Here is a 57,671-nt window from a genome sequence, read left to right as displayed (position 1 = left end):
AATATCCTCACAAACTCGACTCATATTTTCTGGGAGATCATTAAAACTCATGGGCGAAATCAAAAATCGCTTACCATTTTCTACCAGAGTGGCATTAAAAATAGGGATCGGGATTTCACCTTGAATAACCTTGTTTCGTAAAGTTGCTAGGGTAGTTAACTCTTCTGGGCATTTCATTTCTTGTTGCCAGTTTCTTTCCAAAGCAACCCCCCGATCTAGCATTTTTCCAGCCAGCCAAGGAACACCGATCAAACGCCATAAATCGGGATAGGCTAATCCCCATCCGGTTGCATCTAGACTATCTGAGGTTGCGCTCTCGAAAAGCTTATCCTGTTCTCTCATACAGCCAATGTTTTCCAACCGATCTAGATAATACATTGATCCCACTGAACCCCCAGAAACGGAACTAAGTAACCCAATCGATTTGGTAAATGATTCTCCTAGCAAGTTGTGTAATCCTATTAAAACTTGTGCTGTCCATCCGGCTGCTTGAATTCCTCCACCACTGGCGCAGACAATAACTAAAGTTTTTTCGTTAGTTTGAAGTGCAAGACGGTTATTTACTGCTGTTTTAAATTTACAATCCTCCTGAGTCGAGCTATCTTTATGTAATTGATAAAAATGATCAACACCAAACCACCAAAAGCTGATGGCAAAAAATATTACCAAGACAACTAAAATAAAAACGCGAAAGTAATCAAAATAAAAAGATAATTCGCCCAAGATCAGATCGAACGCGGCAAGAATAAGCAATAAATAAAGTAAGGCCGGAGATTCTCGTCTTCTAGTCTTTTCTTCTGGACAAGGACACTCTTTTTTTTCTGATTTTGGTTTAGCTCCTGACTGCGACAAAGAGGGAAGTTTGGGCGGCTGAAATTTGAAATAAATGAATATGTAAACTAACAATTCAACTAAAGCAAAAGCTAAAGTTGACAGATGACCTCGCGCTAACTCAGTTGGTTTCCCAGATTCTTCAATCAAATATCCCTCAATTCTGTCTTGAGTAATAAATTGAATAGGGTTAACAACTAAAGGGGAATCCAAAACTTCTTTTATTAACAACGCACGAGTCAGCGCTACCAGAAACAAAAGTCCAAAACTAATCAACAAACCCTGAATAACTCCATTCCTGGCTTTTCTAATAATTATTTCGTTTTCTTTGTAATCTAATTCTTTTTCTTTTCCTTCAATTTGTTTTTTAATTTTTTCTTTTTCTCCTAAATTTTCTTCTGGTATTTTGCTGCATTTTTCTTTAAGATCTGCTAATTCATCTTTTAATTGATTGAAGTCTTGATCGTGACTTCCCGTCAATTCTTTCTCTCTAGTAGAGAGCCACACCACTATAATACAAGTTGGCGCTCCTAAAACAATCGCTAATACAGATTGCCATATATAGAGCTGCCAATTATCGGAAATATCAAATTGATACTCTAGCCCAAAACGCTTTTGGGCATTAAGTAATATTGTATAGGCAGTCAAAACAATTGCCATTCCCGTCATAATTGCACCAATAATGACAAAAGTTAATTGCCCTTGACCTCGAAGAACAAACAAGTTCTTCAGCATCGAGCGAAGAACAGTTATTGATAAGATGGGTAGAGTTACCAACAATAAACCTACTAAAATTGGAACCCGCAAAAAAAAGAAATATTGGCAAACTTCTTTGGGTATAGATCCCCAAGTTATCAAAGTAATACCTAACACTACCATCCAAGCTAAAACCTTGAGCATGGTTAGGATTTTCTCTTTCTCAATCAAATTATTTGAATTGATTAACATTTTTTACTCCTTTCAGTTCTATTTTTAGCTATAAACTTTAAGCTCAACATTTAACAAAAATTGCAGACAAACAAAAACTCTTTTTTTATATTACTCTCCCAAACTAAAAATGCCAAGAGTAAACTTTAAAATTATTTTTATTAAATAAAGCTTGACAGTTCGTAAATTAGTAACAATTTTGTCAGGTTAAATACTGAACTTTTTAGAAGTCAATCAAAGATAAGTGCCCCAAAAAAAATGTAGAGACTAGGCAGACAAGTCTCTACAGAAGTTAATGGCTCAAAGCTACATTTCTACGACCATTGCTGCTCTTGTTTGACTTGTTGCCATTTATTTTTAAGGTCTTGAATCACCTTTTTAATGGCTTCATTGGGATCATTGGGAGAAATGTCTTGTTTAATAATGTCCCAAGCCTTTTGAATAGCCTCTTTTTCTCTTCGGGTTAATTTCCAAGAAAGGGGGGGCGCATAGCGCTTTCCTTCATTAAAGAAGGGGGTTGCTTGAATTTTCTGGGATTCTTGTGTGAAAACCGGAAAGAAAATCGGGTAATAATTAATTTCTACAGACGGATTGTCTATTTCCCAACGTTTCTTGAAGGTTTGCACTTCCTCTGCATTGCGTTGTACTAAAACGGGGTCTCGAACTTTCAACAGCGCCAGAACGGGTCCGATTGTACTCATGAACCAACCCTTACTCCCTTCTACTCTGTCTGTTGGGGGAGATTTAGGAAAGGGGTTGATCTGTAATATAATCACTCTTTTGATGTTTAATTTTTTGTCCGGGTTTAACCATTTATTGAGCCATTCTAAAATGGTCACAAATCCCGAATTATCAAAATAGCCTCCATCGGCGACATGATAATTTTTGTCGACATTTTTGGCGGGCGTGTTACGGCAAATGGGTGACACATAGGGAAATGTGGCTGATAGCCGCGCTCCTGAAGTAACCGCTAGGTCGTAGTCACCATAAAGGCAATTAAAATCGGCGACAATATTTTCAGAAGCTCTAATATTTTTGTTCTGAACGTCATTAAAATTCATCGGGGAAATCAAAAATCGCTTTCCATTTTCCACCAGCGTCGCATTAAAAATAGGAATGGGCAGTTTCCCGTCAAGGATTTTTGTTCGCCAAGTTGCTAGAGTGGTTAATTGGTCGGGATTTTTCATTTCTTGTTGCCAATCTCTTTCTAAAGCAGTCCCCCGATCCAGCATTTTTGGAGCCAACCAAGGAATACTAATTAAACGCCATAAATCCGGATAAGCTAATCCCCATCCTGTGGCATCTAAACTATCTGAGGTTGCTCTATAAAAAATCTTTTCTAATTCTTTTTCATTGTTAGGAGGGCATCCTGTGCTATCCTCACAGCCATCTAAATAATACATGGCTCCCACTGAACCGCCAGACACAGAACTAATTAAGCCGATAGATTTGCTAAATGATTCTCCTAATAATGATTGTAATCCGGTTAAAATTTGTGCTGTCCAACCGGCGGCTTGAATTCCTCCACCACTGGCACAGACAACCACTAGAGTTTTTCCGTTCTTTTGAAATTCCAGACGTTTATCGAGAACTGTTTTAAAATCGCACAGTCCTTGAAACTCGCTCTTGTTAGTCAGAGAATCTGGATATAATTGATAATAATGATCAACCGCAAAAAACCAATAGCTAAAGGCAAAAACTATCACAAAGAAAACTAAAACGGGAATGCGATAGAAATCAAAATAAAAAGATAATGCTCCTAAAGTTACAGCGAACACTGAGAGAATCAGTAATACATATAATAAAGCGGGAGATTCTCTTCTTTTTGGAGCCTTTTTAATTTGATTAGGTTGGGGAATTTGGGGCGGCGCAAAGAGGAAAAAAATCACTAGGTAAACTAACAATTCAACGAAAACAAAAGCAATAGTGGGTAGATGACCTCGAGCTAATTCTATTCCTTCGGGTGTTTTAATGAGATATCCCTCAGTTCTATGTTTGCTCACTACCTCAATCACCTTGATAACTATCGGTAAAAGGGATACCTGAGACCTTAACCACTCACGAGTGATGCTGACAAGATACAAAACTATAGCACTGATTCCTCCTCCTAGAAGCACTGATTCTAAGCCTTCTTTACCAGTTAATTCTCTCTCTTCTATTGAAAGCCGCGTCGCTGTAATACAAGTGGGTAATGCCAAAACTATTGCTAATACATATTGTATCCAAATCTTCAATCACAAATTTATGAGTCAGATTAAAACGATCTGGCGCATTGATTAATATGGTATTGGCAATCAATATTGTGGCAATTCCAGCAATGTTCGCACCAATAATGACAAAGGTTAATTGCCATTTTCCCCTAAGTACGTATACATTCTTCAGCATAGAGCGCAATAAAGTCGTCGCTACTATGGGTAAGGTGATTAAAGATAGACTGGCTATAATGGGAACCCGCATAAAGAATATATATTGCCAGAATTCCCGAGGCAGAATTAGCCAAACTTTCAGAACAATAATTAAAAGGATAATCCAAACCACCAGACTGATTTTTTTATCCTTCATCCAACCGAGAAATTTATTCAATGCTGTTAACATTTTCCCTCCTACTCATTTTTGTTACTCCTTGCTAAATTTTCAGGCATAAAATAGACTTCGGTTATTTTTTTCCCAATTCACCTCAGCCCGATTCAGGTTACTGGTTATTTTTGTTAGCTCTTTTTTTTGACAGACAGCAATACTTTACTGACGAAATTGATTAGCTCGTTATTCATGTTTTCAAGCTAAGTCACTTCTTATATTTAATGATTAACAGGATAAGTTGCAAAAACTATTAACTCTATCTTACTCATTAAAACTAAAGAGTCAAGGAAAAATTTATGAAGTTATTTTAACTGAAGATTTTTTGTCTTTTCGGGGAGCAAAAACATTAAGTAAATTGATCGAGAGATTGTCATTAAACCCTAAAAATTTCTTGGCTCTGATTATCAAAAAGTTTTGAGACAAAAAAGGGACATTTTGTCAACCTCAGCATTAGAGGAACTTGTCGCGGCTCTTATACTTCTAGATTAGTGAAGATTACCCAAATAACTAAGTTTCAGCAGGGTAGTTAGTGGTCGTGAGGTCAGTATGGCAAATAGTGTAGAAAAATTTTCCCGCAAGGCAAAAGCACAGACAAACCCAAGCTATCCCCATCAAAATACGATAGATGACCCCCGTTTACCCCCTGCTGGAAATGGTCATCCCAGTTTTTCTAAACCCCCACGTCCGACAAAAAGCTTATCGCCTTTTTATAAGGGTTTATTGTGGGGAGCAACCTTTAGCCTGACGGCGGCTATTTCGGCTATGTTAGGTGCTAGTGTGACTTTAGTGAGTCCTCTATCGGTTAAGCTTCCCCCGCTATTGCAAAAAGTCGGGTTTGTGAGCGGCAAACCCCCCATTCAAGGAAACCTACAAGGCTTAGATTCTCTATTACAATATCGCATCTCTCGCCCTGTTAATGTTTTGGTCATGGGAATTGATCGCGTTCCCAATGCGAAAAAAGGCTCGTCAGAAGTTTTTGGAGGTCGCAGCGATACGATGTTATTATTGCGCTTTGATCCGAGTGATCATTCTGTGCGAATGTTGTCTATTCCTCGGGATAGCCGCGTAGAAATTCCCGGGGTGGGTTATACCAAAATTAATGATGCTAATGTGCATGGCGGGCCGGCTTTAGCGGCGAGAGTGGTAAGTAAAACCTTAAATGATGTCAGTATTGATCGCTATGTAAGAGTTACCACTGATGCCTTTATAGAATTAGTGAATTTGGTGGGAGGAGTCGAGGTATTTGTGCCTCATCCCATGTCTTATCGGGATGTCACCCAAAAGCTAGAAATTAATCTTCAAGAAGGTTGGCAAACCCTTAATGGTGACGGGGCCGAACAATTCGCCCGTTTTCGGACTGATCAATATGGAGATATTGGCCGAGTTCAACGCCAACAAATGTTATTAAAAGCTTTACAAAAACGTCTCTATACGCCTGCGATGATTCCCCGCATTCCCCAAGCGATGCAGATTGTTCAGCAATATATAGATACTAACCTGAGTTTGGAAGAGATGCTGGCCTTGGCTAATTTTGGACGGGAATTAAAGCGAGAAGATATCAAAATGGTGATGTTGCCGGGGCGCTATAGCAAAAAAGATGAGTTTGAAGAACATAAAAGCTATTGGATTATTTATCATAACCAGCGTGATCGGGTTATGCAAGAATATTTCGGGGTGCAGTCGTCTACTGTCGCCACTCAAACGCCAACCCGTCCTCATAACCGTCTTCGCATTGCCATTCAAAACGCTTCAGATGATCCGGGGTTAACTCAACGTGTGGTGGACTATTTAGCGAAACAAGATTTTCATAATGTCTATGTGATACAAGACTCCAATGAGTTGCTACGAGATTCAGAAATTGTCGTGCAAAAAGGCGATTTATCGGGCGCTCAATCGTTGAAAAGTTTGTTAGGGATAGGTAGAGTAGAAGCATCGTCTACAGGAGATTTAGATTCTGATTTGACCCTTCGTCTTGGGCTAGATGCTAAACAAATTCTCCTCGATGATAGTCAACTTCAAAATGCCGGTGCAGATAAAAGACCATGATCAAGATGCTGAAAACGCTCATGTGGCGTGGATTTGGGTTACTGTTAGTAATCGGTTTGGCTTTGTTATGGGTGCTGTGGGATGCCCGTCCGGCTCTAGCACAAGATAATACAGTCAACTATACTTATTCCCAATTGGCTAATCAGGATTTTTCTGAGAAAAATTTAAGGGGGGCTGTGTTTGCTGCCGCCGATATGCGAGGGGCAAGTTTTGAAAATTCTGATCTGTCCTATGCGATTTTGACAGAAGGGATTTTATTAAATGCCAATTTAAAGGGTGCAAATTTAACCGGCACTTTGTTGGATCGCGTAACCCTGGATTTTGCTGACTTAAGGGATGCTATTTTAACCGATGCGATCGCTACTCGTACCCGTTTTTATGATAGCGATATTACCGGGGCAGATTTTACTGGAGCCGTTATCGATACTTATCAAATTTCTCTCATGTGTGAACGCGCTGATGGCGTTAATTCGATTACAGGAGTATCAACCCGCGATAGTCTCGGTTGTAAAGAGTAGAATAAAAATAAACAACCCTTGAATCTCGCACGCTAATCATGTCTAAACAAGCAAGCATCCTTTTAGTGGATGATGAACCCGGAATCAGAGAGTCTGTACAAGCTTATCTAGAGTACGGCGATGAGTTTCAAGTGCAGGTGGCTAGTAATGCCCATCAAGCTTGGGACTTTTTGCAAAAAAATCCGCCGGATTTAGTGATTTCTGATATTATGATGCCAGAAGTGGACGGCTATCAATTTTTAAAAAAATTACGAGAAAATCAGCGTTATGAGACGATTCCAGTGGTATTTTTAACGGCTAGGGGCATGACCTCTGACCGTATTCAAGGTTACAATGCTGGATGTGATGCTTATATTTCTAAACCTTTTGATCCAGAAGAGTTAGAAGCTATTGTTAAAAATTTATTAGAACGCCGAAAAGTGAATAGCCAAGGCAATGCAGATGTGGCACAATTGGCAGAAATTGCTCAAGATATTCGAGAAATTAAAGAAAAATTGGGCCATACTGAGAATTTAACCACTACGCCGCCGCCGATTAAAATTGAGTTAACACCTCGAGAACAAAGTGTTTTAGATTTGGTCGCAGAAGGGTTAATGAATAAGGAAATTGCTGCCCGTTTGGATACTAGCGTTAGAAATGTGGAAAAATATGTTAGCCGCTTGTTTAGTAAAACCGGAACCAATAGCCGCACCGAGTTAGTGCGTTTTGCCCTTAAGCATGGTTTGACAAAGTAGACAGAGGCACTCATGCACTCAGGCACTCAGGCAAGAGTTAGCTTAAAGCACGCGGGATGGCTCCAACGCTAGAGCCACTCCCTGAAGGGTGAAGCCGTTTAAGTGCCTAAAAAAGCCCTGTGAGCGTAACTAATTCGCTTTAGCGCGGTTGCCCAGAGGAAAACGCTTACTATTGTCATAATTGTCGTCTTTTTCTTGGCTATCAGTAGACTCTTCCGGCTTGCCGCTACGGGGTTGTCGATTTTTTCGTCCCCATCCCCCTGAAGTTTGGGTGGTTTTGCGACGAAACTGACGAGCATAAGCTTGATTACGTTGAGCTTTTTCTTTTTTTAAATTTCGGCGTTTTGACACAAGATTTCCTCAATGAACAATTAAAGGCTTACAGGGAAACACCTGAAGCCCTTGAAAAAAACTATCTAGAATTCTTTGATAGAGTGTTTAGTAGCGGGAATTACGTCTGTCTCCTCTTCCACCACCACCACCACCACCGTATGAGGAGCGGTTTTCTCTTTCTCTGGCTTTATTAACTTTGAGTTGTTTACCCATCCATTCTGCGCCATCTAAAGCGGTAATAGCAGAATCTTCTTGAGCGGATGTTTCCATTTCTACAAAGCCAAAGCCGCGACGACGGCCGGTATCTCGGTCAACAGGCATATAAACTCGCTTAACTTTGCCATATTCGGCAAATACTTCATTAAGGTTGTCTTCTTCCACCTCGAAGGGAAGATTTCCTACATAAATTGACATTGATTGTCTCCTTAACCCAATAATTGTGTAGCGAGATGAAAAATTCTGGAGACTAGCCTGCCAATATCAAACGGTTTCATCGATAATACTGTGAACAAACTGACTCAACGATTTTTACTCTCTGCTCTTACCTTAGCACATAATAAGTTTAAGATTACAAGTTCTTTGGGCCAGGTACTATTAAAAATCTTTAAAGATGACCATAGAGCAAGAGCAACTTCTGGGTAATCAACCTGAATACTTAGACCAACAATTCCACCTGATGCTTTTAGTGGCGAGATTACTCGTACAATACAGCGCCGCTACCGAACGAGTTTATCGGGCCATTGATGGACTCGCGGCTAAATTCCGTCTAGAAGCGCGGCTATTTGTCGATTATAAAGCCATCACACTAACCACAAAAAACGGAAATGAGTTTGCTTCAAGATTCAGTAAATCTATCCCTGTTATGAGTATTAACATGGCAGTGATCACACAAATTTTTCGTCTGCTCGAGCAAATTAAACAGGGACAGAAAAGCCTCGAACAAGCCCTCGAAGAATTAGAAAAAATCGCCAAAATTTCTGCTTCTTACTCACGCTTTTTAGTAGTTTTGATGTTAGCCATAGCGGCAGGAAGTTTAGCACGAATTTTTCAAGGAGACTGGCAAACTTGTCTGATTACGGGTGTGGCAACAGCCTTTGGGACAATAGTGCGGCAAGAACTGGCCGCGAGAAAATTTAATCTTTTTCTGATAACTTTTATAGTAGCTTTTGCGGGGGGTATTATTAGCGGCGTAGCCATTCAACTAAACTGGACCACCACCAGTGCTATTTGTTTATTAGTACCCTCAATGATGCTAGTACCTGGCGTGCATTTAATTAATGGGATTTTAGACTTAGTAGAAAATCATATTCTCGTGGGGATCGCCCGTCTAGGGTTAAGTCTCTCGTCATCTTAAGTGCCATTACTTTTGGGCTATTACTAGCGGCGGCTATGACCAATAATTTAATCCCTGTAACCAGTAGCATTCCCCCCTTAACTCTGCCGGAAGATATCTTTTTTGCTGGCCTAGTCGCTGCCGGTTTCGCCATATCATTTAATGTACCCAAAAAAATGTTATGGGCTTGTATTTTGTGCGGGATGGTGGGTCATGGAGCAAGATGGCTCTGTATTCAAAGCAGTCCGGGCATTATCTGGGGCAACCTGATCGCCTCCACCACAGTTGGTTTAATGACCATGTATTTTTCTCGAAGATTTCATGCGCCCTCAGCCGCTATCGCCTTTGGGGCAGTGGTGGGGATGATTCCAGGAATGTTTGTTTTTGAGGCTTGTAGTGGTTTAATTCAAATCGTTTCTGTGGGGGCAAAAGCCTCTTTACCTCTAGTAGCCAATACCCTCGCCACAGCCACTAAAGCCATTTTGATGACCCTAGGGCTATCCCTGGGACTTGCCCTGCCCACGTTAGTCTTATTTTATAAAGACCAGGAATAGAGGAGACTTAACTTCAAAAACCGTCCTTGTAGGTTCGGAAAACTACACTACCAAAGAGATGCCGACTCCCGTCACACTATAGATAAATGAGTAACTGATCTGCGGCGATAAAAATCATTCATACAGTTGATACAGTTCATCATTGAAAAGTTCTTATAGTTAATTAGATGGGAGCAGCTATCTTATGGGTAAAGTGGTTGGAATAGACTTAGGTACGACAAACTCTTGCGTAGCGGTAATGGAAGGGGGAAAACCAACTGTCATTGCTAACGCAGAAGGGTTTCGTACTACACCCTCAGTTGTAGCTTATGCGAAAAATGGCGATCGCTTAGTAGGACAAATCGCCAAACGTCAAGCGGTAATGAACCCGCAAAATACCTTTTACTCCGTCAAACGCTTCATAGGACGGAAATTCGACGAAGTGACTACTGAAGCTACCGAAGTATCCTATAAAGTTTTACGGGATAGTAATGGGAACGTTAAATTAGATTGTCCGGCACAAGAAAAGCAATTTGCCCCTGAAGAAATTTCTGCCCAAGTGTTGCGGAAACTGGTAGAAGATGCAAGTAAATATTTGGGAGAAACTGTTACCGAAGCAGTAATTACCGTTCCTGCCTATTTCAATGACTCTCAACGTCAAGCTACCAAAGACGCAGGAAAAATTGCCGGTATCGAAGTTAAGCGGATCATTAACGAACCGACTGCCGCCGCTTTAGCTTACGGGTTAGACAAGAAGAGTAATGAAACGATCCTTGTATTTGACTTAGGGGGCGGTACATTTGACGTTTCTATCCTAGAAGTGGGTGATGGCGTGTTTGAAGTATTAGCCACTTCTGGAGATACTCACCTCGGCGGTGATGACTTCGACAAAAAGATTGTAGACTTTTTGGCTGAAGAATTTAAAAAAGATGAAGGCATTGATCTACGCCAAGACAAGCAAGCTTTACAACGGTTAACCGAAGCCGCAGAAAAAGCCAAAATTGAATTGTCTAGCGTGACTCAAGCGGAAATTAACCTCCCCTTCATTACCGCTACTCAAGAAGGTCCTAAACATTTAGACCGCACCTTGACTAGAGCCAAATTTGAAGAACTTTGCTCGGATCTCATCGATCGTTGCCGCGTGCCGGTTGAAAATGCAATTCGGGATGCCAAAATTGACAAGAGTGCCCTCAATGAAGTGGTTTTGGTCGGAGGTTCTACCCGTATTCCCGCCGTCCAAGAGTTGGTTAAGAAAGTCCTCGGGAAAGAACCGAACCAAGGCGTTAACCCTGATGAAGTAGTAGCGGTTGGTGCGGCAATTCAAGGCGGTGTTCTTGCTGGAGAAGTTAAAGACATCCTGCTGTTAGACGTAACTCCTCTGTCTTTGGGCGTAGAAACCCTCGGCGGCGTAATGACCAAAATTATCCCCCGCAATACCACCATTCCCACCAAAAAATCCGAAGTATTCTCCACTGCGGTTGATGCTCAAACCAATGTAGAAATTCATATTCTACAGGGTGAACGGGAAATGGCCAGAGATAACAAGAGTTTGGGAACCTTCCGTCTAGATGGAATTCCCCCGGCTCCTCGCGGTGTGCCTCAAATTGAAGTAACCTTTGATATTGATGCTAACGGTATTCTCAATGTCACCGCTAAAGATAAGGGTACCGGTAAAGAACAGTCGATCAGTATTACTGGGGCTTCTACTCTGCCACAAAATGAAGTTGAGCGCATGGTTAAAGAGGCGGAAAATAATGCGACGACTGACAAAGAACGTCGTGAGCGCATTGACCGCAAGAACCAAGCTGATTCTCTAGTTTATCAAGCTGAGAAGCAAATTAAAGAACTCGGGGATAAAGTGTCTGCGGCTGATAAAACCAAGGCTGAAGGGTTAATTAAAGACCTCAAAGACGCTCTGCAAAAAGACGATGATAATCAAATCAAGACTTTAATGCCTGAGTTACAACAAGTGCTGTACAGTATCGGCACTAGCATCTATCAACAAGCGGGTGCTACTGGTGCCCCGGGTGATGGTGCTGGCCCTAATGGTGGTGCTTCTGGTGGTTCTACAGGGTCTTCTGGCGGCGGTGATGATGTCATCGATGCTGAATTCTCTGAAACCAAGTAAGCTTTAATGTGCGGCAATAATCTATAAATAAGTTTTAGGTGTTGGGTTTTAGGAGTTTTTCCTCGGACTTGACACCTAAAAATTTATCAATTTTACAATTGGCATCTTTTACATCCTCATTTTGCATTTTATTTGGCAATTTTGCGCCGCAGAAAATAGCACCTTGGCTTTTTGCTGTGTTCACTTTTAAGCCTTTAACATTCTCGAGGATAGCTTTATAAAAATTAGTATTATTTACCTCAGCATTAGTTAAGTTAGCATTTGATAAGTTAGCACCTGATAAGTCAGCATTTGATAAGTCAGCACCTGATAAGTTAGCACCTGAAAGTTTAATCTTAGATAAATTTAAGTTATTTAAAGGGATATTTTGCAAATCGACATTAGAAAAATCTAATTGATTTAATAAACTTAAATCTTGTAAATATTGCAGAATAGATTTTTTACCTTCATTTTTTCCAGAGTAAACTGCTTTTAAAGGAATTGAAATAAACCCTACTTTAAGATGTGGGTTTATTGAAGAAGAGTTTTTATCTAAACTCTCTAATTCTTTAAAGGCTGAATAGGTTAAGCCTTTTAATAAATTTAATTTTGGTTGTTGTAATGTATCTCCTTGTTCTTTTACAATAATTTTATTTATACTTTCTTGATATTTATTGACGATTATTTCCTGTTTAATTTTAGCGATTTGAGTTCTGCCTAACTCTCCATTTAATACACTACATACTCCAATTTGATTTAAAACCAAACAAATCAATAAAACTCCCAAATATAAAATATATAAGCAAAACCCGATTTGGTTATTTATGTTTTTAATCCTTTTGTTTGGATGATTTAATTTAGTTACATCATTAAATAAAAGAGCAAAATACGAGGATTCAATAAATTGTAGTTCTTTTGAAATACATATTAAAGCTACAGCATACAAAATTGAAGTAATTACAAATAATACCAAATACAATAATTCTTGTAATCCAATAATAAATAAAGCTAAAAATTGAGAAAAAAATGCAACCAAACCAAAAAACAGAATCATTGAATAGATATGCTTATTGCCATATACTATATATAAATTTAGAGACTCCTGACGAACTCTTCTGATATCAGTTTCCCACCCTAGATTAAGTTCATAATCTTGAAAAAAATCTTTTTTATCTATAAGTCCAAATTTTTTAAAAGCTCGATTAATTTCTAATTCTAATCTAGTAATATAACCAGTAATATAACCAATACTTCGCATTTTTGACAGCCATTTAAAAATAAGAACGATACAGATCGAGGGGACAAACAAAACCAATAAAATAAACAAGAATAATTTCAAAGAATTAACCTGTTCAATATTTAAAGAATTAGAGTTTATTATAGTATTTATTTGAGCTAAAATACCTTGAATAGCAACAAATGCAATACCTAAGCCACCTAAGCCATAATAAAAAATATTAGTTACACTAGAACTTGTATTCAAGAATTCTTGCCTGAGAGTTTTATACTCCTCTAATAGAACATCTATTTTCTTATTAAAAATTGGAATTAATTTATCAAAGTTATTTAAATCAAGATATAGTTTAGGTTTTAAATCGATTGTTGATTGATGAAGTAGGTCTTCTCCTTGTTTAATGAGGATTGTTAAAGTTTCATATTCATCAAGATGATATGAGGTAATAAAAGATATGATAATCAGACGAGTTCTTGAAGTAATAAAATCTATCTTTTCTCTGATTGCAAAGCGTTTATCTTGATCGCTCTGTTGATTACTCTGTTGATTACTCTGTTGATTACTCTGTTGATTACTCTGTTGATTGCTCTGTTGATTACTCTGTTGATTACTCTGTTGATTACTCTGTTGATTACTCTGTTGATTGCTCTGTTGATTGCTCTGTTGATTGCTCTGTTGATTGCTTTGTTGATTGCTCTGTTGATTTTTTAAACTTATATCTATTTTAATTTTTCGGGAAAATGGGTACACATAAGCCTTGATATTGAGTTTTTGCCCAGTATTTCCCTGATTTTCTTCTATAAGTTTATTAGGAAGTTTTTCATTAAGAATGTCTTCCAAATATTTCGCTAAATTATTTTTTTCTAGGGGATTATTTTTAATATTCATACCAAACTATCCTCAAAAAATGATTAAATAAATCAACCAAGCTCAAAAAATAAATTCGAGGATAGCAAGTCAACCAAAATCAATTAAAAAATAGCTGATTACTCAAATAAGTAAAATTTAAATTAGCCGCTTTCCGAAAGGACTGCTAATTCATACTTTCATAATTTTAGGAGAATAAAAAATAACCTGCTTTAAAAATACAAGATTTTTAACAATTATCATTAGATATGATTAGGACTTACGCACTACAGCACTACGCATTAAAGTTAGGACATGGCGAGAAGATAAAACCCATAATCAAAGGTGGGATATAAATCTTCTGACCCAAAAGTCATTCGAGGTTGTGCTAGGGCTGATTCTAATGCGCCATGATCTCGTAGTCCGGTCATTCCTCCCCATTGTTGTATGAGTAGTTCATGAAGCTGAAGAACTTCAGGTTGAGTGAGATAACGAGTCATGCTAAACGTTTATAAAGTTCTGTATTTTTAGTTAGGACGTAGTTGACAGCTTGATTGAAGTCAGGTGGATTTTCGGTTAACCAATCGTCGATTTTAGCGATCAAGAGTTGCTCTAAAGTTAATCCTTGCGCTCTCGCAAGTTCTTCTAGTTGGTCTAGTTTTTCGTCGGGAATTTGAATGGTTAGGTTAGACATAGTTTTTTATCGGTTTATGGTTTAGAATATTATAGTGTAAATTAATTATTCTCTCAAAAACCCTTAACTAAATGGCAATCTTTTAATCTTTTGTCAGCCCTAATCTATGAAATTAAAAACTAGAAATATCGGCTAAATCAAAGCTCAGTTATTAGGGGTAGCCTTTCAAACGGTAAACCGATGGGAGAATGGGCAAACGAGCGCCTTTACCGATTGCCATAAAGCAGATAGAGCAAGAATTACGACGCATGGGAGAAGCAGGAAAAGACTTACTCCAACAGTATTTTACCAATCAATTATATAGGAGGGTTATTAGGAGAATAAAAAATAACCTGCTTTAAAAATACAATATTAGGACTTACGCACTATAACGAAATCATTGAGGTAGATCTCAAAAAACCCAATCACTCAAAATCAAAATCGGTTTCCCCTGGATAAAACGCCTCATCTAAAATTTGTTCAAAACCATAAGGACACTCCAAGGGAAAAGTCTGATAAGATAAATTAGTTTCACTGACAGCTAACTCTCGACTTTTTCCATAAGCTTTCTCCATCGCCTCAGTTAAAAAAGGTTTTAAACTAGGATTATCTTCAAGTAAATCTTTTATATCAATCCGTTGAATCCGAATAGTAGCTAACCAACTGCGGCTCCGCTTATCAGGTTGATATTCCCACTTCAATAAATGTCCCATCAAAATACTAAGACGATTTCGGAGTTCTTGACGCTGTTGTCTCCCCAAAGATTCAATCTCCTCTATCAAATTAGCTAAATCCAATTTCTGCCATTGTTGATGGCGAAGTAACTCCACTTGCTCTTGTGTCCAAGCATAAAAATCTCTTTCATAAAGATTAACCATTTTCACTCAATCGCTAGTCATCAATGAACCCATAGTAAACATTTTACCGAAAGTTTGGGTTTAAAGCCCCGCCCGCCGATCGGCGGCTTTTGTTTTAATTCTAGCAAAAACGGGTAAATTGTGTTAAACTAAAATAGTCCAAGGTCGAGGATAAACAAATGCTAGTTGTCGAAGCTAAACTAAAAAACGGAACGTCTGAACAATACTCTAGACTTGATGAAGCTATATTAACAGCACAATTCATCAGAAATAAATGCGTTAGATATTGGATAGATAATAAAGGTACTACTAGAAATGACCTTCAAAAATATTGTTCTGTTTTAGCTTCAGACAAGACAACGCCTTGGGCAAACAAGTTAAACTCTCAAGCACGTCAATCAAGTGCAGATAGAGCATGGCAGGCTATATCAAGGTTTTATACCAACTGTCGCAACTCATCTGTTAAAAAGAAAGGTTTTCCTAAATTCAAAAAGCATACACGCTCAGTTGAATACAAGGTAACTGGCTATAAACTTTCTGATGATAGAAGAAAAATTACTTTTACTGATGGATTTAAAGCCGGCACATTTGACCTGTGGTGCAGCAATAAAACTCTTGTTTATTACTCGGAACAGCAAATTAAGCGAGTTAGGGTAGTAAGACGAGCAGATGGCTACTATTGTCAATTCTTGATTGACTACTCAAGAGAAGAGAAACACGAATTCACGGGTAGAATAACAGGGATAGATTTAGGACTTAAAGAGTTCTATACCGACAGTAACGGTAATACTGTAGAAAATCCCCGTTATTTAAGAAAATCCGAAAAACGTTTAAAGAAAGCACAAAGAAAGCTATCTAAGCGTTTTTGTAAAGGCAAAAAGAAACAGTCCAATAACTACCATAAACAAAGAAAAAAGGTAGCTAAACTACACTTAAAAGTATCTAGACAACGTAAAGACAAAGCAATCAAGGATGCTTTGGCGTTAGTCCAATCTCATGATCTGGTCGTCTATGAGTCTTTAAAGGTGTCAAATATGGTTAAAAACCATAAATTGGCAAAGAGTATCAGCGATGCTTCTTGGTATCAGTTCACCCAGTGGGTCAACTATTTTGCTAAGGTACACAAAATAACGTGCATCGCTGTACCTCCACATTTCACAACTGTTGATTGCTCGTGTTGTGGTGCGAAGGTTGAGAAAACTTTAAGCACTCGAACTCATCAATGTCCCAGTTGTGAAACTGTTTTAGACAGAGATTATAATGCAGCAATCAACATTCTTAAAAAAGGGTTGAAATACTTGGGAGCATATCTCAACGGTAGCGTAGGACATACGCAAACCGACACGGCAGTTGCTCTACTTGGGGAGACCCCAAGACCGCACTGCCTCCCCAACGCCTGCCAAGAGTCCGGCCTCTGGGTGTTTAACAGAGATGTTGAACATTTAAGCTGTCTCGTTGAAACAGGAATCTCTGACACGCAAGTATGAGAGAATCACCCCCGTTCTATGGGGGTGAGTATGTCAATGCTGTAAAATTAAACGCGCTAACCCCACGCCCGGATAATAATGACCGAGGATTTCTTGATGATCATAGCCATCATTGGCTAACCCATAAGCCCCTATTTGACTCATTCCCCGTCCTCCATGCGCCCTGGCAACAATATCATCAGTAGCCGCATAAAGAGACTCAACGATCCCTCCTTTATAACTGAGGATTTGTCCGGCTGTGGCATTGACCGCTTGTTGGGAAGTATTATATTCACTGATCACCCCTTTATAAACCTGCCAACGTTGAGTATTCCCTAAATGAAACCAGGGACTAGCAGGGCGAATAATATGAACCAAAGCATAAGAACGTGCCGCAATAGCTTGGGCTTTTAAAGCCTCCATCGGTGCTGTGGAGTGCATCTCACTTCCCACCACACTGTAGAGATATTCTTCGATATCGACATAATTCACCGCTAAAATACTACTTCCCTGAGACACTAATAACATTTTGCCCCGATACCAGCGATCGCCGAGATAAACTAATCCGCCCGCAGAAGGTTGAATAAATACTACCCCAGGCAGTTGCCAATCTCCCATATTTAAAGAAGAACCGCTAGGATAGACCCCCAACCCTTGGCCTGGAGAAAGGGTTTTCAGCACATTTCCGTTTCGGTCCACAATTGAGGCCGTGCTAGAAGTGCCAACATTTGTACTACCCGCATCAGTCATCACAGCCACTCGTATTTCCAATTTGGGCGCGGCATAATTGGGCGGCGCAGGGGGTAAACTGGCACGACGATTAACTACCGTTTGGGCCGAAGCTTGTGAGGAAAAGGATTCTTGTTGAGGCGGTTTTGGTTTTTCCTTTTTTTCGGGTTCTGGAGGGGTTGCTGTCGGGGGTTTCGCCTTGGGTTGTTCGGCTTTTTTAATCTTTTCTGGAGTCGGTTGGGGTGACTTCTGTATTAAAGTGGGGGGTTGTAATGCCGAAGAGGAGGCGGCTGAACTTTCCTCTCTCGGTTGTTCCCATTTTTTCGTGGGCGAGGGAATTTGCGACAGAGGAGGTAATTGATTAGGCGGTGGTAATTTAACAGTGGAGGATTCACTCGAAGATAAGTAAATCATGACAATCGGCACAAAGGCACAGACTGAGATAATCGGAACAGTCCAATTACCGATTCCCTTGACAATTTTATGTAGAGGCAATTTACTGATCATCTGCTAATGAGACCCTTTTCACTCCTCATCTGTTTCCTAGGTTGACCCAGGTGCGTTTGCTTTTTAACCATAGCATGATCTGTCCTCAGATGGTTGTCAAAGCCATTGATCTTATTGTATTTCTCTAGAATTGTAACCCTGACAAGGCTTTCTCACTGACTGCTAATTTTAACTTGGTTAAGTCAAGTTTCTCAGGTAAAAGGCTAAGCTGCCTACCTTGAAGATTCTGGCTAAATTTTATTGCTCTGTAAAAACTGTTAAAATAAGACTAGATTAGAGGAGTTTGTTAAACCTTATATTAATTACGATAAGTTTGATAAAATTTTTAGCAAGGCCCTATTTTCATTAAAATTATTTCAGGGTGAGCCTTTAACCTTAAATCCGATTTCTGCCAAAACTTGATAGGTTTTTGCTCTATTAATCTATTGTTGAAAATACTTAATTGATACATATAGAATCATGAATTATTCATTTGTTAAGCAAACTGAACAGGAAGATCAAATTTTAGTGGTTGATGATTCGCCCGATAACTTATTTCTTATTCAAACAATTTTAGAAGAACAAGGGCTGAAGGTGGTCTTAGCTCAAGATGGATTAGCGGCTCTCAATCGAATTCAGGAAAGTTTACCCAAGTTAATCTTGCTGGATGTCATGATGCCTAAAATGGATGGTTTTGAAGTGACTCGCCGCATAAGAGCTAATGAGAATCTACCTTTTATTCCGATTTTATTAATTACCGCTTACGATCAACCCAGTGCGGTGAAAGGGTTAGATGCCGGTGCGGATGATTTTATCCGTAAACCGGTTGATGTAGATGAATTGTTGGCTAGAGTCCGCTCACTGCTGCGGCTCAAACATAGCGTAGATAAACAGGAACAAATGCTCAGAATGCGGGAAGATTTTGTCTCGCGTCTGACTCATGATTTAAGAACCCCTTTAGTGGCGGCTGATCGAATGCTGACGTTGTTTCAAGATGGGACTTTTGGCTCAATGTCCGAGGAGATGAAAGAGGCGGTCATCACCATGACTCGTAGTAACCGGAATTTGTTGGAATTGGTGAACAATTTGTTAGAGGTGTATCGCTATGAAGCTGATCGTAAGATTTTAAGTTTTAGTGCAGTTGACCTGAAAGAGTTAGCTCAAGAAGTGATGGAAGAATTAAAGCCTCTGGCTCAAGAAAAAGGCCTATTACTGAAGTATGAACTACAGGAAAATGTGAAGACCACTGTCACCGGTGATCGCTTAGAATTACATCGATTGTTCACTAATCTGATCGGAAATGCTATTAAATTTACTGACGAAGGTTATATCATTGTGCGGCTTAATAATATAACTTTTCGTGGCAATTATCCTCAAAAATGGGTAGTTTTTACGGTTGAAGACACGGGTTTTGGCATTTCACCAGAGGAGCAAAAAAGGCTTTTTAATCGTTTTCGCTCAGGAAATCATCGACGTGCCGGTAGCGGCTTAGGTTTGCATCTATCCCGTCAAATTGTGGAAACTCATCAAGGAACGATCGAAGTTGAGTCTCTCTTAGGTCAGGGTAGCTTATTTAGGGTTTGTTTGCCGCTCAAGGAAGAATAATCGAAGCCAGAGGCGGATTAAAAAACTCCGCCCACCACTAGGTTAAATTTCTGAGCTAGAGCGCACCTCTCCACTCATCCCCCCAGAGGGACTCCCCATGAGGAAATCAGTTTCTTTAACAAAGCCACTATAAGCTTCCATGCCGTGTTCGCCCACATCTAAACCTTCCATTTCTTCATCTTGACCAACTCGAATTCCTAAAGTAGATTTAAGGGCCATCCAAACTATAGCGCTTAAGATGAGGGTAAAGGCAGCGACAGAAACGATCCCAATAATTTGAGTAATGATCAGGGAAAAATTGCCGTGAAATAATCCGGCCACTGCGCCTTCAGAGGGAGCAATGGGAATATTGGGATCAGCAAAAATTCCTACGGCCAGAGTGCCCCAAATTCCATTAACTAAGTGAACAGAAACAGCACCCACTGGGTCATCAATTTTAAGGTTATCGAACAAGGAAACCGCGTAGACAACGATAATCCCGGCGATGATGCCAATGGCTACTGCTCCCCAGTAGGAAACAAGGTTACAGCCTGCGGTAATGGCGACTAATCCGGCCAGAATACCATTAATAATCATACTCAGGTCAGGCTTACCATCTTTCAACCAAGAGGTTACCGTAGCCGCAATACCACCGGCTGCACCGGCTAGGTTTGTGGTAACAGCAATGTAGGGAACGGCTTGATTGACGGCTAATTCTGAACCCGGGTTAAAGCCAAACCAGCCTATCCAGAGAATTAAACAGCCTAACGTCGCAATGCCTAAATTGTGCCCCGGCATAGCATTAATGCGACCATCACTATTATATTTTCCCAGTCTAGGGCCAAGAATCGCCGCACCCGTTAAAGCCGCACAGCCTCCCACCAGGTGAACCACTGTAGAACCGGCAAAATCTTTAAATCCTAACGTTCCTAGCCAGCCGCCTCCCCAAGCCCAGTGTCCGGTAATGGGGTAAGAAATGCCAGTCAGCACCAAACTGAAGATCAAAAAGTCCACAAACTTAATCCGTTCAGCTACCGCCCCGGATACAATGGTGGCGGCTGTTCCGGCAAAGGCAACTTGGAAAAGGAAATGAACAGGAACGGGTAACCCCTCTGGAAAGGGTTTTAGACCATAGGTTTCTGACGTGCCGCTTAAGAACCAGCCGCCTGCCCCTATAAAAGGGTTACCTTGACCAAACATTAAAGAATAGCCGATCATCCAATAGGCAATACTGGCTAGGGCAAATACGATCAGGTTTTTTGCCAGAATATTAACGGCATTCTTTTGACGACATAAGCCGGTTTCTAACATACAGAAACCAGCATTCATGAAAATGACTAAAATTGCGGCGATTAACACCCAAATCATATTGAGATAACCTTGTAAATTGGCTACCTCAGAAGTCCCTTGAACGGTAATTTCTACATTATTTTGAGCCGCTACAGCCGTATGCCAAACAACGATTATAATCGCCGATAAAGGAATACAAGCTAACCAATAGGGCGAGAATAATCTCGCTATGAATTTAAAAGGTTCTAGATAAGGCGCTTTCTCTTTCGTCTTGGGCCCATCTGACAGATACAATTGTTTCCTATTTTTGGGTTTTTTTGTTTGAGTTATGCTTTGTCTAGACATAGATATAGCTTCTACCAAGATATAGGCGATTCATCAAAGTTCACAGGCTGCCCTCTGAGCAAATTTTGTCTTAAGATCTCAACATTATAGATTTTGTCTAAGCGTTCCTCAAGTTAACTCTATGCTTTGTTACAAGGTCACTTGAGATAGTATAGTCGCCAAGATTTTTATGGTTTTTAAAGCTTTTTTCTGTAACAAATCATACTGTTTAGTCGGAATAGGGAAAAAGTTTTGTGAATATTATGTAAATTATTGTTGATGGTTTACAGTTTACAGAGATGAACACCTCATCAGAATTTCAAGCTTCTGCTTTTGATCGTGAAATGATGCAACGCTGTATTACCCTAGCGCGTAAGGCCCTTGGGGCAACGTCTCCTAATCCGATGGTGGGGGCGGTGATTGTCCGTGAGCAAGAAATCGTCGGAGAGGGTTTTCACCCAGGTGCGGGGCAGCCTCATGCGGAGGTATTTGCCCTATCAGTTGCAGCAGAAAAGGCAAAGGGCGCAACGATCTATATTAATTTAGAACCTTGTAATCATTATGGACGCACTCCTCCCTGTACAGAAGCCCTGATTAAGGCAGGAATTGCTAAGGTAATGGTGGGCATGATCGATCCGGACCCTCGTGTATCTGGAAAGGGTATTGAACGCTTAACTGAAGCAGGTATTGAGGTGGTAGCCGGCATAGAAGAAGAGGCTTGCCGCCGCTTAAATGAGGGCTTTATCCATCGGGTTTTGTATCAAAGACCTTTTGGAATTCTCAAATATGCAATGACGCTTGATGGTAAAATTGCGGCGACTTCGGGCCATAGTGCTTGGGTAACTGGGGAAGCTTCCCGCCGTATCGTCCATCAACTCAGAGCCGCTTGTGATGCGGTAATTATCGGAGGGAATACGGTACGTCAGGATAACCCTCATTTAACTACTCATGGGGTGTCTTCCCATAATCCTTTGAGGGTGGTGATGAGTCGTAGTTTAAATTTACCCCTTGAGGCTAATCTTTGGGAAACCGATAAGGTGCCTACTGTGGTGTTTACCGAGGAGGGAATTAACCCCCCGTTGCAAAAGCAGTTGTTAAAACGTAAGGTGGAGGTCATCGAGTTGGAAGTCTTAACCCCAACTCAGGTGATGCAGCATCTTTATCAACGGGGTTTTTGCTCTGTATTATGGGAATGCGGCGGGACTTTGGCGGCTAGTGCTATTACTGAAGGAATGGTACAAAAGGTTATGGCCTTTATTGCACCGAAAATTATTGGCGGAGAATCTGCTCCCTCGCCAGTGGGGGATTTAGGATTAGACAAGATGAGTAATGCTTTACAGTTGCAAAGGGTGGCACTTCAGAGAGTAGATAATGATTTTGTTATTGAGGGTTATTTACCAATGTCTTAAAAAATTTCTCAGTAAAACTATGGACATAAATCAGAGGATATTTCCTGAGTCAATATCCCTTTTAATTTGTTGTTAATTTTCCTTGGGTATATTAGAAGTAACCAACATTTAAACCTCAATTTATGGATAACTCCAACCCAACAAAAGTTAAGTTTGATGCCGTAAAATTACCTAACTTGGGAAAATCATCCGCCCTCGTTTTTCTCTTGATTTTTGGCATCATAATAGTTCCGGTGATTTTACGCAGTTTAATTATTATTCCCGTCGGCCATGTGGGCATTTTGGAAGGGGAAGGCGTGGTTACTCCTCAAATTCTTAAACCGGGCTTGAATTTGGTCAATCCTTTTAACCAGGTGAGCTTAATTTCTACTCGGATTCAAGATATTAAAGAAAAAATCGAAGCCAGTTCTAAAGAAGGATTAAAGTTTGATGTGGAAGTGAGCTTACAATATCGTCTTAATCCGGACAAGGTGATGACTGTCTATGAAAAATTAGGCTTGAATAATAATGATGTTTTAATCTCTCGTTTTCGTTCTCTGACTCGGGAAATTACCGCTCAATATCCCCTGGAAGAAATGGTCTCGGCAAAACGCCGAGAATTGGCTTATCAATTGCAAAAGCGGCTTGAAGAAAATTTAGATTCTTTGGGTTTTGTAGTAGAAGAAGCACTGATTCGAGAAATTGTACTGCCTCCAGATGTTCAAGAAGCTTTCAATCAAAAGATTAAAATTCAACAGCAGAGCGAACAAATGAAATTTGAGTTGGAAAAAACCCGTCAAGAAGCTCAACGCCAACGGATTCAAGCTCAAGGAGAGGCTGATGCTCGACTGATTAAAGCTAAGGCAGAAATGGAAGCACAAAAGCTTATTTCTCGCGGGCTTACTCCTGCTATGTTACAATTAAAGTCTATTGAAGCAACTGAAAAAATTGGGACTTCTCCTAATGCTAAAATTTATCTGGGCTTAGGGAATGCTTCTCAAGGGAATATTATTATCCCTAACTTTGACCAGTCTTCTAATAATCCTCCTAAATAATTAATATTTTTTCTTGACTATATTTCTTGCACAAGGGTTTATTTGAAATTATTCTCCCCCGATAAATACAGAGAATTTTTCGAGTAAAAGACCTAATTTATTAAGTAAGTAGCTGTCGGGGCTATTCTCTAATTCCTAATAATTGAATGAGCCAAGTGTTAGGGATCTCCGAGAGCCGCTTTAAGGCTTCCTCTAAATGAACCTCAAAATCTCGGTTTTCAATATCTATGATGAGTTTATAAATGAGTTCAAAGTGGATTCTGTCTTCTTTTTCCATCGGACGAAATTCCCCATTTTTAAAACTATTCAGGATGGCAATCTGTTGTTTACCTACTTTACCGTTAATATTCGGCTGTCTTACATCTCTCCAGAGGATAAATTGAATGTTTTTGTGGCTGTTTACTAATTGGTTAAAGTTGCTGATTCTAGCGGTAAATGAACTTCCCTCAACCTGTAAAAATGCTATACAAATGCTCTCTTTAGGCTTCTTGATAACTAAATGTTCAGGAATTTTTTTAGTCCCTAATCTCAGTTGCTCCATGTCAAATTGACTAATTTTTTCAAAAGCTTCACTGATAAAGGTCAATTTTCCTAAGTCATCATTATCATTGATAAATTGAATTTCATTATACTCTCTTTCTAGTATTTCTTTTTGTTTGACTAGGTAGGTTCTAATCTTGTCCTCATCAGGGTGAGGCGGTGGAATAAAAATGGGGGTGTCAACTGTTGTTTGATTTCCGTTTTTGAACTTCTGCTGTAGTTCTTCAATTTTTGCCTCTAAACTGCCTATTTGATGAACAACTTCTTGCCAGCTATTTTTAAACTGAATAAACTCTTTTTCTAATTTTTTTAGTCTTTGTTCTACGGCTAATGAAACAGGCGGAATAACGTCATCAATGATGGGAGGTGATGCGACGGGAATCTGACGAACTTTATAATTATAATAGTCGGCTGCCCGATTTAAAACCATCCGAATAGATTTTTGCTGGAGAATATCTTCTAATTCTTCGGGAGCAAATAAAGAATTTACATTTAAGTCAATGCCAGCCGCTTCTAATTTTATTTTGAGAATGTCTTTTATTTGTTCCTGAGAAGGAGATTGTAAATAAATCTGCTGTTGCGATACTCGACCAACAACTGCCCCATCAAAAATATATTGAAACTGTTGCCATCGCTCCGGAAATAAGTTTAAAATAATTAAACTATTAGGAACGTGTGTAAACATTTCTTTAACAGCTTCTCCAAAATTCAGCAATAATTCTCGACGATGTTCATAGCCTAAACTTTCCAATTGATCGAAGACAATAATTAAGGGTTCATCTAACAAGGAAAGCTTACTAAATACTGAAATGGCTTGCAAGGAAAATTCTTCTTTACTAATTTCATCATTCCAGTTTTCTAGTCCGATTAATTGAGCCGCACTTTCTGATAATTCTTCGGCGGCTAACCAACGAGCGGCTAAATTTCTTCTTTTCGGGTCTGTGTATCGACAAAATTCAATTATTCCTGTCAAAATTTGTAAATAATAACCACTAGCTCCCCATTCATTCAGCCACCAATCTAAAATTCTTTTTTTGATGTGATCCCAGAATTCTCGTTTTTTTTGCGTTCCTTCTCCTCCTAGTTGTTTGTATAAATTGAGGGGGTTATCTTTGACAGTCTTTTGAATATCAATGTCTTTTTGAGTCAGTTTTATAATGGTACTGCGGCTAATGAGTTTAACAAAACTATGAGCTAATAAATGTTCAAATTGAGTATAATCTGTCCCCGGTACTGGTTGAACAAAGGATTGTAAAATTTGGCTATAAGTATGATAAAGAACGGAGTTAGGATTATTCGGCGATCTAATAAATAATAATCGGTTAATTTTTAATAATTCTTGTGCCAGCCGCATAATTAAGTGAGTTTTCCCACTGCCGGGTTCACCAATAATGACCACTCCTTTGCTTTGGTGATTCTCATCATACTTAATATCAGTAATGGTGGATTTAAGTCTGGCAAATTCCCCCTGATAAATACTTTTTAAATCGGGATGAGTTTGAAAAGGATTGTCAACGCGATTACTCCCAAAAGGATTGGGTTTATTGGCTAAAGTGAAAGGATTTTTTTTGTCCATTATTTTTCGATACAATTGATAGGTAAATTCGGCATCATATCTAGCCGCATGGGCTTGTTGAGGGTTAAAATATTTGTGGTTGACTTTAAGTCCCAACTGTTTACTTAGGTATTCTAGAGAATAACTCGGTAAGTTCGGAAAGCTATTTTTCGCCAATTCTAGGCTACATTGAAAGTTTAAGTTTTGCCAGTCTATACTAACTTTTTTAAAACTATTTTTTAAAACTTGAATATCATGATTAGCATTATGACAAATAATGACCTTTTCTGAGGCGATTTTTTGAAAATCTGCGAGAATATCTACCAAAGGTTTAGACTTGAGCCGCCTACCATAATAATTGGGATCTTCTTGAGAAAAAGCCTCATAAATTAATTCTCCCTCAGCGTTAATAATGGCAATTTCTCTAAGCTGATCTCTTCCTTCTGTATCAATAACAATAAAATTTTTTATAAGGTCCATAGACTTCTTGTGGAAGGGTCAAAAATTTACGAATGTCCTAACTGCCAATAGAGATGCTATAAGTAAAAGTTTTGCTTGAGTAATATAAGATAAACCCACCCTATAGGGGGCGGGTTGTTCTCTATCTATTGTAATGATCAAAAATTCTGGGGAAATTTAAACAGAGGCAAAATAAATTTTCGCTTTTTCAGGATCGGGAATCATAGTCTTATCGCCTTCTTGCCATCCAGCCGGACAAACTTCATCGGGATGACTTTGAACATATTGAATCGCTTTGAGTGTGCGTAAAGTTTCATCTACACTACGACCAAAAGAGAGGTTGTTAATGGTAGCGTGTTGAATCACACCTTCTTTGTCAATGATAAATAATCCGCGCAGGGCAACACCCGCTTCAGGATCTAATACATTGTAAGCGGTACTAATTTCCTTCTTGATATCGGAAACGATGGGGTAAACAATATCTCCAATTCCACCATCTTTGCGCTCAGTTTGAATCCAGGCTAGGTGTGAAAATTCGCTGTCTACAGATACCCCTAAAACTTCTGTGTTGATGTTTTTGAATTCATCATAGCGATCACTAAATGCAATAATTTCTGTAGGGCAAACAAAGGTAAAGTCTAAGGGATAAAAGAATAAAACCACGTACTTACCACGATACTCAGACAGTTTGATGGTCTTGAACTCTTGATCGATAACGGCTGTCGCAGTAAAGTCGGGCGCACTTTGACCTACTCTTAGGCTCTCTGCCATACTACTCTCCTTGTGTGTTTACTCAAACTCGATACTTAACAAACTGTTACAACTATATCATACTCATAACGATTTTGAGTAACAAAGTAACGAAAAATACCAAATGCTGAGGAGAAGGCAGGAGAGTAAAGACTTAGGAATCACGCAAGGAAGAAAACGAACTGAAAAATTTTGCTGGTGCTAGGTTTCAATTATTATTATGGTTCTGTAGTTGATAGTAAGCAAGGCGAGAAAATAGTCGGCTTAAGTGCGCCCAACACCAAACTTGACGCAGGTGATGAGAACCTAGCGGCAAATGGCCTTTTGGTGCATTGAGGCTAAAGGTAAACTGTTGGTAATCTAACCAGCGTGTTTTGTTTTTCCAACCCACCAGGGTAGCAAATTTTTTCTCGGTATCGTAATCAGCATACAGAGAACCCCCAACACTAAGCCAAATTCCTTTTTGCACTGAAAACCCGAATCTTCCCCCACTATATTTAACCCAGAGTTGGTCAAGGGTGATCAGATCGTTATAGGAAAAACGATCCACATCGGCCGGGTAAACTTCATACCAGCTTTTCTTACCCATGATTTGTAGCATGAGCTTAGATGTTTCGAGATCGGCGGCTTGCCATTGATGAGCGGCGAGAAGCTCTTTTAAATTCGTGTAGTTAATCCCTTTTTTGCCGGTGGGCAATACCTCGTTACTGTCTAGTTTCATCATTTCCCCTCGATTAGTAAAACACTAAAAATTAAAGTGATTGATCACGATAACCTTTACAGGTTCTAGTGTAGCTAGTTTTTAAGTCGGGTTAGGTGAGCGAAATTAGTGACAAGCGGTGATATTGATCATTCTAAGCTTGTGATCCTCTTTTCGAGAATTCTCGGTTCTCAGAGCCGGTGTGAGCTAAAACGAGAAAACGATCCGCCTCACGAGCATAAGAATTGCTATCTATCCTTTACATCTTTATAAAGACTGAAAAATTTCTGACTTTTATCTATTCCTTTAGGTGAGCTAAGTAACGGCAAAAAAAATATCTTTTCTTTTTGAGGCAAATTCAGGCAAAAAATTGAACTTGTAGAATTTATAAGCTTATTTTATCGCCTAGACTTAGCAGATTAATTTGAACGCTTTTTCCCGAACTTTTCCGGTAAAAATAGCCGGATTTAATTTAGACAATACCTCAGACAGAGGGACGGACAAAGGGCAAAAGTTATTGTTAAAACAACTAAATTTTAAAGTCCACAAGGAAAAAAATTATGCAAGAATACTTTACTAAAAAAATCACTAAAAAAGCAGTAATGATAACCGGAATTACAAGCGCGACTCTTTTTCTAGGTTTTCCAGCATTAGCGGCCGTTAATAGTAATTCAGTTAGCTTGAATCAGGACTCAACTCAGGTTGTAGCACAAGCTGGCGTAGGCAACTCTAACGATATCAATAATGTTGATACAGGAGATAGAAATACTAGCCCTGAAGTTAATAGAGAACAAAATAGACCTGGAACGGGTGTTGACTCGGATACTAATATACCAGATTATACCAATGACAATAGCACTGGCACCAACATAAACAATTATCCGAATGGTAGAAATAGCAACACCCAGAATAACCGGATGATGCAAAATCGCACTGGTAGCCAAAATTATCCCAATGGCACCAATGGCACCAATGGCACCAATAGCAATAACAACAATAACCGGATGATGCAAAATCGCACTGGCAGCCAAAATTATCCCAATGGCACCAATAACAATAACAACAATAACCGGATGATGCAAAATCGAGGCGGCAGCCAAAGTTATCCCAATGGCACTAATAGCAATTACAACAATAACCCAAACAATTCTCAAATGAACAACTCAGGTGCTAATAATGATAATACTGGCACAGGTTCAATTAGAGGTCTGTGGTAATCAGCCATTTGCTCTATAAGAGCTATAAGTCGCTTTCTTAAGAAAAGGGGAAAGCACAGCAGAATTAAATGAATATTTTTCCTTTCCCCTTCCTGCCTTACAAGCGGATTGATTATGCTCTGATGGCTTCCAACAAAGCTGTAATCGCTTGATTTTCTTGTAAGTTAATCTCCCCATCGAGTAAAGCAACACTAACAGCAATGGGTAAAGCGATGGCGACTAAATCTGAGTCAAGTTTATTAATCAGTTGCTCTGATTGTTGGGGAACTTTTAAGGCGGCTTTAATCTCAGCTTGAAGGGAATGATCTAAATTCAAAACGTTTAAATGAGTTTTAATCAATTCCCATTCTAAAATCGAGTCAGGATGACCCACTTGAATCAGATAAGCCAACAATCTAGCCAAATATGTCTGCTGTTGCTGACTCATGCTATAGTGTTTTAGCTTTGAGCCATTTTCCGATGCTCCACAAGCACGAAGATGTTCTAAAATTGTTTGCCAGTCTGTAGCGTCACATGATTCGGGTTGTCCAACCGTCAAGGAAACTTTGATTTTGTCTGAAATAGGTTCGAGTTGTGTAATTTGAGCTTGTACCCCCAAATAACCCAACCAGCGCACAATGGTATCCATTAAAATAGAACGAGTAGCCATTGAGTTCGCCAACAGACGAATCTGAGTTTGCACCAAGGGACGGACAATTTTTGAAAGCATAACAATTAATTGATTTTAAGCATAGACCGATTCTCTGTTTCTATATTAGTTAACGCTTGTGGTTGAATTCTTAACCTTTGATACAAACCACTTGTTTTAACACAGCTACGATCTCTACAAGGTCAGACTGTTGAGCGATCACTTGATCAATGGGTTTATAAGCCGCCGGAATTTCATCGAGAACCCCGTGATCTTTGCGGCATTCAATGCCTTGGGTTTGTGCGATCAAATCATCAAGGGTAAATTGCTCTTTGGCTTGATTACGAGACATTAAACGTCCTGCGCCATGACTACAACTACAAAAACTTTCTGTATTGCCTTTTCCCTTGACAATATAGGATTTAGCCCCCATTGAGCCAGGAATAATCCCATAATCTGATAAATTCGCTCTTACGGCTCCTTTGCGAGTAACATAGACTTGTTGATCAAAGTGAGTCTCTTTCTCGGCGTAATTATGATGACAATTCACGCTTAATAGGGGTTTAGTGGGTTTTCCGCCGGCCAAATGTTTTTCCACAATGCGTTTAAAGCGGCTCATCATAATTTCTCGATTAAAACGAGCATAGCTTTGTGCCCATTGTAAATCTCGCCAGTAAGCCGCAAATTCAGGGGTTCCCGCCACAAAATACGCGAGATCTGCATCGGGTAACGAGGTTTGGCTTAATTTAGCTAACTGTTTAGCGGTTGAAATATGACATAAAGCCAGATGGTTACCGATATTACGAGAACCGGAATGTAGCATCAGCCAGACTTGCTCCTGTTCATCGAGACACAGTTCGATAAAATGGTTTCCTCCTCCTAAAGATCCCATTTGTTTAATGGCTTTCGTCTGTAAATCTTGTACCCCTGAATGTAATTGTTTAAACTCTTTCCAATGTTGCCAGTTATGAACCGCTTTTTCGATGTCTTTATTTTCATTAAAGCCCACTGGAATAGCCGCTTCAAGGTCTAAGCGAATTTTTTTGAGTTTACCTTCGAGTTGAGTTGCTCTAAAGGGCATAGCCAAAGCCGCCATCCCACAACCGATGTCCACGCCCACTGCGGCCGGAATAATAGCATCTTTCGTGGCAATCACAGAACCCACTAAAGCGCCTTTACCGAGGTGAACATCTGGCATTAAAGCCACGTGTTTGTATACAAAGGGTAAACAAGCCACATTTTTCGCCATTTGGGTTTCTTTTGGCCCTAACGGGTGATTTGCCCAAGATAAAATCGGCGTTGGTGTAGAAACTTTTACTTGTTCGTAAGGCATAGTTAGTATTAGATATATTACATATATAATACACCTAAAACAAGCATCTCAGAATTTATTTGTTGTATCAAGATCTACTGAAAGCGAACTCAAAACCTGTTACTGTCATGAGATAGGATCAACCCTAAGTATTTTGACCGATATAAGGCATGCGGATCGAGCAGTTACAGGCGTTCTTGGCAGTGGCAGAAACGGGGAATTTTGGCAAAGCGGCCCACAAATGTGGGGTCACTCAATCAACTATCAGTCGGCAAATCCAATCTTTAGAACAAGATTTAAAAATGTCGCTATTTCACCGCACTGCTCAGGCTAAATTAACCATAGCAGGCGAAATCTTATTGCCTCGGGCTAAAAAAATTTGTCAGGAGTGGGAAGCCGTTAATCAGGAAATTGCGGATTTACAGTCGGGAAAACAGCCAGAACTCTGTGTCGCAACGATTCACTCGGTTTGTGCCCATTATTTACCGCCCATATTACAAAAATTTTGTCGCCACTATTCAGGAATTCAATTACGAGTAACTGCCCTAGGTAGCGATCGCGCTTTAAAAGTCTTGCGAGATGGGTTAGTGGATGTAGCCATTGTCATGAATAATCGCTTTTTAACCGCTAGTCAAGACATGGTGGTAGATGTTTTATTTGAAGAACCCATACAAGTTTTAATGGCTGCGGAACATCCCTTAAGTCAATATGAAAAAGTGCCTTGGTCAGAATTAGTTCGCTATCCCCAAGTGGTCTTTAAAGATGGCTACGGAATGCAGAGATTAGTACAAGAGTGGTTTTCTCGTCAAGAAGCGACCCTAAATTCAGTGATGGAGTTAAACACATTAGATGCTTTTCGGGGAGTCGTACGACAAGGAGAAATTATCGCGCTTCTACCCCAGTCAGCGTTATTAGATGCTCATCAGGATATAACATTAGCGGTCCGTTCTCTAGATAATATCCCAAATACGCTTTCTTCGCCTCTACCTAACGGAAGATTTACTCATCAGTTAACCCGTCAAGTTGTGTTAGTGACTACCAGTGATCGTCTCCAAATTCCGCCCATCGCTCACTTTTGCGAGTTAGTGCGAGAATTCTCTAAGTCTCTTGGGCAGTTCCCAGAGAGCAACGGAAAATCGTTATCGATCACTCATCTTTCGTGAGCGCGGATTGGGGGTTGCCCCTCTAGCTCAACTGAGAGCTAGAATAAAAGAACATGACCTGATTTTGGCCTAAACCATGTCTCGAAACAATAATTCTCTTTCCCGTGAATTAAGAACCCAAGCGGCAATTTTAGGCTCGTTTGTCGCTATTTTTTGGGTGTTGGAAATTGCTGATCAGTTGATTTTCCACCGGGCATTAGATGGTTATGGCATCATTCCTCACAGTCTGATCGGACTTAGGGGCATTTTGTTTGCCCCCTTTTTACATGGGGGTTTTGGCCATTTGATCGCTAATACTATTCCCTTTATCATTTTGGGGTGGTTGGTGATGATTCAGGAAACGAGTGATTTCTGGATCGTGACTTTGGTAACCATGCTCATCGGCGGCTTAGGAGTATGGCTGTTTGCGGCTCCGGGTTCAGTGCATATTGGCGCAAGTATTTTAATTTTCGGTTATCTTGGCTTTTTATTGGCGCGAGGCTATTTTCAACGCAATTTAGCTTCTATTGTGATTTCTGTCCTCGTGTTTTTAATGTACAGTCCGCTTATTTGGGGTATATTGCCTTCTAGTCAGGGAATTTCTTGGCAAGGGCACTTATTTGGTTTTCTGGGGGGAGTAATAACAGCAAGATTAATTGCTAGAGAAAAACAATATTATCGCTAATTAAATTGATTAATTAGAGTAGAGACATGGCTTGCCGCATCTCTACTCGAGTTTTTTCCGTGAGAGGTTAGCTTTTTCCGTTGCCAGTAATTTCGCTACATACCTCATAAAAATCGATTTTGGGAGGGCTGGCAAATAAAGGATTCATTTTATTCAAAATAGCGTCATAATCTTCCGTTCTATGAAGCTCCATATCTTCTATTTTGTCCCAAATAATCACGGCAATGCCTTCATCAGTGCCCGGTTTTTGCAGTAAAAAAGCGCCTTTAAACCCTGTGGTAAAGGTGGAGACAGCTTTTTCATAAAGTCGCTGGGCTTCCCCAAAACAACCAGGTTTAAACTCACCTATCGCTACATAGGCGTATTTATGTTTCAGTAGAGACTCGTAAAAATCACTCATAATTAATTACAACAAGCACATGGATTAGGCGTTTATACTGACCATTAACCGATTAAATCTTTACCTTTCGCAGAAACTCAAGACTTTTTTAACGATTGAGACAGGATTAAACGGTTAAATGGATGCCGCTTTCAAGGCATTTAGCACTGTTAATATTTTACTAAATGATGAGCCTATTCCGTACAGGCTTAGCGTTTAAGAGACAGAACTAAACACCACAACGCGATCACGTCCTTGATTTTTGGCTTGATATAAAGCCATATCAGCCGACTGAATTAAAGTCTCCCCCTGCTTACCATGAGCCGGAAAACAAGCTACTCCGATAGAAACCGTGAGGGAAGTAAAAGCCGAATTATACTGTTGAAAATTAAGCTGTTTTATCCCTTTTCTAATTTGTTCTGCTCGTTGTTGACTATCCGATAAAGACGCTTCAGGTAAAATCAGCAGAAATTCTTCGCCCCCATAACGACAAGCAATATCACCACTGCGAACATTCGCCATTAAAAAATTCCCCACTTCATGCAAAATCAAATCCCCGGCTTTATGTCCAAAATTATCATTAAATTGCTTAAAATGGTCAACATCAATCATAATTAATCCCACTGGATGTTGTTTTCGTTGAGCTAAATTAATCTCCCTTTTTAAAGATTCTTCCATATAACGACGATTGTATAAACCGGTCAAAGAATCTTTAATACTTTGAGATTCAAGAGACTCTCGTAATTGTAAATTAACCAAAGCTAAAGAAATATGTTCCGAAACGGCTCGCGCTAATTGTTGTTTAACTTCACTAATTTTTTCGGGTTCTGATGTACTTAAATAAAATAAGCCTACAGCTTTCCCTTGAGCCATCATGGGCACACAAAGGCTTTCTACTGGTGCGGGAGTTCGGTGAGTATGGAGACACAACAAACTCGGCTGATTGGGTTTAACCAAATGAATATAACCCCGTCGCAAAGCCCAACATTCATCAAAAGTAAATAAACTTTTACTTGATATATTTTCTCCCCATGTTACTACGGCTTCGAGCAGAGTTTTAGAATCATTAAGCATATATAAGCCGCCCGAGCAGCCAGGAAATAAAGGTTGTAGTAACTCCCCGATCACTTCATAAGCTTCTTCAATATTTAAACAAGCTTGGAGAAAATCATTGACCTGATTGAGCAATAAAATATCTTGATGTCGTTGTTCAAGTTCTTTGACCCTAGCTGTTAATTGTTCATTAAGCTGTTGTAAAGCCTCCTCAGTTTTTTTGCGTTCACTAATATCGGTTAATAAGACCAACGCCCCCACATAATTTCCCGTATAATCATAAATCGGATTCGTCGTCATCATTGTCCATAAATGACTTCCGTCTTGACGAATCATTTTAAAATCATGATGATCCATTATGCCGGGACGGCGACGTTTAATACTATTAGTGACTCGAGCTTGCTCTTGAGGCAGCACAAAATCTAATAGAGACCTTCCTTTCATTTCTTCCAGAGAATAACCTAACATTTGTGCCATTCTCTGATTGACAAAAGTTGTCAGATTATCCTGATCAATAATCCATACTCCCTCAGCAGTGGTTTCAATAATTCGTCGATATTGTTCTTCACTTTGCCGCAAATCTTCAATGGCTTTTTTCCGTTCATTAATATCTTCGACAATGCCAATAAAATACATGGCTTGTCCCTCGGAAGTCCGTACCAGAGAAACACTCAAATGCACCCAAATAAAAGAGCCATCTTGACAAAGATAACGTTTTTCTAAGGCAAAATCATCCCGCTCGCCCTTGAGCATGGTTTGCATGAGAATATATTCCTGCTCAAAATCATCAGAATGACTGATAGATTGAACGGTTTTTTTCTGGAGTTCAGTTGCCGAATATTGAACGATATCAAGAAACTTATCATTAAATAAAATCAATTGACCTGATAAAGAAATCTGAACAATTCCTACGGCGGCTTGCTTAAAAATACTGCGAAATCGTTCTTCAGAGTCTCGTAAAGCTTCCTCGGTTCGTTTCCGGTCAGAAATATCCTCAACAATTCCAATCAAATATTTTATATTTCCTTGAGAATCCCACACAGTAGAAGCTGTTAAATTTACCCATTTAATCTCACCATTTTTGCGAATGTAACGTTTTTCTACGGACCCCGATCTGAGGTTTTCAGCTATTAATTGATGGACAAATTCCTGGTTATTTAATAAATCATCAGGATAAGTAATTTCTTGATAGGTTAACGAGAGAAGTTCTGACTCAGAATATCCTAATAACTGACAATATCGTTGATTGACTCGAATAAATTGACCAGATAAGGCAATAATTCCCATCCCCACCGCAGCCTGTTCAAAAATCGCCCTAAATTGAGCTTCACTATGAATTAACGCCGCTTCGACCTGAACCCGTTCTGTAATATCTTCAATGCTTAAAACCACTCCCTCAATTTCTTCCTCTATATTTAATAAAGGAGAAGCATTAAACGACAGTAATAACTGTTTATTGAAACCCCGCTCTTGAAGGGTAGGGTCTTCGTTGGGCAATTCGACAAGATGATGAACAGTAAAAATCGGTTGTCTTGTTTGCATGACTCGTTGAAAAGGAGATTGTGCATTAGAAATACTATTTCCCTCCTCATCAAAGATTTTCCAGGCTAAAATATTGTAGGGTTTAAGCATTTTGGCTAAAGAAATTCCTAAGACCCGTTCGGCCTGTTCACTGGCTAAAATAATGTTTCCTTGGGAATTAACCATCATAATTCCCACAGGACTGGTTTCCATAATGCGAGCTAACAAATCTATCTCTCGCCGCAAAGCTTCTTCAAGACGCTCACGCTCATGAATTTCTAAGCGTAATTGTTCATTAATGTTTTGTAATTCCGTTGTCCGTGCTTGCACTCGGTCTTCTAACTGTTGATTTAGCCTAGTCAGTTGTTCTTGTGCTGCCACTTGTGCGTTACTTTCTTCTAATTGCTCAATCCTTGACTCTCCTATCCCTAAAAACAGAATGGCTCCCAATAAATCAATAATTATAGCCGCAAAAATTGTGTAAGTTCCGGCAATCAAAAAGGGAGCGTGAATTTCAGCTAGGTCTTTTTTGACCATAAGGCCCCACTGTAATTGAGCGAGTGGTTCATAAGCGGCTAAAACTTTATCTCCACTATAGTCTAGTCCTCTAAAAATTCCCGACTTGCCCGAGAGAGCTTGCAAAAAGGGTTCGGACTCTTTACTTTTGACTGACAGAGAGTGAAAATGTTCACCATTAGGATGTTGATGGGGAATCAAAAAAATAATTTGCTCGTTGTCTCTTTTGAATAGGGTCAATTCCCCTGTTTGAGCTAAATCATTAAATTTTTCATATCCAGCTATCAAGGTATCTAAGGTCGTTTGAGAATTTTTGGTATTTTTGGCGATAGCTTCGATTAATCGACCCTGACTTTGCGCTGTTTCAATTAACCGTTGTTTCTGCTGCTCTAAGGCGGCTTGATATAAAGTATAAATACCGATTCCTGCGACAACCAAAGAAACTGTCGTCATATTCAGAATTAATAAGCCCAATCGCCGACGGTAGTTCATGTTGAATCAGGCCAATTTTGACCAAAAAAAAGCTATGTAAAAAAGAGCGATTCCAAAAGGAGCCGCAAGGCGGTGTTGGTCTTTGAGATTGAGAGAGGCCGCTAAAGATTGCCATGATTGGCTTGATTCTTTCTCTATTAAAAAAGAATCTTAAGCAAGACTAGCGATCTTAATTCTGGTTAGGGTATTTTGTTTTTATACTTTATGGTGGTTGGTAAGTGGTTCTTAATTCTAGAATAACCTTTTTTGTGAAAAATCAGGGAGTATTTCTACCCTAAGAGGGATTGATTGACAGCAAGTATGGATAGTCAAAGTAATGGCGGCTTAATGGATCTTTGGCGATTACACTTGCTCATCCAGAAGCTTTTAACCTTTTTCAAGCCATGTATCGGTGATTACAAGCAATATATGAAAGATTAACTGAGGCCGCGAACTTGTTGGCAACTGATTTCTGATTACTGATTTCTTCTGCCGCAATGACTTCGAGCTATCATAAATAGTAAACTCTCAGGCATTTAAGTTACCTGTGTTCCGAGAGCCGGTGTTTTCTGTTCGTTCACTTCCCTTTTTTTGACCAGAACTTGGGAGGTGTGCAAGAAGTCTAATGAGTTAGAGGTTAATCCAATGCAACTAAAAACCGAAAAACGCTACTACACCCCAGAAGAATATCTCGAATTAGAAGAAGCCGCCGAATATAAAAACGAATATCTTAATGGAGAAATTATTCCGATGGTTGGAGGAACAACTAATCACAATAAAATTTGTTTGAACATTTGTCGTAACTTTCCTTTAACCATTGATAATCAAGATTATGAGGTTTTTATGGAGGGTGTACGATTATGGCTGCCTGAGTATAACTTTTATACCTATCCTGATGTGATGGTGATTAAAGGTCAACCTATCTATCATGGCAAAGGAAAATCCAATGTTACCAATCCTCAAATTATTATTGAAGTTCTTTCTTCCTCGACACAAGGTTATGATCGAGGAGATAAATTTCAATATTATCGTTCCCTTCCTACCTTTCAAGAATATATCTTAATTGATCAATATCGCTATTTTATTGAGCAATATATTAAACAATCAGACAATCAATGGACAATTAACTTTTATGGGGGAGAAAATGCCGTCTTAAAATTCGCTTCAGTTGACTGGCAAATTTCCCTACAAGAGGTTTATCAACGGATCGACTTTGAAGCCGCAGAAGAATCAAATTCCTAAGTCAAACTCCGGCTCCCATAGACCATGACTTTTCCCCTATTTCCTATTTTAATAATTCAAGTGGCGTATTAGTAGAAGGTTGAGAATGTTTGGGAATAAATGTCTGCAATAATCCCCATCCCATCAGACCCGCAAGGGCAATTCCCCCCACAATTCCCGCCATTTTTAGGTAAAATTTGGGTTGATTTTCCGATGGTGTTTCTACTTCAGTAATAGGGTCTTCAGAAATAGCACAACGATGATAAAGAAAATCTAACGCAGAGTTACGCAGTGCATAATAATTCGGGTCTTGTAAAATTTGGGCACGGACTCGGGGACGAGGAAAAGGAATATTGAGTATTTCGCCAATTTTGGCGGCTGGTCCATTGGTCATCATGACAACGCGATCGGCTAAAAATAAAGCTTCATCTATGTCATGAGTAATCATCAGCACAGTTAAGCGATATTCGCGCCAAATTTTTAGGAGTTCTTCTTGTAATTCCTCCTTAGTAATAGCATCTAAGGCCCCAAAAGGTTCATCGAGAATTAAAACTTGGGGACGAATTGCCAAAGCGCGAGCAATGGCCACTCTTTGTTTCATCCCGCCTGAGAGTTGATGAGGCTTTTTTTGGGCGGCTTCTGTCAAACCCACCATTGATAAATATTCTTCTACGCGAGCAATTTTTTCGGCTTTAGTCAGGTGAGGATAAACCGAATGAACGGCTAAATAAACATTTTCAAAAGCTGTTTTCCAAGGCAAAAGACAATAATTTTGAAAGACCATCATGCGGTCCGGTCCCGGTTGTGTGATCAGTTTGCCTTGTAGCCGCACTTGTCCTTCTGTGGGCTGATTAAAACCCGAAACCATGTTTAAGAGAGTGGATTTTCCACAGCCAGAATGGCCGATCAAACACAGAAATTCCCCTTCTTGAACCGTCAAATTAATCTGATCTAAAACCGTACAAAAACCCTTAGCAGTTGAATAGACTTTAGAAACATTATCAATCAGGAGAAAAGGCGAGAACGTGTTCTCCTTGTGTTGTTCCGGTTGACTGGTGGTGAAGGTTTGCATAATTAATTCTAAAAAACTCAGGCATAAACAATTTAAATGGTTGCAGGTTCATCGAGGAGAATTTCTTCTACGGTGAAGTCTCGATGAAGGGTTAGGCGTTGTAGATAACCAAGGGGATCATCGGCATTAAATACCATCCCATCAAACAGTTGAAAATGACGGCGATCACTTTCGAGATCGGGTAATCCCAATTCCCGACAAGCTTGACCATATAAATCCGGACGGCGTACCCGTTCCAGAATTTCTACCCAGTTTCGCGGAAAAGGGGCATATCCCCAACGGGCAAGTTGGGTCAAGATCCATAAACCCTCAACCCGTCCAGGACAATTGCTTCCGTCGACGTGGAATTGATGGAAACGCCCCTTTAATTCTGGCAGTTCTAGCTTACCCCGATGATAGGAATCGATGAAACCCGGACAGATAACTGGCGGTAAAGCCCCAATATATTGAGGTTGACTAAGTAAGTTAAGAATTTCTTCTCGATTCCGTCGATCATCGCAATATTGACAGGCTTCTAGTAAGGCTTTCACTAGGGCAATGTGGGTTTCTGGATGCTTGGCCACCCAGTCCTCACGAACCCCTAACACTTTTTCGGGATGTCCTGGCCAAATTTCTAAATCAGTGGCGATCACATAGCCCAAACCTTCGTAAACCGCCGCATTATTCCAGGGTTCACCCACACAGTAACCTTCGATGTTACCGGCTTTGAGATTGGCTATCATTTCCGAGGGAGGAATAACGACGAGAGAGACATCATGATCCGGATCAATTTCTCCAGAAGCCAGCCAATACCGTAACAGCAAGTTTTCCATCGAGGCCGGATGGACCACCCCAAAACGATGAACCCGATCTTCACTGCGGTCCAAAACGGCTTTTAAATCTTTTAGCCTATTGACTCCCTGTTGGCCATAGTGGTTAGCAAGAGTAATTGCATTGCCGTTGCGGCTGAGGACTAAGGCAGTAATGATAGGAATAGAAGGTTTTCCTCCTGCACCGATAGTCATTCCTAGCGGCATACCGGCCACCATCTGCGCGGCATCTAAGCGCCCTGTGACCACGCCTTTAGCAATGTCTTTCCAACTGGTTTCCCGGCTTAAGGTGACTTGTTCTAACCCGTGTTTTTTGAAAAAGCCTTTTTCTTGGGCCACGATTAAAGGGGCGCAATCTGTTAGCGGTAAAAAGCCTATATTGAGGTTGATTTTTTCTAAGCCATGACGGGCAATTGCCACTCCGGACACCTGTCCGACTTTCTGGGTGGATCGCTTTTGCTGGTTGAGAAAATAGACGATTTCGTTACGGAGGTTGTAATACAAAGGATGCTTAACCACTTCTAAACGCTGACGGGGACGAGGGATAGGAACCTCTAAAATTTGTCCGATATGCGCTTCGGGACCTGTGGTTAACATGACTACCCGGTCCGATAGCAATAAGGCCTCGTCTACATCGTGAGTAACCATAATACAAGTGAGGTGATTTTCTTGGACAATTTGCATTAATTTTTCTTGCAAATTTCCTCGGGTTAGGGCATCTAACGCGCCAAAGGGTTCATCTAAAAGTAAAACTTTCGGGCGCAGGGCTAAGGCCCGGGCAATGGCTACCCGTTGTTTCATCCCTCCAGATAATTGTGCCGGACGTTTGTTAGCCGCCTGTCTTAGTCCCACGAGATCGATGTGGTGTTCGATGATCCCTCGTCTTTCTCCTTTGGGTAGGTCCCGTAAAACCCGGTTAACGCCTAGGGCAATGTTTTGTCGGACACTTAGCCAGGGAAGCAGGGAATAGTTTTGAAAGACTACCATGCGATCGGGTCCGGGCCCTTTGATTTCTCTGCCTTCGAGTATGACTCCTCCACGAGTGGGGCGATCTAATCCCGAGATGAGGTTTAAGAGGGTGGATTTTCCACAGCCTGAGTGACCAATGAGTGAGATGAATTCTCCTTTTTGGATTTTTAATTCTATGTTTTTTAGGGCGATGTATTTTTCGCCGTTGGGGAGGGGAAATACTCGGTCTATGTGGTCGATTTCGAGGAACATGGGTTATGTTAAATTAAGATTTTTTTGAAGGGCGCAAAGGGGTTATTTTTGTTCTTCTGGGACGATGAGGTTACCGATAAATCCGACCATTCTGTCTAGTAAGAGGCCGACGACTCCGACGTAGATTAGGGCGAGTATGATTTGTCCTAGGCGTGAACTGTTGTAAGCGTCCCAGATGAAAAAGCCGATTCCGACTCCTCCGACTAACATTTCTGCGGCTACGATGGCTAACCATGATAAGCCGATTCCTATTCTTAGTCCGGTGAAGATGTAAGGGACGGCGGAGGGGATTAATATGTTAAAGAAGTATTCTATTTTTGAGAGTTGTAAGACTCGTGAGACGTTGCGATAGTCTTGAGGGATTTGTTGTACTCCTACGGTGGTGTTGATGATGATTGGCCAAATTGCTGTAATGAATATTACAAAGATGGCTGATGGATCGGATTGCCGAAAGGCGGCTAAGGATATGGGTAACCAGGCTAAAGGGGGAATGGTTCTTAAGACTTGAAATATTGGGTCTAAGGCATCGTACATTAACGGACTTGCACCGATCAGAACCCCTACACTAATTCCTACTAGCGCGGCTAGGGAAAAACCTATGCCTACCCGTTGTAAACTGGCTAATATTTGCCAAAATAAGCCTTTGTCTGTGCCGCCATTATCATAAAATGGGTTAATAATCAAGGGGTTCCAAGTCTCTTTTAAAACCGTTAACGGAGAAGGTAAATTAGGGTTTTCTCCTGAACAAAGGATTTGCCAAATTGTTAAGAATATCCCCAGAGCAATAATAGGGGCAATAATTTTTCTCGGAGATTTGTTAAATAAGGCGACTAAGGAAGTTAGCCAAGGGTTTTTCTTATTTCTAATTTTTAGAGTAGGATTCATTTTTATTTAGGCAACAGCAAGTAAGTAGGTAGACTCCCAATAAAGTTAACAGTGAGATTGGGGAAAGGGGAAGGGGGAAAGGGGAAAGTACCAATGACTAATGACTAATGACTAATGACTACTAACTAAACCTTTTTAATTTTCAGAGATTTTAAATACTCTTCGGGTTTTTCTGGGTCAAATTTCACCCCATCAAAGAAAGTTTCAACCCCCCGAGAAGGACTCTTAGGAATATCGGCTTCAGCGACTTTAAGTTCAGAAGCGGCTTCTCGCCATAAGTCTTCGCGGTTAACTTCATCGACTAATTTTTTTGTATCGGTATCGGCGGGAATATAGCCCCAACGAATTTCTTCTGTTAAAAACCACAGATCGTGACTTTTATAAGGATAAGAGGCATGATCTGACCAGTATTTCATTAATTGAGGAAAGTCTTTTTTGACTTCTCCTGTGCCATAATCTATCTCTCCTTTAGACCGTCCGATAATATCGGCTGCCGGTACTTTTAACCATTTATCTTGAGAGATAATTTGACACATTTCTTCTCGATTCTCTGGCTTATCGCACCACTGCTGTGCTTCCATGACGGCCATGAGAATTGCTTTGGCGGCTTTAGGATTTTTATCGGTCCAATCTTTCCTTAATGTTAAGGCTTTTTCCGGGTGATCTTTCCACAGTTCACCGGTGACTAAAGCCGTATAACCGAGTTTTTGATTGACTAATTGAGCGTTCCAAGGTTCCCCAACACAAAAGGCTTCCATGTTGCCGACTTTCATATTAGCAACCATTTGCGGGGGCGGCACAGGAACCACAGAAATGTCTTTATTCGGATCTATACCTCCTGCGGCTAACCAATAGCGCATCCACAGGTCATGGGTTCCCCCAGGAAAGGTAACAGCCGCTTTCATTTCTTTGCCTGAAGATTTGGTTTTACTCAGTGCCGCTTTCAGGGCTTTAGTATCGGTTCTTAATTTTAAATCTTGATAATTATTTGAAACAGAGATGGCCTGACCATTGACATTGAGTCGGGCTAAAAGATACATGGGTACCGGTTGCTTGGTTTTGGTGATGGTTCCCAAGGTCATTAAATAAGGCATAGGACTAAGGATGTGGGCCCCATCGATTCCTCCTCCACCAGAACCGAGTTCTAGATTATCGCGGGTGACGGGCCAAGAGGCTTGTTTTAGCACTTCTACCTCGGTCATCCCATATTTATCAAATAAGCCTTTTTCTTTGGCAATAATTAGGGGGGCTGCATCCGTTAGGGCAATAAATCCTAATTTGGCTGTGGTGACTTCTGGTCCGTCTTTTGTCCCTGTTGCTGAAGCCGCTACAGGACTTGAGTTAGTGGTGGTCGTTTCGTTGCTAGGACTGCTACAGCCATGAATAATTAATGTGCCTGCTGCGGTTGCACCTGCTGTAATGATGAATTTTCTTCTCGATAATCTGGTCATAGGGCTTTACTAGGGATTTGGACAACTCACACTGAAGCAATTTAAAACTTGGTTTAGCTAACCAATGGGTAATCTAAAATTGACATTCTTGCATCGAGAGAACTGTAGTTTTTGTAACAAAGTATTGCGGTCGATGCGTTTTTTACATAGATGTGTTGCATTTTGTTAAGAGAGCCAAATAGATGCAGAAAAAGAATTGCGTTTATGCAATTAACCCATTATTTATAAATTTTTGTAACAAAAGATACGAAAGCTCGAGAAAAACAATGTGATTCTTATTAAGTAAGAGAGGCAAAAATAATAAATTTTTTCTCTTATATTTAGGCTCTGCTTTAGAACCAAGCACTAAAGAGTTTAGGGTTATTAACTTTAGTAAAAGGAAGCGAAGGATATTTTTAAATGTCGGAATATATATAAATTGTATATGACCTAAAAAATTAGCAATTTTTATTGATTGAATTTACATAAGTTATACAGCACAAAGCTAGAGTTTGCTTAATGGAGGTAATAAATGCTCAAAGAAATGTGGCAGTTGCGAGGAAAATATAAGATATTACATTTGAGTTGGTTCGCCTTTTTCCTCACCTTTGTTTGTTGGTTTAATTTTGCGCCTTTTGCTACAACTATTGCCAAGGATTTAGGATTAACGCCTGAGCAAATAAAAATCGTAGGAATTTGTAACTTAGCGCTGACCATTCCGGCTCGTATTATTATCGGAATGTTATTGGATAAATTCGGGCCGAGGATCACTTATAGCTGTCTGTTAATGTTTGCGGCTGTTCCTTGTTTGGCGACGGCTTTCTCTACAAGTTTCGATCAATTGGTTTGGAGTCGCCTATTGATGGGCATCGTCGGCTCAGGCTTTGTGGTGGGAATTCGCATGGTGGCTGAATGGTTTTCCCCTAAAGAGATTGGTATTGCTCAAGGAGTTTATGGCGGTTGGGGCAATTTTGGGGCTTTTGGGGCAGAGTTTGCCCTCCCTATGATTGCAGTTAGCACAAGCTTTATGGCAGGAAGTGCTTCTAACTGGCGTTTGGCTATCGCTTTAACCGGCATTATCGCGGCAGTTTACGGAATTATTTATTACAACAATGTTCAAGATACACCCCCCGGTAAAGCTTATCGCCGTCCTAAGAAAAATGGCGCGATGGAAGTCACCAGCGCTAAGAGTTTTTGGGCAATGATTATCATGAATTTTGGCTTAATTTTCGCCTTGGGTTTACTCGCTTGGCGCTTGGAAATGGTCAAATTCTTGAGCGTTAGTCAAATGTATCTGGTTTGGGCGTTGTTGGCTGCTTTATATGCTTATCAAACTTATCAAGCTTGGCGCGTTAACCGCGAAGTCCTCAATGGTGGCAAAACTTTCACCCCTGAGCAACGTTATAATTTTCGTCAAGTGGCTTTGCTTGAATTTACTTATGTCACCAATTTTGGCTCAGAATTAGCGGCTGTTTCCATGCTTCCGGCCTTTTTTGAAAAGACTTTTTCTTTAGATCATCATATTGCAGCCATGCTGGCGGCGAGTTATCCTTTCTTTAATTTAATTTCTCGTCCGAGTGGCGGTTTAATTTCCGATAAATTCGGTTCTCGCAAATGGACTATGACCATTCTCAGTGCCGGCATAGGGGTAGGTTATTTATCGGCTCATTTTATTAATGCGAGTTGGCCCATTCCTTTAGCGATTGCTGTTACAATGTTTTCGGCTTACTTTGCTCAGGCCGGTTGTGGGGCGACCTTTAGCATCGTTCCTCTGATTAAAAAGGAAATTACCGGACAAATTGCTGGTAATGTGGGTGCTTATGGGAATTTCGGCGGTGTGGTTTATCTGACGATTTACAGTTTAACGGATGCGACGACTCTATTTACCACAATGGGTTTGACAGCAATGGTTTGTGCTTTTATGTGTGGTTTCTTCCTTAAAGAACCCAAAGGATCTTTTGCTGACAAACTTGAAGCCGAACCTCAATATCAACTCGATGGGGTTCCTGTAGAAACTGACCCAGATTTTCAAGTTAAGCGGCTTTAAACCTTAAATTTCCCCCTTAATACCTTGATATATCTTCTCGGGTGGGCAGTCGCTCACCGGTTTTTTTTGTATTATAAGATAATACACTTATTTTTAGCAAAAAACTATGGCAATTTATTTTTATAGTACCCGTGAACAACCTTATGGGTGTTTTTCAAACTTTTCTCAACACGGTTTCGAGTTAGAAGGTTTTTGGTGGCCCACTTCTGAACATTATTTTCAGGCCCAAAAATTTCCCAATCATCCTTGGCAAGATCAGATTAGAAAGGCAAAAACCCCTAAAGATGCGGCTAAGATGGGACGGGATAGACGCTATCCTTTACGAAGTGACTGGGAAGAGATAAAAGATGAGATTATGAAAAGGGCAGTATGGCAAAAATTTACCACTCATGCTGATATTCGGGAAATTTTGTTACAAACTGGAGATGAATTAATAGTCGAAAATTCTCCCATTGATTATTATTGGGGATGTGGTGCAGATGGCACTGGAAAAAATCGCCTAGGAGAAATTTTGATGGCTGTGCGGGAAATTTTACGCGCTTAAGATCTTGAAAGAGAGCAATTGCTACAATTATTTAAGAGTTATTTTTATTTTTGAGTATAACTTATGTCAACTACAAGCCTTACTCATCCCTTAGATTATCTTATTGTTAGACGGGAAGGCGCAACGTGGTATTTTAAACCCGGCACTCGCATTTTTTATAATCCTCAAAATGTCCCTGTATCTTTGGCATTAGAAGATAGGTTGCATCGGTTTGGATTACAGCCAACTCAAATTATGATTGAATTATTTCGCTTGAATGGGGGTAAACCAGGATATTATCTAGTTAATCTCAGACAGAAGCACTATTACTACTGCGGATTAACTTGGAATGATATTAAAAGTACATTTAATAATTTAGGAATTGGCGCAAAGGAGTCAACGGAAAAATAAGTTTAAAGTTGATTATCAATAGTTATTAGAACAAACAATAGAACGTCTTAGCGAAGAAACAAATGGTAGTGCGGCGACTTGGTTTGCAAAAACCATTGCCAATTTATAACAATAAAAGCCTTAAAATACAAAAGTTACTTAAAAAATATGCTAAAATTATTTGCTGATAGAGGCGGCACATTTACCGATATGGTCGCGGTAACAGATAATCCGTCAATTATAGACAAACTCTCAAAACATCCTGACAGATTTTTAATTGTTCCTCTTGCTAACCATCAGTGGGTGATTGTCTATAAATTACTTTCAGAAAATCCTGAACAATATCAAGATGCAGTCATCCAAGGCATTAGAGATATTTTAAGCCTGGCTAAAAATGAACCCATTCCTACCGCCGAAATAGAAGTGGTAAAAATGGGAACAACTGTAGCGACAAATGCGCTATTAGAAAGAAAAGGCGATCAAGTGGTTCTTCTAATTACTAAAGGATTTAAAGATGCTTTACGAATTGGCTACCAAAACCGTCCTGATATTTTTGCCCGTCAGATTATTTTACCCACGATGCTTTATGAAAGGGTGATAGAAGTATGGGAACGTTATGATGCCAACGGAAATGAATTAAGTCCTGTCAATATTGAACAAGTTACCAAGGATTTACAATCAGCTTATGATAGTGGTATTCGGAGTTGTGCCATTGTTTTAATGCACAGTTATCGCTATCCGAATCATGAACAACAAGTAGCCGCTATTGCCCAAAAAATCGGCTTTATGCAAATTTCTATCTCTCACCAAGTGAGTCCATTAATGAAATTAGTAATGCGAGGAGATACCACCGTAGTTGATGCTTATTTAACCCCAATTCTACGCCGCTATGTTAATCAAGTGGCCGGTCAATTACCGGGGATCAGATTAATGTTTATGAAATCAGACGGGGGTTTAGTGGATGCCCAACAATTTCAAGGAAAAGATAGTATTTTATCGGGTCCTGCTGGCGGCATTGTCGGTGCAGTCCAAACCAGTTTAAGGGCAGGATTTGAAAAAATTATTACCTTTGATATGGGAGGAACTTCCACTGATGTCGCTCATTTTAAAGGGGAATATGAACGACAATTAGAAAACGAAATCGCCGGGGCGCGGATGCGGGTACCGGTTTTAGCTATTAATACTATTGCTGCCGGCGGGGGTTCAATTTTGTTTTTTGATGGGTCTAGTTTTCGGGTCGGCCCGGAATCTGCGGGGGCAAATCCTGGTCCGGCTTGTTATCGTCGAGGCGGCTCATTAGCGGTGACGGATGCTAATGTAATGTTAGGCAAAATTCATCCTCAATATTTCCCCTCAGTTTTTGGCATTGATGGCAATTTACCGCTAGATAAAGAGATTGTCATCGAAAAATTTAGCCGCTTATCTCAGGAGATTAATAACCATTCTACACCTGAACAAATTGCCGCCGGATTTATTGCCATTGCCGTCGAAAATATGGCCAATGCGATCAAAAAAATATCGCTACAAAGGGGTTATGATGTCACTCAATATACCCTTTGTTGTTTTGGGGGGGCCGGGGCACAAGTTGCCTGTTTAATTGCCGATACTTTAGGCATGAAAAAGATCTTTCTTCATCCTTATGCGGGGGTATTATCGGCTTATGGAATGGGATTAGCTGATGTCAGGGCCATTAGAGAGGGAGGAGTAGAACAACCTTTAACATCAGAATTAATTCCGCAATTACAACAGTTAATGAAAGTATTAGAAAATCAAGCCAGAACAGAACTCAACCGCGATGAAACCATTAAAGATGAGCAAATTGTGCAAAAAGTCAACTTAAAATATTTAGGAACCGACTCGACTTTAATGGTGGATTTTGCTGATGATGTAACGGTAATGCGGCAAGAATTTGAGACAGAACATAAATCTCGATACGGGTTTATCCAAGCCGAAAAACCCTTATTAGTTGAATCAGTTTCAGTCGAAATTATTCAAACAATGGATACTCCTGAAGAACCCTTAATTAGCCGCACTCGTGCTATCAATGAACCTCCTGCACCTGTTGAGACAGTGAAAATGTTTGCGGCTGACACTTGGCATGATACCCCCGTTTATCGGCGAGAAGACTTACAACCATTAGATCAAATTATTGGCCCTGCCATCATTGTCGAAAAAATTAGCACAATTGTGGTTGAACCCAACTGGAAAGCCGGATTAACTGAACGTCATCATCTAATCTTGCAACATTTATAGAGATTTTTTGCCAAGTAAGAAAATCTCTATTTGTGTTAAAACTTTACAATAGTGTAATTATTTCTGGTATCCAAGTGAAAAAACAGCGATGGCCTTTTTGCTCTATAATCTTTGCGCCTAACCGATAGTAAAAATTAAGTCCACCACTGTTGCGAGCATCAGCAGTCCAAGAAAGATGAGTACAATCGTTTTCTTTGGCAACTTGAGCTAAATAACTCATCAATGCCATACCTACTCCCTGGTTTCTCATATCTTCATCTACATACAAATCATCAACCCAAATACTGGGTTGACCGGCAAACGATGAGTATCTAAATTCGTACAAAGCAAATCCAAAGGCAAGTTCTAAGTTTTCAGCAAATATGACGTAAGCGAAAGGTACTGGTCCAAAAATTGTTTTACATATTTTATCCTCAGTGACTTGAAGCACTCCAGAATAAGCACCAATGTTTCTATCAAACTCAGATTTCTTTTGAAGAAATGAAAAAATTAGTGACACATCATCATGGGTGGCAGTCCGAACTTTTATTTCTTTGTTCTCAGTCATTGTTTTCTTTTTTAACCAATTGATCTAAAAGATCTAGATAAATAGAAATAAAATGATGCGTTATGACGGATTATTCCCTTTAAATTCTCTCAAAAATTGTAGCCGCCTAACACATCTACTTACAATTAATTTGATTGGGTTGATTTTTTATGACATTCTCGCCGCCATTCGAGACTTGATGGCTTCAAGAATCTCTTTACTTGCCTCTGTTTTTTGCCAAGAAGGACGTGCTAAAAGGCCATGACACCAAGCACTCAATTTAGGATAATCTTGTAAAGACACTCCCGCTTTTGGCAACCAAGGAACAACAGTACCCGCAACCGCATCAGCCAGAGTAATATTATCACTGCCAAAAAAAGGACGTTCATCAAGCAAACCCTCAAAAAACTTCAACACGACAGCAATTTTCTCTTTAGCTTTGGCAATTTTTTCTGCATCTCCTCCAGGCAACCCTAACATCACAGGAAACAAAGCACTTCCGGCAGGCAATAATTCATTAGCCGTTACAAACTGTACCATTCGCACGATTGACAAATCCTTGGGGTTATTGGGTAACATAGTCGGAGTAGGATATTTAGCCTCCAAATAATCCAAAATAGCCAAAGATTCAATTACATTATGACCATCATCCACCAAAACCGGAATATGATGAAAAGGATTGATCGCCAAGAAATCCGGCTTAAACTGTTCCCCAGTTAACTCAACTTCAATCAATTCAAAATCTAGACCCTTTTCCAAAAGAGTAACCCAAACACGGCGAGAATTAGGCGAAATCGTAGCATGATAAAGCTTCAGCATAAAACCCTTAAAAATTAATTAATCCTTACAATCCTATCATAAACTCCCCCTATTTATAGCATCCTAAAAAAACACCTCTTTTTATCCTCTCTGCCCCTTTAGGCAGGAACGCCAAACAAAAATATTACTTTCCTAAACCTTATGAACTCCCACCCTCAAAACCCACCTTTTAACGACTTTGAAACCTTTGCCGAAACCTATGCAGAACGTTCACAATTTAATTCTCACAATGCTTACTATGAAAGGCCTGCTATGTTCTCTCTCTTATCCGAACTCAAATTTAAACGAGTCTTAGATGCGGGTTGTTCGGGCGGCATTTATTCTCAATGGTTAGTCAAACATAATGCCGAGGTAGTCGCCATTGACATCAGCCGTAAAATGGTACAATTAACCCAACAAAAACTCAAAAACCAAGCACAAGTTTACCAAGCCGATTTAAATCAACCCCTAACTTTTCTCGAAAATGCGTCATTTGATCTAATCCTAAGCTCATTAACTATGCACTATTTAAAAAATTGGGAAGAAGTCTTTAAAGAATTTTCCCGCCTTCTATTACCCGAAGGATTATTATTATTTTCCACCCATCATCCTTTGATGGATTTTCAATTATTTGAAAAAACCGATTATTTCCAAACAGAACTCATCGAAGATTATTGGCACAGCTACGGTGACAGGCCTGTAACTGTTCATTTTTATCGTCGTCCCTTAAGTGCTATGACTTCTGCTCTAAAGAATGCTGGATTTAGCATCAAACAAATGATCGAACCACGCCCCACCGAGGAATGCAAACAATACTATCCTCAAGACTGGGAAAAACTCTCGACAAAACCTTGGTTTTTAATTATTCTTGCTCAAAAAAACGCTTAAAGAATTTAGGAAAATGAATACCATCTCTAAACCCGATCCCATCCGCTTAGAAATCTTCAAAAACCTCTATCAATTCATCGCCGAACAAATGGGAATTGTCTTACAAAATACGGCAACATCGGTTAACATCAAAGAACGCTTAGACTTTTCCTGTGCGATTTTTGATCAAGAGGGATTATTAGTGGCAAATGCTCCTCATATTCCCGTACATTTAGGGTCAATGAGTGAAAGTGTTCGCAGTCTGATTAAAGATAAAGGTGAAACTTTAGAAGCGGGTGATGTTTATTTATCAAATAATCCCTATAATGGGGGAACCCATTTACCCGATGTAACCGCAATTACCCCTGTATTTGACGAAGCGGCCCAAAAAATTATCTTTTATGTGGCTTCTCGTGGACATCAAGCCGATATCGGAGGCATTACCCCCGGTTCCATGCCACCTAATAGTAGCACAGTAGAAGAAGAAGGCATTTTATTTGATAATTTTCTGCTGGTTGAACAGGGCAATTTCCGAGAAAGGGAAGTGCTAAAGGCCCTCTCAAATAATCCCTATCCTGCCCGAAATCCTGAGCAAAATATAGCCGATTTTAAAGCCCAAATTGCCGCCAATGAAAGAGGGGTTCAAGAACTGCGGAAAATGGTTGAGCAATACGGATTGCCCACTGTCACTGATTACATGAAATTTGTTCAAGATCATGCTGAAGAAGCGGTTAGAAAAGCTATTGAGGTTTTAACAGATGGGGAGTTTAGCTATCAAATGGATAAGGGAGCAAAAATTCAGGTTAAAGTTACAATTGACCGAAAAAAAAGAAGTGCGACTATTGATTTTAGCGGCACTTCTCCACAGTTAAACAGTAATTTTAATGCGCCTAAAGCCGTTACTCAAGCGGCTGTGTTATATGTTTTTCGGACGCTAGTCAATGAGAAAATTCCTCTCAATGCCGGCTGTCTTGTGCCGCTAGAAATTATTATCCCCGAAGGCTGTATGTTAAACCCGACTTACCCGGCGGCGGTGGTAGCGGGTAATGTAGAAACTTCCCAAACCATTGTAGATGCGCTATATGGTGCATTAGGGGTTATGGCGGCATCTCAAGGCACCATGAATAATTTTACCTTTGGCAATGAGCGATATCAATATTATGAAACCATCTGCGGCGGTTCAGGGGCCGGTGTAAATTTTCAGGGTACGGATGCGGTGCATACCCACATGACCAATTCTCGTTTAACTGACCCAGAAGTGTTAGAAACTCGCTACCCGGTCTTAGTGGAAAGTTTTAGTATTAGGACAGGAAGCGGGGGATTGGGGCAATATTCAGGGGGAAATGGCTTAATTCGTCGGATAAAATTTTTAGAACCCATGACGGCGAATATTCTCTCGAATCATCGGGTAGTTGCTCCTTTTGGGTTAAAGGGGGGTGAACCGGGACAAGTGGGACATAACCGAGTTCAACGTCAGGATGGAAGGCAAGAAAACCTAGAAAGTACCGCAACCCGACAAATGCAAGCGGGAGATGTTTTTATTATAGAAACCCCCGGCGGTGGCGGCTTTGGACAAGTTAAAAACAGGGATTAAGCTGTTGTACATTTAAATTAACCTCATTCCCTTTATTTCTACTTCGGCTCTACTTGATAGAAGTGCTAATTTTCAGTAATTTCCCTTAAATTTCTACTTTTGATGGTACTGACATCCACAAAATCTTTGATTATCCTGAAATTATGGTTCGATTAACAGCTAATTGAACGGATAAACCTCAATCACCAATCATCAAAGAAAATATAGACCATGAATAAACTCATTTTTCCGCTATTAACCCTCGCCGTTGTTGGTTTTACCTGTGCATCGGCTCATGCCGAGAAAAAACAAGCACAAGCTAATGGCGATAGTGCGATTATCCAGAGTGTAGATATGAAAGTGGATCAGTATGGAGAAAATAACCGTGCTGTGCAATCTGGAGAAGTCTATAACCGCACCCAGAGACAAGCTCAAACCGGCAGTACCGGTATTGTTCAGACGGGAAATGTGACAACAATACAAACGGGAGCAGGAAATGAAGGCCGTTCTCGGTTTCGCATCGAAAACGAATCTGGTATTTCCTCTCCTCGTTACAGACGTTAAATAATTGTAAATCTAATTTGATTATAGCATATTACTCACAACTCACCATCAATAGTAGGTGCTAGGGATTAAAGATGTCACCTATCACCTAATTTCTTTGCTCCAGGGGAGTGAACACATGAATCTCAAGACACTGCCTTTGCTGTTGCTGATGTCTATCTTTTGGATAGGAGATCTTGCACAAGCTCAAGATATAGAGATCCAAACGCCAAATGTCAGAGTCAGTAAAGATGAAGATGGGGATGTATCTGTTAACACGAGAAACCAACGGCTTCGAGTTCCTGCCCCTCGTTCTTATGTTAATCTCAATTCCCCTCGCTCTTATCGCCATATTTATGGGTGTAAGCGATCAAACCTAACTCGCCAAGAAATTACCCAAATAACTCGCTCAGGTAGGACTGTGATCAACACCCATTTGTCCAACAATCAATGTTACTAAGATGAATAACATTACATCTAGTGTCTTAGCCGCGAGTTTTTTGACTTTCGTCAGCTTAGGCTATAACTTTTTCAAAAATGATGCGGCTGTTGCTCAATGTGTACAAACTGATGTATCGGTTCAATACAATATAAGCGGCTCTAAAAAACCCACAGAACGCACCAATGATGTCGTCATGGAGAGTCAACCCGGCTGTATTGGCAATTCTAGTGTTACCACCAGTGTACAAGGAAACATTGGCGGTGATGGTCCAGTGCAGCAAAATCGACGAGTTCGCCAGCGTCAAACCAGCAACAATAGTCAGCCTAAACCCACCGGGGTAAATGGTTCCACTGTCCAAGTACAAAGCAATGTACAAGTGGATGTCTACAATCCTGCTGAAAAATATCGCAAGTGAGATTTAACAAGCAATGGATGATTGAGAATTGAGCCTTATTTTTTCTCAATTATCCCTTATCTATTATTCGCTATGAGTATCAGACTTTTTGCTCTAGCCACCTTGTGTACAGCAACCCTTGCCGCCGCTTTTCCTCTCCTAACTCAGGATACAGTTGTTGCAGATATTTCTCTCAACAAACAGCAAACCCAAGAAACTAGCATTAGTCTCAATTCCGAGGATTTAAAGTCTCCTCATCTACTGATAATTAATGCTTCTGTTCAGTCAACCCGACTGAGAGGATATATTGAACTCGATGGGAAGCGGCTACTTAATTTCGATAGAGATGGCATAGAAATTAACCTTTCACCGAGTTTAAAACCAGGACAGCACAAGCTGAAAATTTTGGGTCAATATGAGCCGGCTGATGCTTCTGTAACGGTGAGATTTGAGGGAATTAATACTGAAATCTCTCAACAAGTTAGTGGAAATGGAAGTCTCAATCAAACGATTATTATTGATGTGAGGTAAGAACAATGCTCAAAAAGATAAGTTTAATGAGTACGACTTTAGTGGGTTTAATTCATTTGCCGCTTTTAGCTCAGACGGCAACAGTTCAAAGTAGTAGCCAAGAAGCCACCGTTTCCGGCAACAATAATCAAGTCATTCAAACGACTAACCAAGTAATCATTAATCATCCTGGTCAAGGTCTTCAAAATCGATATAAAGAGCAACCCTCAAATGGCAATGCTCAGTTTTCTTCTAGTAGTGATGATCATAATCGAGGCAATCATTATGGTCAAAGAAAACATGACCGCAATAATGAGAATTAGAGTTTAAAGGGCAAAGATAATTAAAGTTTACTGTTGAACACAACACTACATTTGATTGATCAGGTAGGTAATCCCACCTGATTTTATTATTATCTTGCTCTTTTAGTTGTCAGAACATTTTGTTGCCCAAACATATATAAGGTGAACTACCCACACTTCCGCAAGCGGTAAGTGTTGGCTTCTTCCATACCCAATCAGATGCCTCCCCTAGCAAGCTAGGCTTGGTCTTACTCCAAGACGATAGGCTTTGCCCCCCGTTCCAGAGGTCAAAATTCTCTACTTCTCGGTTAGGATCATAGTTTCTACAAGTCCACTATGGTGGGTCGGGTTCACCGAGGATTACGCCCTCTTTCCACTCTCGCTTGAATCATTGCCCCAGGTCACTACCCTGTAGAGCTATCAAGCTATTTATTCAGCATAATAGTGTTGCGCTTCGTTGTCAACTCCTGCGATTCATGAGGGGCTGCGGTGCGAATTACTTCGCCCCTTTAAAAGCCCCGTCTCACGGTGATTTGTGGGTATTTAAGAACGAAAATTCACCTTTTAGCTTCTCGCGGGGTAAGCTAAAAAAATCCCCTGACGAACTCGGCTTTGAGTTGTCCGGTGGCGCATTAGCCTAACTAGAGCGATGATAAGAGTCTTTTATCTAAATTTATGCACTTAAACTAGCTAATTTAATAAAATGTGCTAAATTTTGGTGTATCCTGATTGTTAAGGAAAATTAATGCCTTTTACATAAATATTACTATGGAAGACTACGGAAAACAAATGCTCGAAGCTATCTGCCAGAAATCCGTAACCGACGACAGAAGTGATTTGCTCGGTGGCTTCAAAGTAGATCGCAAGAAATATCTCAAAAAAGTCAGAGAACTTAGTCAGGTGAATGGGTGGGAATCTATCAAAGCGATCACCATTCAATGGCTGGTCATTTTTACGGCAGTGGCAGTTGCTATTTATAGCGGGCATTGGGCGGTCTATATCCTGGCGGCACTCATCATTACCACCCGACAGCACGCCTTGGGGATTCTTCTTCATGATGCTTGCCATTATCGGCTTTTCCCTGATCCCCGGGTTAATGATCTCCTCAGCGATCTCCTTGTGGCTTTTCCCATAGCGGCGAGTACCTCACTTTATCGCCACTGGCATTTTCCTCATCACCGTTTTACCAATTCCCAACGTGACCCCGAGTGGATGGGTGAACAAAAAGATCCGGACACTTGGCGATGGCCAGGGACTAAAAAAAAGATGCTCAAGATTTTTCTCAAAGATTTGTTCGGTTTAAATATGATCGAGATGATTGCCATCATGGGTTTATGGTCGCCCTGGACAAGATTATTTATCCCGAGCGAAGCCCCTGGCGGAATTTCTCTACGGGAAAAAATCACCCTAATCTGTCACACAATGCTTCTGCTAGGGAGTTTAATCTATTTCGGCTTACTATTGGACTACATTCTGCTTTGGCTATTACCTAGTTTCACTCTGTTTAATATGTTGTTCAAGTTTCGCTCTTGGGCCGAACACAAGGTTATTCCCAATGGCAACGAACTGACCGCCAGCCGTACTACCATTGCCACTTTTTGGGAAAAATTAGTGATTTCTCCCTGCAACGTCCATTATCATTTAGAACATCACCTTTTTCCTTCCGTACCCTTTTATAACCTCGACAAGCTACATAATCTGCTCATGGCAGATCCGGATTACAAGAGAGAAGCTTTAATCGCTCACAGTTATCTAGACCCAAAGGATGGCATTATTGCTATATTGACATCCTCGATTTCTTGTAACGAAACAGCTAAAGCCTTGTAGTGAAATACATAAGATTTCTCAAAGAGCGTGTAACTCACGCTTTTTTTTCGGCATTTTTGCACTCTTCCCCTAGAAAATAAACCAACCCCTTGTACAAAGCTCAAAGTCTGCTACAGGCTGTGTTGATCGGCGGACAATCATCAAAAATTTTGTACAAGAGGAGCAAAATCAAACCCCCTTACCCTGAGATAATACAAGGTTCCACCGTCGCCACCACAGACTGAGACATCACCTCCAAGTTATATCCGCCCTCGAGTCCAAAAAGAATACGACGAGTCAACCCCAGAAGATAACGAGTAAACACCCCATAATCTGGCGGCTGTAAAGACATCATCGCCAAAGGATCATCATGGTTAGCATCATATCCCGCACTCACCAGCAACAAATCAGGAGAAAAACGCTCTAAAAAAGGCATAATCTTCTTCTCAAACATCGGTTCATACTCCTTGAGAGTACAACCCGGAGGCAGAGGAATATTTAAAACATTATCATAATGTCCCCGATCACTGGCTCGTCCGGTTCCCGGATAACAAGGAAACTGATGCAGCGAACAATAGACTATGTGAGGATTGCCTTCAACAAGTTCTTCTGTACCATTTCCATGATGCACATCCCAGTCTAGGATCGCCACTTTATTAATACCCTTTTTTTCTAGGGCATAATGGGCAGCGATCGCCGCATTAGAAAACAAACAAAACCCCATCCCCATAGTTTTTGTCGCATGATGTCCGGGGGGACGAACCAAGGCAAAAGCCGGCTGATGGTTTTTTAAGACCATATCTACCCCATCCAACCAGGCACTAACCGCCAACAAAGCAATATCATAACTCAAGGGAGAAACCGGGGTATCGGGATCTAACATTCCTCCCCCTTCTTTTGCTAAACTTTGCAAGTAATTAATATAGTTTCGGGTGTGAAATTTACTCACCCAAGAAAAAGCCTCCTTTTCTTTGGCGGGGGTGGGTAAATGCCACTCTAACTGATCTGCCCAAGGGGTTTCCTTGAGTGCTTCGACAATGGCACTCAAACGTCCTGGGGTTTCAGGGTGATATAAACCGGTATCATGTTTAAGGAACTCTTCAGAGTAAATAATTGGAAACATGGGGGAATCTAAACTTTATCTTGTAGGAATTTTTTAAAAGGATGCTCGCTCATGAGCCGCAAGACTCAAAAAGTAAATTGTGATAGTGGATATTAATGTTTGAGAACTTTTAACAGCAGATTCTCAATGTAAAC

At 40.2% G+C, this 57,671-nt stretch carries 52 protein-coding genes (1 of these 52 only partly in view); 27 read left to right on the top strand and 25 right to left on the bottom strand.

Annotated elements, in window-relative coordinates; genetic code table 11:
* From CYAN7822_RS19420 to CYAN7822_RS37785, 3 genes are all read right to left on the bottom strand, one after another.
* Window positions 1-1,779, bottom strand: the 5' portion of a protein-coding gene (locus CYAN7822_RS19420; RefSeq protein ID WP_013323956.1) for a hypothetical protein. 777 nt of this gene lie to the left of the window's left edge; the window shows 1,779 of its 2,556 coding nt (coding positions 1-1,779); it begins with the start codon at window positions 1,777-1,779; the stop codon falls past the left edge of the window.
* 293 nt (window positions 1,780-2,072) lie between these two features.
* Window positions 2,073-3,956, bottom strand: coding sequence for a patatin-like phospholipase family protein (locus CYAN7822_RS19415; protein WP_157871829.1), 1,884 nt, complete (start codon window positions 3,954-3,956; stop codon window positions 2,073-2,075).
* Window positions 3,892-4,353, bottom strand: a complete 462-nt coding sequence (locus CYAN7822_RS37785) for a hypothetical protein (protein WP_041933318.1) — start codon at window positions 4,351-4,353, stop codon at window positions 3,892-3,894. Before CYAN7822_RS37785 ends, CYAN7822_RS19415 begins: the two co-directional genes overlap by 65 nt.
* Window positions 4,354-4,884: 531 nt before the next feature.
* Here CYAN7822_RS37785 and CYAN7822_RS19400 point away from each other — a divergent pair.
* Genes CYAN7822_RS19400 through CYAN7822_RS19390 form a run of 3 tightly spaced genes read left to right on the top strand, consistent with a single transcriptional unit; the run spans window position 4,885 to window position 7,636 of the window.
* The gene (locus CYAN7822_RS19400) at window positions 4,885-6,384 is read left to right on the top strand and encodes an LCP family protein (protein WP_013323955.1); all 1,500 of its coding nucleotides are present in this window, start codon (window positions 4,885-4,887) and stop codon (window positions 6,382-6,384) included.
* Window positions 6,381-6,902: a pentapeptide repeat-containing protein gene (locus tag CYAN7822_RS19395; RefSeq protein ID WP_013323954.1), complete on the top strand. Its 522-nt coding sequence runs from the start codon at window positions 6,381-6,383 to the stop codon at window positions 6,900-6,902. The genes CYAN7822_RS19400 and CYAN7822_RS19395 overlap by 4 nt, the downstream gene beginning before the upstream one ends.
* Before the next feature lie 38 nt (window positions 6,903-6,940).
* Complete coding sequence (locus tag CYAN7822_RS19390; protein ID WP_013323953.1) at window positions 6,941-7,636, top strand: response regulator transcription factor; 696 nt, start codon at window positions 6,941-6,943, stop codon at window positions 7,634-7,636.
* Window positions 7,637-7,765: 129 nt separating this feature from the next.
* Here the strand turns inward: CYAN7822_RS19390 and CYAN7822_RS19385 are convergent, their stop codons facing one another.
* The gene (locus CYAN7822_RS19385; protein ID WP_013323952.1) at window positions 7,766-7,987 is read right to left on the bottom strand and encodes a hypothetical protein; all 222 of its coding nucleotides are present in this window, start codon (window positions 7,985-7,987) and stop codon (window positions 7,766-7,768) included.
* Window positions 7,988-8,074: 87 nt separating this feature from the next.
* Window positions 8,075-8,383, bottom strand: a complete 309-nt coding sequence (locus CYAN7822_RS19380; protein ID WP_013323951.1) for an RNA recognition motif domain-containing protein — start codon at window positions 8,381-8,383, stop codon at window positions 8,075-8,077.
* 196 nt (window positions 8,384-8,579) lie between these two features.
* Here CYAN7822_RS19380 and CYAN7822_RS39100 point away from each other — a divergent pair, with 196 nt between their 5' ends.
* From CYAN7822_RS39100 to dnaK, 3 genes are all read left to right on the top strand, one after another.
* Window positions 8,580-9,323, top strand: a complete 744-nt coding sequence (locus tag CYAN7822_RS39100; RefSeq protein WP_041933316.1) for a threonine/serine exporter family protein — start codon at window positions 8,580-8,582, stop codon at window positions 9,321-9,323.
* A 35-nt stretch (window positions 9,324-9,358) separates the two neighbouring features.
* On the top strand, window positions 9,359-9,856 hold the full coding sequence (locus CYAN7822_RS39095; RefSeq protein WP_063820730.1) for a threonine/serine exporter family protein: 498 nt from the start codon (window positions 9,359-9,361) through the stop codon (window positions 9,854-9,856).
* A gap of 184 nt (window positions 9,857-10,040) precedes the next feature.
* Window positions 10,041-11,963 (top strand): molecular chaperone DnaK, encoded by a 1,923-nt coding sequence (gene dnaK, locus CYAN7822_RS19365; RefSeq protein WP_013323950.1) that lies wholly within the window; start codon window positions 10,041-10,043, stop codon window positions 11,961-11,963.
* A gap of 34 nt (window positions 11,964-11,997) precedes the next feature.
* Here the strand turns inward: dnaK and CYAN7822_RS39535 are convergent, their stop codons facing one another.
* The 3 genes from CYAN7822_RS39535 to CYAN7822_RS19345 all read right to left on the bottom strand — a co-directional run bounded on the left by CYAN7822_RS39535 (window position 11,998) and on the right by CYAN7822_RS19345 (window position 14,716).
* Window positions 11,998-14,064, bottom strand: a complete 2,067-nt coding sequence (locus CYAN7822_RS39535; protein ID WP_013323949.1) for a pentapeptide repeat-containing protein — start codon at window positions 14,062-14,064, stop codon at window positions 11,998-12,000.
* 266 nt (window positions 14,065-14,330) lie between these two features.
* Window positions 14,331-14,522 (bottom strand): Fic family protein, encoded by a 192-nt coding sequence (locus tag CYAN7822_RS19350; protein WP_013323948.1) that lies wholly within the window; start codon window positions 14,520-14,522, stop codon window positions 14,331-14,333.
* Complete coding sequence (locus CYAN7822_RS19345) at window positions 14,519-14,716, bottom strand: DNA-binding protein (RefSeq protein WP_013323947.1); 198 nt, start codon at window positions 14,714-14,716, stop codon at window positions 14,519-14,521. The genes CYAN7822_RS19350 and CYAN7822_RS19345 overlap by 4 nt, the downstream gene beginning before the upstream one ends.
* Window positions 14,717-14,904: 188 nt before the next feature.
* Between CYAN7822_RS19345 and CYAN7822_RS19340 the strand changes: the two genes are divergently transcribed.
* Complete coding sequence (locus CYAN7822_RS19340; RefSeq protein ID WP_157871828.1) at window positions 14,905-15,057, top strand: hypothetical protein; 153 nt, start codon at window positions 14,905-14,907, stop codon at window positions 15,055-15,057.
* A gap of 63 nt (window positions 15,058-15,120) precedes the next feature.
* On the opposite strand, the gene CYAN7822_RS19335 is transcribed toward CYAN7822_RS19340, so the two are convergent.
* A complete protein-coding gene (locus CYAN7822_RS19335) occupies window positions 15,121-15,573 on the bottom strand; it encodes a DUF29 domain-containing protein (protein WP_013323946.1) in 453 nt (150 codons plus the stop codon).
* A 158-nt stretch (window positions 15,574-15,731) separates the two neighbouring features.
* On the opposite strand from CYAN7822_RS19335, the gene CYAN7822_RS19330 reads away from it, so the two are divergent.
* Window positions 15,732-17,039 carry an RNA-guided endonuclease InsQ/TnpB family protein gene (locus CYAN7822_RS19330; RefSeq protein WP_013323945.1) on the top strand — a complete coding sequence of 436 codons (1,308 nt, stop codon included), beginning with the start codon at window positions 15,732-15,734 and terminating at the stop codon, window positions 17,037-17,039.
* A 33-nt stretch (window positions 17,040-17,072) separates the two neighbouring features.
* Here CYAN7822_RS19330 and CYAN7822_RS19325 read toward each other — a convergent pair whose 3' ends face one another.
* Complete coding sequence (locus tag CYAN7822_RS19325) at window positions 17,073-18,254, bottom strand: SpoIID/LytB domain-containing protein (protein ID WP_013323944.1); 1,182 nt, start codon at window positions 18,252-18,254, stop codon at window positions 17,073-17,075.
* Between the two features lie 459 nt (window positions 18,255-18,713).
* Here CYAN7822_RS19325 and CYAN7822_RS19320 point away from each other — a divergent pair, with 459 nt between their 5' ends.
* Entirely contained in the window at window positions 18,714-19,838 is a 1,125-nt protein-coding gene (locus CYAN7822_RS19320) for an ATP-binding response regulator (protein WP_013323943.1), read from the top strand.
* 42 nt (window positions 19,839-19,880) lie between these two features.
* On the opposite strand, the gene CYAN7822_RS19315 is transcribed toward CYAN7822_RS19320, so the two are convergent.
* Entirely contained in the window at window positions 19,881-21,452 is a 1,572-nt protein-coding gene (locus CYAN7822_RS19315; RefSeq protein WP_083786878.1) for an ammonium transporter, read from the bottom strand.
* Window positions 21,453-21,730: 278 nt separating this feature from the next.
* Here CYAN7822_RS19315 and ribD point away from each other — a divergent pair, with 278 nt between their 5' ends.
* Together ribD and CYAN7822_RS19305 are read left to right on the top strand one after the other, a co-directional pair.
* Window positions 21,731-22,840 (top strand): bifunctional diaminohydroxyphosphoribosylaminopyrimidine deaminase/5-amino-6-(5-phosphoribosylamino)uracil reductase RibD, encoded by a 1,110-nt coding sequence (gene ribD, locus CYAN7822_RS19310; protein ID WP_013323941.1) that lies wholly within the window; start codon window positions 21,731-21,733, stop codon window positions 22,838-22,840.
* A 122-nt stretch (window positions 22,841-22,962) separates the two neighbouring features.
* A complete protein-coding gene (locus tag CYAN7822_RS19305; RefSeq protein WP_013323940.1) occupies window positions 22,963-23,874 on the top strand; it encodes an SPFH domain-containing protein in 912 nt (303 codons plus the stop codon).
* Between the two features lie 121 nt (window positions 23,875-23,995).
* On the opposite strand, the gene CYAN7822_RS19300 is transcribed toward CYAN7822_RS19305, so the two are convergent.
* From CYAN7822_RS19300 to CYAN7822_RS19290, 3 genes are all read right to left on the bottom strand, one after another.
* Entirely contained in the window at window positions 23,996-26,449 is a 2,454-nt protein-coding gene (locus tag CYAN7822_RS19300) for an exonuclease domain-containing protein (RefSeq protein ID WP_013323939.1), read from the bottom strand.
* Between the two features lie 156 nt (window positions 26,450-26,605).
* Window positions 26,606-27,199, bottom strand: coding sequence for a peroxiredoxin (locus CYAN7822_RS19295; protein ID WP_013323938.1), 594 nt, complete (start codon window positions 27,197-27,199; stop codon window positions 26,606-26,608).
* A 187-nt stretch (window positions 27,200-27,386) separates the two neighbouring features.
* On the bottom strand, window positions 27,387-27,902 hold the full coding sequence (locus tag CYAN7822_RS19290) for a GUN4 domain-containing protein (RefSeq protein WP_245602604.1): 516 nt from the start codon (window positions 27,900-27,902) through the stop codon (window positions 27,387-27,389).
* Window positions 27,903-28,438: 536 nt separating this feature from the next.
* Here CYAN7822_RS19290 and CYAN7822_RS19285 point away from each other — a divergent pair.
* Window positions 28,439-29,095 carry a hypothetical protein gene (locus CYAN7822_RS19285; RefSeq protein WP_013323936.1) on the top strand — a complete coding sequence of 219 codons (657 nt, stop codon included), beginning with the start codon at window positions 28,439-28,441 and terminating at the stop codon, window positions 29,093-29,095.
* A 112-nt stretch (window positions 29,096-29,207) separates the two neighbouring features.
* Here the strand turns inward: CYAN7822_RS19285 and CYAN7822_RS19280 are convergent, their stop codons facing one another.
* Together CYAN7822_RS19280 and CYAN7822_RS19275 are read right to left on the bottom strand one after the other, a co-directional pair.
* Window positions 29,208-29,804 carry a hypothetical protein gene (locus CYAN7822_RS19280; protein WP_013323935.1) on the bottom strand — a complete coding sequence of 199 codons (597 nt, stop codon included), beginning with the start codon at window positions 29,802-29,804 and terminating at the stop codon, window positions 29,208-29,210.
* Window positions 29,805-29,874: 70 nt separating this feature from the next.
* Complete coding sequence (locus CYAN7822_RS19275; protein ID WP_013323934.1) at window positions 29,875-31,056, bottom strand: RtcB family protein; 1,182 nt, start codon at window positions 31,054-31,056, stop codon at window positions 29,875-29,877.
* A gap of 149 nt (window positions 31,057-31,205) precedes the next feature.
* Between CYAN7822_RS19275 and CYAN7822_RS19270 the strand changes: the two genes are divergently transcribed.
* Together CYAN7822_RS19270 and CYAN7822_RS19265 are read left to right on the top strand one after the other, a co-directional pair.
* Entirely contained in the window at window positions 31,206-32,198 is a 993-nt protein-coding gene (locus CYAN7822_RS19270) for a LysR family transcriptional regulator (protein WP_013323933.1), read from the top strand.
* 76 nt (window positions 32,199-32,274) lie between these two features.
* A complete protein-coding gene (locus CYAN7822_RS19265; protein WP_013323932.1) occupies window positions 32,275-32,862 on the top strand; it encodes a rhomboid family intramembrane serine protease in 588 nt (195 codons plus the stop codon).
* Window positions 32,863-32,929: 67 nt separating this feature from the next.
* On the opposite strand, the gene CYAN7822_RS19260 is transcribed toward CYAN7822_RS19265, so the two are convergent.
* Together CYAN7822_RS19260 and CYAN7822_RS19255 are read right to left on the bottom strand one after the other, a co-directional pair.
* Window positions 32,930-33,262 (bottom strand): hypothetical protein, encoded by a 333-nt coding sequence (locus CYAN7822_RS19260; protein ID WP_013323931.1) that lies wholly within the window; start codon window positions 33,260-33,262, stop codon window positions 32,930-32,932.
* Between the two features lie 195 nt (window positions 33,263-33,457).
* The gene (locus CYAN7822_RS19255; protein ID WP_245602602.1) at window positions 33,458-36,784 is read right to left on the bottom strand and encodes a PAS domain S-box protein; all 3,327 of its coding nucleotides are present in this window, start codon (window positions 36,782-36,784) and stop codon (window positions 33,458-33,460) included.
* Between the two features lie 663 nt (window positions 36,785-37,447).
* Here CYAN7822_RS19255 and CYAN7822_RS19250 point away from each other — a divergent pair.
* On the top strand, window positions 37,448-38,044 hold the full coding sequence (locus CYAN7822_RS19250; protein WP_013323929.1) for a Uma2 family endonuclease: 597 nt from the start codon (window positions 37,448-37,450) through the stop codon (window positions 38,042-38,044).
* Window positions 38,045-38,087: 43 nt separating this feature from the next.
* Here CYAN7822_RS19250 and CYAN7822_RS19245 read toward each other — a convergent pair whose 3' ends face one another.
* The 4 genes from CYAN7822_RS19245 to CYAN7822_RS19230 form a co-directional block, all read right to left on the bottom strand.
* Complete coding sequence (locus CYAN7822_RS19245; RefSeq protein WP_013323928.1) at window positions 38,088-39,095, bottom strand: nitrate ABC transporter ATP-binding protein; 1,008 nt, start codon at window positions 39,093-39,095, stop codon at window positions 38,088-38,090.
* A gap of 32 nt (window positions 39,096-39,127) precedes the next feature.
* Entirely contained in the window at window positions 39,128-41,125 is a 1,998-nt protein-coding gene (locus tag CYAN7822_RS19240; protein WP_013323927.1) for an ABC transporter ATP-binding/substrate-binding protein, read from the bottom strand.
* A 42-nt stretch (window positions 41,126-41,167) separates the two neighbouring features.
* Entirely contained in the window at window positions 41,168-42,010 is an 843-nt protein-coding gene (ntrB, locus tag CYAN7822_RS19235) for a nitrate ABC transporter permease (RefSeq protein ID WP_013323926.1), read from the bottom strand.
* Window positions 42,011-42,135: 125 nt separating this feature from the next.
* Window positions 42,136-43,461 carry a CmpA/NrtA family ABC transporter substrate-binding protein gene (locus CYAN7822_RS19230; protein WP_013323925.1) on the bottom strand — a complete coding sequence of 442 codons (1,326 nt, stop codon included), beginning with the start codon at window positions 43,459-43,461 and terminating at the stop codon, window positions 42,136-42,138.
* A 511-nt stretch (window positions 43,462-43,972) separates the two neighbouring features.
* Between CYAN7822_RS19230 and CYAN7822_RS19225 the strand changes: the two genes are divergently transcribed.
* The 4 genes from CYAN7822_RS19225 to CYAN7822_RS19210 all read left to right on the top strand — a co-directional run bounded on the left by CYAN7822_RS19225 (window position 43,973) and on the right by CYAN7822_RS19210 (window position 48,653).
* Window positions 43,973-45,487, top strand: coding sequence for a NarK family nitrate/nitrite MFS transporter (locus tag CYAN7822_RS19225; RefSeq protein ID WP_013323924.1), 1,515 nt, complete (start codon window positions 43,973-43,975; stop codon window positions 45,485-45,487).
* Window positions 45,488-45,593: 106 nt separating this feature from the next.
* Window positions 45,594-46,031, top strand: coding sequence for a riboflavin biosynthesis intermediates N-glycosidase (locus CYAN7822_RS19220; protein WP_013323923.1), 438 nt, complete (start codon window positions 45,594-45,596; stop codon window positions 46,029-46,031).
* 63 nt (window positions 46,032-46,094) lie between these two features.
* The gene (locus tag CYAN7822_RS19215) at window positions 46,095-46,421 is read left to right on the top strand and encodes a hypothetical protein (RefSeq protein ID WP_013323922.1); all 327 of its coding nucleotides are present in this window, start codon (window positions 46,095-46,097) and stop codon (window positions 46,419-46,421) included.
* Between the two features lie 147 nt (window positions 46,422-46,568).
* A complete protein-coding gene (locus tag CYAN7822_RS19210) occupies window positions 46,569-48,653 on the top strand; it encodes a hydantoinase/oxoprolinase family protein (protein WP_013323921.1) in 2,085 nt (694 codons plus the stop codon).
* A 43-nt stretch (window positions 48,654-48,696) separates the two neighbouring features.
* Here CYAN7822_RS19210 and CYAN7822_RS19205 read toward each other — a convergent pair whose 3' ends face one another.
* Together CYAN7822_RS19205 and CYAN7822_RS19200 are read right to left on the bottom strand one after the other, a co-directional pair.
* Window positions 48,697-49,200, bottom strand: a complete 504-nt coding sequence (locus tag CYAN7822_RS19205; RefSeq protein ID WP_013323920.1) for a GNAT family N-acetyltransferase — start codon at window positions 49,198-49,200, stop codon at window positions 48,697-48,699.
* Window positions 49,201-49,347: 147 nt separating this feature from the next.
* Complete coding sequence (locus CYAN7822_RS19200) at window positions 49,348-49,998, bottom strand: glutathione S-transferase family protein (RefSeq protein WP_013323919.1); 651 nt, start codon at window positions 49,996-49,998, stop codon at window positions 49,348-49,350.
* Window positions 49,999-50,139: 141 nt separating this feature from the next.
* Between CYAN7822_RS19200 and CYAN7822_RS19195 the strand changes: the two genes are divergently transcribed.
* The 8 genes from CYAN7822_RS19195 (at window position 50,140) to CYAN7822_RS19160 (ending at window position 56,435) form a co-directional block, all read left to right on the top strand.
* Window positions 50,140-50,865, top strand: a complete 726-nt coding sequence (locus CYAN7822_RS19195; protein WP_013323918.1) for a class I SAM-dependent methyltransferase — start codon at window positions 50,140-50,142, stop codon at window positions 50,863-50,865.
* Between the two features lie 13 nt (window positions 50,866-50,878).
* Window positions 50,879-52,438, top strand: coding sequence for a hydantoinase B/oxoprolinase family protein (locus CYAN7822_RS19190; protein ID WP_013323917.1), 1,560 nt, complete (start codon window positions 50,879-50,881; stop codon window positions 52,436-52,438).
* Window positions 52,439-52,648: 210 nt separating this feature from the next.
* A complete protein-coding gene (locus CYAN7822_RS19185; RefSeq protein ID WP_013323916.1) occupies window positions 52,649-52,981 on the top strand; it encodes a hypothetical protein in 333 nt (110 codons plus the stop codon).
* A 118-nt stretch (window positions 52,982-53,099) separates the two neighbouring features.
* The gene (locus CYAN7822_RS19180) at window positions 53,100-53,420 is read left to right on the top strand and encodes a hypothetical protein (RefSeq protein WP_013323915.1); all 321 of its coding nucleotides are present in this window, start codon (window positions 53,100-53,102) and stop codon (window positions 53,418-53,420) included.
* Between the two features lies 1 nt (window position 53,421).
* Complete coding sequence (locus tag CYAN7822_RS19175; RefSeq protein WP_013323914.1) at window positions 53,422-53,817, top strand: hypothetical protein; 396 nt, start codon at window positions 53,422-53,424, stop codon at window positions 53,815-53,817.
* A gap of 72 nt (window positions 53,818-53,889) precedes the next feature.
* Window positions 53,890-54,327 carry a hypothetical protein gene (locus CYAN7822_RS19170; RefSeq protein WP_013323913.1) on the top strand — a complete coding sequence of 146 codons (438 nt, stop codon included), beginning with the start codon at window positions 53,890-53,892 and terminating at the stop codon, window positions 54,325-54,327.
* 5 nt (window positions 54,328-54,332) lie between these two features.
* A complete protein-coding gene (locus tag CYAN7822_RS19165) occupies window positions 54,333-54,629 on the top strand; it encodes a hypothetical protein (protein ID WP_013323912.1) in 297 nt (98 codons plus the stop codon).
* Between the two features lie 747 nt (window positions 54,630-55,376).
* Entirely contained in the window at window positions 55,377-56,435 is a 1,059-nt protein-coding gene (locus CYAN7822_RS19160; RefSeq protein ID WP_013323911.1) for a fatty acid desaturase family protein, read from the top strand.
* Between the two features lie 178 nt (window positions 56,436-56,613).
* Here CYAN7822_RS19160 and CYAN7822_RS19155 read toward each other — a convergent pair whose 3' ends face one another.
* Complete coding sequence (locus CYAN7822_RS19155; protein WP_013323910.1) at window positions 56,614-57,537, bottom strand: histone deacetylase family protein; 924 nt, start codon at window positions 57,535-57,537, stop codon at window positions 56,614-56,616.
* Between the last annotated feature and the right edge of the window lie 134 nt (window positions 57,538-57,671).

Origin of the sequence: Gloeothece verrucosa PCC 7822 (assembly GCF_000147335.1) — a bacterium.
Classification (GTDB): domain Bacteria; phylum Cyanobacteriota; class Cyanobacteriia; order Cyanobacteriales; family Microcystaceae; genus Gloeothece; species Gloeothece verrucosa.
The sequence above is the reverse complement of the archived record's forward strand: the minus strand, read 5'-3'. Positions and strand labels throughout refer to the sequence as shown.

Bases quoted from the DNA above. Each gene is read 5' to 3' on its own strand.
- CYAN7822_RS19305 (WP_013323940.1), top strand. From the start codon at position 22,963: ATGGATAACTCCAACCCAACAAAAGTTAAGTTTGATGCCGTAAAATTA.
- CYAN7822_RS19220 (WP_013323923.1), top strand. From the start codon at position 45,594: ATGGCAATTTATTTTTATAGTACCCGTGAACAACCTTATGGGTGTTTT.
- CYAN7822_RS19295 (WP_013323938.1), bottom strand. From the start codon at position 27,199: ATGGCAGAGAGCCTAAGAGTAGGTCAAAGTGCGCCCGACTTTACTGCG.
- CYAN7822_RS19255 (WP_245602602.1), bottom strand. From the start codon at position 36,784: ATGACGACAGTTTCTTTGGTTGTCGCAGGAATCGGTATTTATACTTTA.
- ribD (WP_013323941.1), top strand. From the start codon at position 21,731: ATGAACACCTCATCAGAATTTCAAGCTTCTGCTTTTGATCGTGAAATG.
- CYAN7822_RS19275 (WP_013323934.1), bottom strand. From the start codon at position 31,056: ATGCCTTACGAACAAGTAAAAGTTTCTACACCAACGCCGATTTTATCT.
- CYAN7822_RS19350 (WP_013323948.1), bottom strand. From the start codon at position 14,522: ATGACTCGTTATCTCACTCAACCTGAAGTTCTTCAGCTTCATGAACTA.
- CYAN7822_RS19320 (WP_013323943.1), top strand. From the start codon at position 18,714: ATGAATTATTCATTTGTTAAGCAAACTGAACAGGAAGATCAAATTTTA.
- CYAN7822_RS19390 (WP_013323953.1), top strand. From the start codon at position 6,941: ATGTCTAAACAAGCAAGCATCCTTTTAGTGGATGATGAACCCGGAATC.
- CYAN7822_RS19290 (WP_245602604.1), bottom strand. From the start codon at position 27,902: ATGATGAAACTAGACAGTAACGAGGTATTGCCCACCGGCAAAAAAGGG.
- CYAN7822_RS39535 (WP_013323949.1), bottom strand. From the start codon at position 14,064: ATGAATATTAAAAATAATCCCCTAGAAAAAAATAATTTAGCGAAATAT.
- dnaK (WP_013323950.1), top strand. From the start codon at position 10,041: ATGGGTAAAGTGGTTGGAATAGACTTAGGTACGACAAACTCTTGCGTA.
- CYAN7822_RS19200 (WP_013323919.1), bottom strand. From the start codon at position 49,998: ATGCTGAAGCTTTATCATGCTACGATTTCGCCTAATTCTCGCCGTGTT.
- CYAN7822_RS19225 (WP_013323924.1), top strand. From the start codon at position 43,973: ATGCTCAAAGAAATGTGGCAGTTGCGAGGAAAATATAAGATATTACAT.
- CYAN7822_RS19210 (WP_013323921.1), top strand. From the start codon at position 46,569: ATGCTAAAATTATTTGCTGATAGAGGCGGCACATTTACCGATATGGTC.
- CYAN7822_RS19300 (WP_013323939.1), bottom strand. From the start codon at position 26,449: ATGGACCTTATAAAAAATTTTATTGTTATTGATACAGAAGGAAGAGAT.
- CYAN7822_RS19230 (WP_013323925.1), bottom strand. From the start codon at position 43,461: ATGACCAGATTATCGAGAAGAAAATTCATCATTACAGCAGGTGCAACC.
- CYAN7822_RS19155 (WP_013323910.1), bottom strand. From the start codon at position 57,537: ATGTTTCCAATTATTTACTCTGAAGAGTTCCTTAAACATGATACCGGT.
- CYAN7822_RS19265 (WP_013323932.1), top strand. From the start codon at position 32,275: ATGTCTCGAAACAATAATTCTCTTTCCCGTGAATTAAGAACCCAAGCG.
- CYAN7822_RS39095 (WP_063820730.1), top strand. From the start codon at position 9,359: ATGACCAATAATTTAATCCCTGTAACCAGTAGCATTCCCCCCTTAACT.
- CYAN7822_RS19185 (WP_013323916.1), top strand. From the start codon at position 52,649: ATGAATAAACTCATTTTTCCGCTATTAACCCTCGCCGTTGTTGGTTTT.
- CYAN7822_RS19190 (WP_013323917.1), top strand. From the start codon at position 50,879: ATGAATACCATCTCTAAACCCGATCCCATCCGCTTAGAAATCTTCAAA.
- CYAN7822_RS19205 (WP_013323920.1), bottom strand. From the start codon at position 49,200: ATGACTGAGAACAAAGAAATAAAAGTTCGGACTGCCACCCATGATGAT.
- CYAN7822_RS19315 (WP_083786878.1), bottom strand. From the start codon at position 21,452: ATGTCTAGACAAAGCATAACTCAAACAAAAAAACCCAAAAATAGGAAA.
- CYAN7822_RS19250 (WP_013323929.1), top strand. From the start codon at position 37,448: ATGCAACTAAAAACCGAAAAACGCTACTACACCCCAGAAGAATATCTC.
- CYAN7822_RS19170 (WP_013323913.1), top strand. From the start codon at position 53,890: ATGAGTATCAGACTTTTTGCTCTAGCCACCTTGTGTACAGCAACCCTT.
- CYAN7822_RS19280 (WP_013323935.1), bottom strand. From the start codon at position 29,804: ATGCTTTCAAAAATTGTCCGTCCCTTGGTGCAAACTCAGATTCGTCTG.
- CYAN7822_RS19270 (WP_013323933.1), top strand. From the start codon at position 31,206: ATGCGGATCGAGCAGTTACAGGCGTTCTTGGCAGTGGCAGAAACGGGG.
- CYAN7822_RS19380 (WP_013323951.1), bottom strand. From the start codon at position 8,383: ATGTCAATTTATGTAGGAAATCTTCCCTTCGAGGTGGAAGAAGACAAC.
- CYAN7822_RS19330 (WP_013323945.1), top strand. From the start codon at position 15,732: ATGCTAGTTGTCGAAGCTAAACTAAAAAACGGAACGTCTGAACAATAC.
- CYAN7822_RS39100 (WP_041933316.1), top strand. From the start codon at position 8,580: ATGACCATAGAGCAAGAGCAACTTCTGGGTAATCAACCTGAATACTTA.
- CYAN7822_RS19165 (WP_013323912.1), top strand. From the start codon at position 54,333: ATGCTCAAAAAGATAAGTTTAATGAGTACGACTTTAGTGGGTTTAATT.
- CYAN7822_RS19195 (WP_013323918.1), top strand. From the start codon at position 50,140: ATGAACTCCCACCCTCAAAACCCACCTTTTAACGACTTTGAAACCTTT.
- CYAN7822_RS19395 (WP_013323954.1), top strand. From the start codon at position 6,381: ATGATCAAGATGCTGAAAACGCTCATGTGGCGTGGATTTGGGTTACTG.
- CYAN7822_RS19215 (WP_013323922.1), top strand. From the start codon at position 46,095: ATGTCAACTACAAGCCTTACTCATCCCTTAGATTATCTTATTGTTAGA.
- CYAN7822_RS19325 (WP_013323944.1), bottom strand. From the start codon at position 18,254: ATGATCAGTAAATTGCCTCTACATAAAATTGTCAAGGGAATCGGTAAT.
- CYAN7822_RS19180 (WP_013323915.1), top strand. From the start codon at position 53,100: ATGAATCTCAAGACACTGCCTTTGCTGTTGCTGATGTCTATCTTTTGG.
- ntrB (WP_013323926.1), bottom strand. From the start codon at position 42,010: ATGAATCCTACTCTAAAAATTAGAAATAAGAAAAACCCTTGGCTAACT.
- CYAN7822_RS19400 (WP_013323955.1), top strand. From the start codon at position 4,885: ATGGCAAATAGTGTAGAAAAATTTTCCCGCAAGGCAAAAGCACAGACA.
- CYAN7822_RS19240 (WP_013323927.1), bottom strand. From the start codon at position 41,125: ATGTTCCTCGAAATCGACCACATAGACCGAGTATTTCCCCTCCCCAAC.
- CYAN7822_RS19260 (WP_013323931.1), bottom strand. From the start codon at position 33,262: ATGAGTGATTTTTACGAGTCTCTACTGAAACATAAATACGCCTATGTA.
- CYAN7822_RS19335 (WP_013323946.1), bottom strand. From the start codon at position 15,573: ATGGTTAATCTTTATGAAAGAGATTTTTATGCTTGGACACAAGAGCAA.
- CYAN7822_RS37785 (WP_041933318.1), bottom strand. From the start codon at position 4,353: ATGTTAACAGCATTGAATAAATTTCTCGGTTGGATGAAGGATAAAAAA.
- CYAN7822_RS19160 (WP_013323911.1), top strand. From the start codon at position 55,377: ATGGAAGACTACGGAAAACAAATGCTCGAAGCTATCTGCCAGAAATCC.
- CYAN7822_RS19175 (WP_013323914.1), top strand. From the start codon at position 53,422: ATGAATAACATTACATCTAGTGTCTTAGCCGCGAGTTTTTTGACTTTC.
- CYAN7822_RS19345 (WP_013323947.1), bottom strand. From the start codon at position 14,716: ATGTCTAACCTAACCATTCAAATTCCCGACGAAAAACTAGACCAACTA.
- CYAN7822_RS19340 (WP_157871828.1), top strand. From the start codon at position 14,905: ATGGGCAAACGAGCGCCTTTACCGATTGCCATAAAGCAGATAGAGCAA.
- CYAN7822_RS19245 (WP_013323928.1), bottom strand. From the start codon at position 39,095: ATGCAAACCTTCACCACCAGTCAACCGGAACAACACAAGGAGAACACG.
- CYAN7822_RS19285 (WP_013323936.1), top strand. From the start codon at position 28,439: ATGCAAGAATACTTTACTAAAAAAATCACTAAAAAAGCAGTAATGATA.